The sequence below is a fragment of the Burkholderia sp. BCC1993 genome, from assembly GCF_905339865.1.
Lineage (GTDB): Bacteria > Pseudomonadota > Gammaproteobacteria > Burkholderiales > Burkholderiaceae > Burkholderia.
Genome location: NZ_CAJPGZ010000008.1, coordinates 171,702 through 228,159 on the forward strand (window position 1 = coordinate 171,702; position 56,458 = coordinate 228,159).

Annotated in this window: 52 protein-coding genes (2 of these 52 only partly in view); 29 read left to right on the forward strand and 23 right to left on the reverse strand. The window is 68.9% G+C overall.

Annotation, left to right across the window (positions count from 1 at the left end):
- The 4 genes from U4Y91_RS15250 to U4Y91_RS15265 all read right to left on the reverse strand — a co-directional run.
- Positions 1 to 254, reverse strand: the 5' end (the start) of a protein-coding gene (locus U4Y91_RS15250) for an AI-2E family transporter (protein ID WP_321805708.1). Its footprint begins 817 nt before the window's first position; the window shows 254 of its 1,071 coding nt (coding positions 1–254); its start codon is at positions 252 to 254; the stop codon falls past the left edge of the window.
- A 159-nt stretch (positions 255 to 413) separates the two neighbouring features.
- A complete protein-coding gene (locus tag U4Y91_RS15255) occupies positions 414 to 1,523 on the reverse strand; it encodes an NADH:flavin oxidoreductase/NADH oxidase (protein WP_321805709.1) in 1,110 nt (369 codons plus the stop codon).
- A 144-nt stretch (positions 1,524 to 1,667) separates the two neighbouring features.
- Complete coding sequence (locus U4Y91_RS15260) at positions 1,668 to 2,354, reverse strand: type 1 glutamine amidotransferase domain-containing protein (protein WP_321805710.1); 687 nt, start codon at positions 2,352 to 2,354, stop codon at positions 1,668 to 1,670.
- 416 nt (positions 2,355 to 2,770) lie between these two features.
- The gene (locus U4Y91_RS15265; RefSeq protein ID WP_321805859.1) at positions 2,771 to 3,805 is read right to left on the reverse strand and encodes a substrate-binding domain-containing protein; all 1,035 of its coding nucleotides are present in this window, start codon (positions 3,803 to 3,805) and stop codon (positions 2,771 to 2,773) included.
- Between the two features lie 168 nt (positions 3,806 to 3,973).
- Here U4Y91_RS15265 and U4Y91_RS15270 point away from each other — a divergent pair, with 168 nt between their 5' ends.
- Both U4Y91_RS15270 and U4Y91_RS15275 read left to right on the forward strand, forming a co-directional pair.
- A complete protein-coding gene (locus tag U4Y91_RS15270; protein WP_321805711.1) occupies positions 3,974 to 5,536 on the forward strand; it encodes a glycoside hydrolase family 68 protein in 1,563 nt (520 codons plus the stop codon).
- Positions 5,537 to 5,728: 192 nt separating this feature from the next.
- Positions 5,729 to 7,384 (forward strand): glycoside hydrolase family 32 protein, encoded by a 1,656-nt coding sequence (locus U4Y91_RS15275; RefSeq protein WP_321805712.1) that lies wholly within the window; start codon positions 5,729 to 5,731, stop codon positions 7,382 to 7,384.
- Positions 7,385 to 7,455: 71 nt separating this feature from the next.
- Here U4Y91_RS15275 and U4Y91_RS15280 read toward each other — a convergent pair whose 3' ends face one another.
- Together U4Y91_RS15280 and U4Y91_RS15285 are read right to left on the reverse strand one after the other, a co-directional pair.
- Positions 7,456 to 8,205, reverse strand: a complete 750-nt coding sequence (locus tag U4Y91_RS15280) for an SDR family oxidoreductase (protein WP_321805713.1) — start codon at positions 8,203 to 8,205, stop codon at positions 7,456 to 7,458.
- A gap of 145 nt (positions 8,206 to 8,350) precedes the next feature.
- The gene (locus tag U4Y91_RS15285) at positions 8,351 to 9,268 is read right to left on the reverse strand and encodes a LysR family transcriptional regulator (protein ID WP_321805714.1); all 918 of its coding nucleotides are present in this window, start codon (positions 9,266 to 9,268) and stop codon (positions 8,351 to 8,353) included.
- A 291-nt stretch (positions 9,269 to 9,559) separates the two neighbouring features.
- On the opposite strand from U4Y91_RS15285, the gene U4Y91_RS15290 reads away from it, so the two are divergent.
- The 8 genes from U4Y91_RS15290 (at position 9,560) to U4Y91_RS15325 (ending at position 17,848) form a co-directional block, all read left to right on the forward strand.
- Entirely contained in the window at positions 9,560 to 11,044 is a 1,485-nt protein-coding gene (locus tag U4Y91_RS15290; RefSeq protein ID WP_321805715.1) for a PLP-dependent aminotransferase family protein, read from the forward strand.
- 94 nt (positions 11,045 to 11,138) lie between these two features.
- Entirely contained in the window at positions 11,139 to 11,576 is a 438-nt protein-coding gene (locus U4Y91_RS15295) for a carboxymuconolactone decarboxylase family protein (RefSeq protein ID WP_321805716.1), read from the forward strand.
- Between the two features lie 12 nt (positions 11,577 to 11,588).
- Entirely contained in the window at positions 11,589 to 12,020 is a 432-nt protein-coding gene (locus U4Y91_RS15300) for a cupin domain-containing protein (RefSeq protein WP_321805717.1), read from the forward strand.
- A 547-nt stretch (positions 12,021 to 12,567) separates the two neighbouring features.
- On the forward strand, positions 12,568 to 13,266 hold the full coding sequence (locus tag U4Y91_RS15305) for a TetR/AcrR family transcriptional regulator (RefSeq protein ID WP_044843000.1): 699 nt from the start codon (positions 12,568 to 12,570) through the stop codon (positions 13,264 to 13,266).
- Positions 13,263 to 14,228 carry an HlyD family secretion protein gene (locus U4Y91_RS15310; protein ID WP_321805718.1) on the forward strand — a complete coding sequence of 322 codons (966 nt, stop codon included), beginning with the start codon at positions 13,263 to 13,265 and terminating at the stop codon, positions 14,226 to 14,228. Before U4Y91_RS15305 ends, U4Y91_RS15310 begins: the two co-directional genes overlap by 4 nt.
- Entirely contained in the window at positions 14,225 to 15,196 is a 972-nt protein-coding gene (locus U4Y91_RS15315) for an ABC transporter ATP-binding protein (RefSeq protein ID WP_321805719.1), read from the forward strand. The genes U4Y91_RS15310 and U4Y91_RS15315 overlap by 4 nt, the downstream gene beginning before the upstream one ends.
- On the forward strand, positions 15,193 to 16,347 hold the full coding sequence (locus tag U4Y91_RS15320; RefSeq protein ID WP_321805720.1) for an ABC transporter permease: 1,155 nt from the start codon (positions 15,193 to 15,195) through the stop codon (positions 16,345 to 16,347). Before U4Y91_RS15315 ends, U4Y91_RS15320 begins: the two co-directional genes overlap by 4 nt.
- A 10-nt stretch (positions 16,348 to 16,357) precedes the next feature.
- The gene (locus U4Y91_RS15325) at positions 16,358 to 17,848 is read left to right on the forward strand and encodes an efflux transporter outer membrane subunit (RefSeq protein WP_321805721.1); all 1,491 of its coding nucleotides are present in this window, start codon (positions 16,358 to 16,360) and stop codon (positions 17,846 to 17,848) included.
- Between the two features lie 226 nt (positions 17,849 to 18,074).
- On the opposite strand, the gene U4Y91_RS15330 is transcribed toward U4Y91_RS15325, so the two are convergent.
- Complete coding sequence (locus tag U4Y91_RS15330; protein ID WP_321805722.1) at positions 18,075 to 19,295, reverse strand: porin; 1,221 nt, start codon at positions 19,293 to 19,295, stop codon at positions 18,075 to 18,077.
- Positions 19,296 to 19,793: 498 nt separating this feature from the next.
- Positions 19,794 to 20,858 (reverse strand): phytoene/squalene synthase family protein, encoded by a 1,065-nt coding sequence (locus U4Y91_RS15335; RefSeq protein WP_321805723.1) that lies wholly within the window; start codon positions 20,856 to 20,858, stop codon positions 19,794 to 19,796.
- A gap of 426 nt (positions 20,859 to 21,284) precedes the next feature.
- On the opposite strand from U4Y91_RS15335, the gene U4Y91_RS15340 reads away from it, so the two are divergent.
- Positions 21,285 to 22,430: a glycerophosphodiester phosphodiesterase gene (locus tag U4Y91_RS15340; RefSeq protein ID WP_321805724.1), complete on the forward strand. Its 1,146-nt coding sequence runs from the start codon at positions 21,285 to 21,287 to the stop codon at positions 22,428 to 22,430.
- A 92-nt stretch (positions 22,431 to 22,522) separates the two neighbouring features.
- Here U4Y91_RS15340 and U4Y91_RS15345 read toward each other — a convergent pair whose 3' ends face one another.
- Both U4Y91_RS15345 and U4Y91_RS15350 read right to left on the reverse strand, forming a co-directional pair.
- Positions 22,523 to 24,148, reverse strand: a complete 1,626-nt coding sequence (locus tag U4Y91_RS15345) for a rhodanese-related sulfurtransferase (protein ID WP_321805725.1) — start codon at positions 24,146 to 24,148, stop codon at positions 22,523 to 22,525.
- 122 nt (positions 24,149 to 24,270) lie between these two features.
- Positions 24,271 to 24,837 (reverse strand): cysteine dioxygenase, encoded by a 567-nt coding sequence (locus U4Y91_RS15350; protein ID WP_044842991.1) that lies wholly within the window; start codon positions 24,835 to 24,837, stop codon positions 24,271 to 24,273.
- A 74-nt stretch (positions 24,838 to 24,911) separates the two neighbouring features.
- Between U4Y91_RS15350 and U4Y91_RS15355 the strand changes: the two genes are divergently transcribed.
- Positions 24,912 to 25,835: a LysR family transcriptional regulator gene (locus U4Y91_RS15355; RefSeq protein WP_321805726.1), complete on the forward strand. Its 924-nt coding sequence runs from the start codon at positions 24,912 to 24,914 to the stop codon at positions 25,833 to 25,835.
- Between the two features lie 121 nt (positions 25,836 to 25,956).
- Here U4Y91_RS15355 and U4Y91_RS15360 read toward each other — a convergent pair whose 3' ends face one another.
- Complete coding sequence (locus U4Y91_RS15360) at positions 25,957 to 27,291, reverse strand: acyl-CoA dehydrogenase family protein (RefSeq protein ID WP_321805727.1); 1,335 nt, start codon at positions 27,289 to 27,291, stop codon at positions 25,957 to 25,959.
- Positions 27,292 to 27,741: 450 nt separating this feature from the next.
- Here U4Y91_RS15360 and U4Y91_RS15365 point away from each other — a divergent pair, with 450 nt between their 5' ends.
- From U4Y91_RS15365 to U4Y91_RS15400, 8 genes are all read left to right on the forward strand, one after another.
- Positions 27,742 to 28,827 carry an LLM class flavin-dependent oxidoreductase gene (locus U4Y91_RS15365; protein ID WP_321805728.1) on the forward strand — a complete coding sequence of 362 codons (1,086 nt, stop codon included), beginning with the start codon at positions 27,742 to 27,744 and terminating at the stop codon, positions 28,825 to 28,827.
- A 20-nt stretch (positions 28,828 to 28,847) separates the two neighbouring features.
- Complete coding sequence (locus tag U4Y91_RS15370; RefSeq protein WP_321805729.1) at positions 28,848 to 29,693, forward strand: class II aldolase/adducin family protein; 846 nt, start codon at positions 28,848 to 28,850, stop codon at positions 29,691 to 29,693.
- Between the two features lie 35 nt (positions 29,694 to 29,728).
- Positions 29,729 to 30,763: an ABC transporter substrate-binding protein gene (locus tag U4Y91_RS15375; protein ID WP_321805730.1), complete on the forward strand. Its 1,035-nt coding sequence runs from the start codon at positions 29,729 to 29,731 to the stop codon at positions 30,761 to 30,763.
- Between the two features lie 4 nt (positions 30,764 to 30,767).
- A complete protein-coding gene (locus U4Y91_RS15380; protein ID WP_321805731.1) occupies positions 30,768 to 31,874 on the forward strand; it encodes an ABC transporter permease in 1,107 nt (368 codons plus the stop codon).
- Complete coding sequence (locus tag U4Y91_RS15385; RefSeq protein WP_321805732.1) at positions 31,868 to 32,692, forward strand: ABC transporter ATP-binding protein; 825 nt, start codon at positions 31,868 to 31,870, stop codon at positions 32,690 to 32,692. Before U4Y91_RS15380 ends, U4Y91_RS15385 begins: the two co-directional genes overlap by 7 nt.
- Before the next feature lie 50 nt (positions 32,693 to 32,742).
- Positions 32,743 to 33,927, forward strand: coding sequence for a cytochrome c (locus U4Y91_RS15390; protein ID WP_321805733.1), 1,185 nt, complete (start codon positions 32,743 to 32,745; stop codon positions 33,925 to 33,927).
- 37 nt (positions 33,928 to 33,964) lie between these two features.
- The gene (locus tag U4Y91_RS15395) at positions 33,965 to 34,924 is read left to right on the forward strand and encodes an ABC transporter substrate-binding protein (RefSeq protein ID WP_321805734.1); all 960 of its coding nucleotides are present in this window, start codon (positions 33,965 to 33,967) and stop codon (positions 34,922 to 34,924) included.
- Positions 34,925 to 35,022: 98 nt separating this feature from the next.
- Positions 35,023 to 35,889 carry an MOSC domain-containing protein gene (locus U4Y91_RS15400; RefSeq protein ID WP_321805735.1) on the forward strand — a complete coding sequence of 289 codons (867 nt, stop codon included), beginning with the start codon at positions 35,023 to 35,025 and terminating at the stop codon, positions 35,887 to 35,889.
- Positions 35,890 to 35,911: 22 nt separating this feature from the next.
- Here the strand turns inward: U4Y91_RS15400 and U4Y91_RS15405 are convergent, their stop codons facing one another.
- Positions 35,912 to 37,300 (reverse strand): sensor histidine kinase, encoded by a 1,389-nt coding sequence (locus tag U4Y91_RS15405; protein ID WP_321805736.1) that lies wholly within the window; start codon positions 37,298 to 37,300, stop codon positions 35,912 to 35,914.
- A gap of 199 nt (positions 37,301 to 37,499) precedes the next feature.
- Complete coding sequence (locus tag U4Y91_RS15410) at positions 37,500 to 38,174, reverse strand: response regulator (RefSeq protein WP_321805737.1); 675 nt, start codon at positions 38,172 to 38,174, stop codon at positions 37,500 to 37,502.
- 125 nt (positions 38,175 to 38,299) lie between these two features.
- On the opposite strand from U4Y91_RS15410, the gene U4Y91_RS15415 reads away from it, so the two are divergent.
- The 4 genes from U4Y91_RS15415 (at position 38,300) to U4Y91_RS15430 (ending at position 43,604) form a co-directional block, all read left to right on the forward strand.
- Complete coding sequence (locus tag U4Y91_RS15415; RefSeq protein ID WP_321805738.1) at positions 38,300 to 39,400, forward strand: ABC transporter substrate-binding protein; 1,101 nt, start codon at positions 38,300 to 38,302, stop codon at positions 39,398 to 39,400.
- 121 nt (positions 39,401 to 39,521) lie between these two features.
- Positions 39,522 to 41,294 (forward strand): iron ABC transporter permease, encoded by a 1,773-nt coding sequence (locus U4Y91_RS15420; protein WP_321805739.1) that lies wholly within the window; start codon positions 39,522 to 39,524, stop codon positions 41,292 to 41,294.
- Positions 41,287 to 42,354 (forward strand): ABC transporter ATP-binding protein, encoded by a 1,068-nt coding sequence (locus U4Y91_RS15425; RefSeq protein ID WP_321805740.1) that lies wholly within the window; start codon positions 41,287 to 41,289, stop codon positions 42,352 to 42,354. The genes U4Y91_RS15420 and U4Y91_RS15425 overlap by 8 nt, the downstream gene beginning before the upstream one ends.
- A 158-nt stretch (positions 42,355 to 42,512) precedes the next feature.
- Positions 42,513 to 43,604 carry a porin gene (locus tag U4Y91_RS15430; RefSeq protein WP_321805741.1) on the forward strand — a complete coding sequence of 364 codons (1,092 nt, stop codon included), beginning with the start codon at positions 42,513 to 42,515 and terminating at the stop codon, positions 43,602 to 43,604.
- Positions 43,605 to 43,815: 211 nt separating this feature from the next.
- Here U4Y91_RS15430 and U4Y91_RS15435 read toward each other — a convergent pair whose 3' ends face one another.
- A complete protein-coding gene (locus tag U4Y91_RS15435; protein ID WP_321805742.1) occupies positions 43,816 to 44,778 on the reverse strand; it encodes a zinc-binding alcohol dehydrogenase family protein in 963 nt (320 codons plus the stop codon).
- A 46-nt stretch (positions 44,779 to 44,824) separates the two neighbouring features.
- Complete coding sequence (locus U4Y91_RS15440) at positions 44,825 to 45,076, reverse strand: hypothetical protein (protein WP_321805743.1); 252 nt, start codon at positions 45,074 to 45,076, stop codon at positions 44,825 to 44,827.
- Between the two features lie 95 nt (positions 45,077 to 45,171).
- Here U4Y91_RS15440 and U4Y91_RS15445 point away from each other — a divergent pair, with 95 nt between their 5' ends.
- Positions 45,172 to 45,951, forward strand: a complete 780-nt coding sequence (locus U4Y91_RS15445) for a helix-turn-helix transcriptional regulator (RefSeq protein ID WP_321805860.1) — start codon at positions 45,172 to 45,174, stop codon at positions 45,949 to 45,951.
- 155 nt (positions 45,952 to 46,106) lie between these two features.
- Here the strand turns inward: U4Y91_RS15445 and hpaI are convergent, their stop codons facing one another.
- The 7 genes from hpaI to U4Y91_RS15480 are packed head-to-tail and all read right to left on the reverse strand — an operon-like array spanning position 46,107 to position 52,011.
- Positions 46,107 to 46,913, reverse strand: a complete 807-nt coding sequence (gene hpaI / locus U4Y91_RS15450) for a 4-hydroxy-2-oxoheptanedioate aldolase (protein WP_321805744.1) — start codon at positions 46,911 to 46,913, stop codon at positions 46,107 to 46,109.
- A 12-nt stretch (positions 46,914 to 46,925) separates the two neighbouring features.
- Entirely contained in the window at positions 46,926 to 47,729 is an 804-nt protein-coding gene (gene hpaH / locus U4Y91_RS15455) for a 2-oxo-hept-4-ene-1,7-dioate hydratase (protein ID WP_321805745.1), read from the reverse strand.
- 20 nt (positions 47,730 to 47,749) lie between these two features.
- Complete coding sequence (locus tag U4Y91_RS15460; protein ID WP_321805746.1) at positions 47,750 to 48,142, reverse strand: 5-carboxymethyl-2-hydroxymuconate Delta-isomerase; 393 nt, start codon at positions 48,140 to 48,142, stop codon at positions 47,750 to 47,752.
- Positions 48,143 to 48,171: 29 nt separating this feature from the next.
- Positions 48,172 to 49,020 carry a 3,4-dihydroxyphenylacetate 2,3-dioxygenase gene (gene hpaD / locus U4Y91_RS15465; protein WP_321805747.1) on the reverse strand — a complete coding sequence of 283 codons (849 nt, stop codon included), beginning with the start codon at positions 49,018 to 49,020 and terminating at the stop codon, positions 48,172 to 48,174.
- A 54-nt stretch (positions 49,021 to 49,074) separates the two neighbouring features.
- Positions 49,075 to 50,538, reverse strand: coding sequence for a 5-carboxymethyl-2-hydroxymuconate semialdehyde dehydrogenase (gene hpaE / locus U4Y91_RS15470; protein ID WP_321805748.1), 1,464 nt, complete (start codon positions 50,536 to 50,538; stop codon positions 49,075 to 49,077).
- Between the two features lie 22 nt (positions 50,539 to 50,560).
- Positions 50,561 to 51,325: a fumarylacetoacetate hydrolase family protein gene (locus U4Y91_RS15475; RefSeq protein WP_124665822.1), complete on the reverse strand. Its 765-nt coding sequence runs from the start codon at positions 51,323 to 51,325 to the stop codon at positions 50,561 to 50,563.
- On the reverse strand, positions 51,322 to 52,011 hold the full coding sequence (locus tag U4Y91_RS15480; RefSeq protein WP_321805749.1) for a fumarylacetoacetate hydrolase family protein: 690 nt from the start codon (positions 52,009 to 52,011) through the stop codon (positions 51,322 to 51,324). Before U4Y91_RS15480 ends, U4Y91_RS15475 begins: the two co-directional genes overlap by 4 nt.
- 153 nt (positions 52,012 to 52,164) lie before the next feature.
- Between U4Y91_RS15480 and hpaR the strand changes: the two genes are divergently transcribed.
- Positions 52,165 to 52,605, forward strand: a complete 441-nt coding sequence (gene hpaR / locus U4Y91_RS15485; RefSeq protein WP_124660096.1) for a homoprotocatechuate degradation operon regulator HpaR — start codon at positions 52,165 to 52,167, stop codon at positions 52,603 to 52,605.
- A gap of 82 nt (positions 52,606 to 52,687) precedes the next feature.
- Here the strand turns inward: hpaR and U4Y91_RS15490 are convergent, their stop codons facing one another.
- Positions 52,688 to 53,899: an SDR family oxidoreductase gene (locus tag U4Y91_RS15490; RefSeq protein WP_321805750.1), complete on the reverse strand. Its 1,212-nt coding sequence runs from the start codon at positions 53,897 to 53,899 to the stop codon at positions 52,688 to 52,690.
- Between the two features lie 640 nt (positions 53,900 to 54,539).
- On the opposite strand from U4Y91_RS15490, the gene U4Y91_RS15495 reads away from it, so the two are divergent.
- The 3 genes from U4Y91_RS15495 to U4Y91_RS15505 form a co-directional block, all read left to right on the forward strand.
- Positions 54,540 to 54,887, forward strand: coding sequence for a DUF3564 family protein (locus U4Y91_RS15495; RefSeq protein WP_321805751.1), 348 nt, complete (start codon positions 54,540 to 54,542; stop codon positions 54,885 to 54,887).
- 141 nt (positions 54,888 to 55,028) lie between these two features.
- A complete protein-coding gene (locus U4Y91_RS15500; RefSeq protein WP_321805752.1) occupies positions 55,029 to 55,229 on the forward strand; it encodes a hypothetical protein in 201 nt (66 codons plus the stop codon).
- Between the two features lie 35 nt (positions 55,230 to 55,264).
- Positions 55,265 to 56,458: the 5' portion of a peptidoglycan D,D-transpeptidase FtsI family protein gene (locus U4Y91_RS15505; protein ID WP_321805753.1), read on the forward strand. 699 nt of this gene lie beyond the right edge of the window; the window shows 1,194 of its 1,893 coding nt (coding positions 1–1,194); its start codon is at positions 55,265 to 55,267; the stop codon falls past the right edge of the window.

The following is a 56,458-nucleotide window of genomic DNA, read 5'->3' on the forward strand; positions in this document are numbered from 1 at the left end:
AGCAGCGACACGCCCGCGGTAATCACGGTCGCGATCAGGGTCGGCCGGTCGCGAAACCAGCGGTCGGATTCGAAGCGTTTCAGCAGCGGCCACAACGCGATCGCGATCACGCAGGCCCACGCGATGGCGGGCAGGAAATCGCGGATCACCCACAGCGCGAGCACCAGCAGCGCCGCATACAGCACGGCGCGGGCGATCTGCTGGGCACGCGGCCGCGTGGCGGAATCCTGGGAAGGCGAGACATGTGCGCGCATGGCACCTCGGTCGAAATGAAAAAATGGCGGTCGTGCAGGCCGCAAGCCTGTACGAACCGCCATTCTATCCATCGACGCCGCAACGGCATGCGCACGCACTGCCAAGCATCGTCAAATGCGTGCCGCGAACGCCGCACCGCCGCGCGGTGCAACGCGTGCTCAGGCCACCTTGTCGGCGACGCGGTAGCGTTCGAGCCAGTGCGCGTACGGCGCGGGCAGCGTCCACGACGGCCGCTCGACCCCGAGCTGCTTGGCCGCGTAGTACGGCCAGTGCGGATCGGCAAGATGCGCGCGGCCGACCATCACGAGATCGAGCTGCTGCTCGGCGACGACGCGCTCGGCCAGTTGCGGGGTGTCGATCCCCCAGGCGGACGACACCGGCAAGCCGGCCTCGCGGCGCACGCGTTCCGCGATCGGCGCGAGGAACGCCGGGCCCCACGGAATGCGCGCGTCGGGCGTCGAGAAGCCGACCGACACGCTCAGCATGTCGAGGCCTTCCTGCTTCATCCGCTGCGTGAGCGCGATCGATTCGGCGAGCGTTGCTTCATCGCGCCCGTCGTATTCGATCACGCCGAGACGCGCGGTCAGCGGCAGGTGCTCCGGCCAGACCTGGCGGACGGCCTTCAGCGTGTCGACGAGGAAACGGCCGCGGTTTTCCGCCGAACCGCCGTACTCGTCGTCGCGCTGGTTCGAATGCACGGAGAAGAAGCTCTGGCCGAGGTAGCCGTGCGCGAAGTGCAGTTCGAGCCATTCGAAGCCGAGGTCGCGGGCGCGCTTCGCCGACGCGACGAAGTCGGCCTGCACGCGGGCGATGTCGTCGTGCGTCATCGCCCGCGGCGTCTTCGGCAGGTGCGCGCCGAACGGCACCGCCGACGGTGCGATGGTCTGCCAGCCATGCGGATTGCCGTCGGCGATGTGGTCGTCGCCTTCCCACGGACGGTTCGCGCTCGCCTTGCGGCCCGCATGCGCGATCTGGATGCCGGGCACCGCGCCGGCCGCCTTGATCGCCGCGACCGACGGCGCGAACGCCTCGGCCTGCGCATCGGTCCACAGCCCGGCACAGCCCGGCGTGATGCGGCCTTCCGGCGACACGGCCGTCGCCTCCGCGATCACGAGGCCCGCGCCGCCGCGCGCGATGCCGGCCAGATGCACGTGATGCCAGTCGTTGACGACGCCGTCTTCGGCGACGTACTGGCACATCGGCGGCACCGCGATGCGGTTGCGCAGCGTGACATCCTTGAGTTTGAACGGTTCGAACAGGGCAGACATCCACCACTCCTTTGCTTGGTTCTGCGAAACGACGGGATGAGCCGCCGCGCGGTGCGCACGGCGGAACGATGCGGGCCGTCGCCGGGACGGTCGCGCCCGACGACGGAAACCATCCGGCGCCGGTCATGCCGGCGCCAGGCCGGCTTACTGACGGCCGAGCTTCGCGAGCAGCGCCTCGGCTGCGGGCTCCGACGACGCGGGGTTCTGCCCCGTGATCAGCAGCCCGTCGGTGACGACATGCGGCGCCCAGTCGGCGCTGCGCTCGAACTGCGCACCGTTGGTCTTCAGCATGTCCTCGACGAGGAACGGCACCACTTCCGTCAGCTCGACGGCCGCTTCCTCGCTGTTGGTGAAGCCCGTCACATGCTTGCCGCGCACGACCGACTCGCCGGTCTTCGGGTCCTTCACGTGGCGCAGCACGCCCGGCGCGTGGCACACGGCCGCGACCGGCTTGCCGGCCGCCAGCGCGCGCTCGATCAGGCCGATCGAATGCAGGTCCTCGGCGAGATCCCACAGCGGGCCATGCCCGCCCGGATAGAACACCGCGTCGTAATCGTCGACCGACACCTCGGCCAGCTTGCGCGTGGCGGCGAGTTCGGCCTTGGCCGCCGGATCCGCGTCGAAGCGGCGCGTCGCGTCGGTCTGCGCGGCCGGATCGCTGCTTTTCGGATCGAGCGGCGGCTGGCCGCCCTTCGGCGACGCGAGCGTCAACTCGACGCCCGCATCCTTGAACGTGTAATACGGCGCGGCCAGTTCCTCGAGCCAGAAGCCGGTTTTCTTGCCGGTGTCGCCGAGCGTGTCGTGCGAGGTCAGGACAACCAGAATCTTCATGATCGGACACTCCTTCGAAATGGGGGAACGGGGCCGCGTCGCGGCGGCGGCGAGTTTGACGCACGCCGCATGCCGGCGACGACGGCGCGCCTGCCGGTTAGGCCGCCGGCGTGCGTCAACGTGCCGGCTCCGTACCAAAAATATTGCCAGGGCCTAATAGACCAGTCGTCTAGAAGCGGCTCGAAAAAAAGCGACGGCATCACCTGCACGGCCAGCATCGCAGCGCGATATGGCACTTCGCGTCCGTGGGTCAGGAATGACGTCGCATTCATGAGGCTGGATGATAGCGCCGAATTAGACCGGTCGTCTAGAAACCCGGCATTCGCCCCTGCCGCCGTCATGGCCTTTGCGACGGAGCGCGTCCCGCAACGTCCGTTGCGGATCGCGCCCCGCTCCCCCGGTTCACGCCGCGTCGGCTACCCGTGCAGCGGCCCGTCCGTATCGCCGGCGTCGATCACCGGCATCTCGAGCCGATGGCCGCGAACGCCGTCCGCGAGCAACGCCAGCATCAGGTCCGCGAGCGCACGCCCGGTCGCATGTCCGGTCGGCTGCACCACCGCGGTCACGCGATGCGGATGCGCGACGTCCGGCGGCACGCCGTCGTAGACGATCAGCGACATGTCCCGCCCCAGCTGCAAGCCGCCGTCGATCAGCGCCCGGAACGCGCCGCCGCCCACGATGTTGTTGTCGACCAGCAGCGCGGTCGGCCGTTCGGCCCGGGCGAGCAGCGCCTGGACGCCCTGCTGCCCGCCGTCGCGCGTAAACGGACACTCGACGAGCAATGCCGGATCGGGCGCGAGACCGGCCTCGCGCAGCGCCGCAAGATAACCGGCGCGACGCTGCATCGCGAAATTGAGCGACAGCGGCGCACTGATCATCGCGATACGGCGATGACCGAAGCCGATCAGGCGCCGCACCGCATCGCGCGCGCCCGCCTCGTTGTCGAAATCGAACCACGCGTAAGGCTCGGCGGCTTGCGTGCGGCCATACGCGACGTACGGAAACCCATGCGAACGCAGGTACGCGAGACGCGGATCGTCGACCAGCGTGCGCGCGACGATCAGCCCGTCGACGAGCCTGCCGTCGACGAACCGGCGATACGTGTCGAGCTCGGCGTTCGGCCGCGCGGCCGCGATGATGAAGTCGAGATTGCGCTCGCCGAGCCGCTCGGTAATGCCGGCGACGACTTCACCGAAGCGCGGGTCGCCCAGATCGCCGGCCCCGAACGGATACACGATGCCGATCGCATCGGCACGCCCCGTCGCCAGCCGCCGCGCGGTCGGATCCGCGACATAACCGAGTTCGCGCGCGGCCTTCATCACGCGCTCGCGGGTCGCCTCGCTCACGTCGTCATAGCCGTTCAGCGCCCGACTGACCGTCGTGCGCGACAGCCCGAGCGCATCCGACAGTGCCTTCAGATTCACCTTCACGTCGCTCCTCGCGTTGTGCATGCCATTCGGCCGGGCCGCTCGTGCAGCAATTATTTCCGAATGGTAGTTATTACTGTCAAAAATTAATCTTTTGACGCCCAAACCGGTTTGAATTAGCATCCAAACCGGTTTGGATATCGATATCGCCGTCAGCAGTTCCTTCTCACCGTCAACGGAAACTACGCCTACATGACTTACTTTCCTTTTTGCCGCGCGACCGCGGCCAAACGTTTGCTGTTCGCTGGCGCGGCACTGGCCGCCTTCGCGTCCGCGTCGACCGTCGCGCATGCACAGAGCACCGGCGCCCCCGCGCCCACGCCGCATACGCAGCAGGCCTACGACCCCGAAGGCAACTTCACGATGCGCTGGACCCGCGCGGACATCCGCCAGATCGTCGCGCAGTCGCACACGGCCGGCGCCGACAAGAACTCGCTGCCGCAGGCGCTGACGATGCCGGACATCCCGCAGGATTTCCCGCTGATCAACTCGAACGTGTGGGTCTGGGATACCTGGCCGCTGGCCGACCTGCGCGCGAACCAGCTCAGCTACAAGGGCTGGGAGGTGATCTTCTCGCTCACGGCCGACCCGCATGCCGGCTACACGTTCGACGATCGTCACGTCCACGCGCGCATCGGCTTCTTCTACCGCCGTGCCGGCATTCCCGCGTCGCAGCGGCCCGCGAACGGCGGCTGGACCTGGGGCGGCCACCTGTTCCCGGACGGTGCGAGCGCCAAGGTGTTCGGCACGTCGCCGATGACCAACAACGCCGAATGGTCGGGCTCCGCGCGCCTCACGCAGGGCGACAACGTCAACCTGTACTACACCGCGACGTCGTTCAACCGCTCGGCGCCCGGCGGCGCCGACATCACGCCGCCGCAGGCGATCATCACGCGCGCCGACGGTCATATCCATGCCGACGACAAGCATGTCTGGTTCAGCGGCTTCGACGATCACAAGGCGCTGCTGCAGCCGGACGGCAACTACTACCAGAGCGGCCAGCAGAACACCTACTTCTCGTTCCGCGATCCGTTCGTGTTCACCGACCCCGCGCATCCGGGCAAGACCTACATGGTGTTCGAAGGCAACACGGGCGGCCAGCGCGGCGCCCGGACCTGCACCGAGGCCGACCTCGGCTACGCGCCGAACGATCCGTACCGCGAAGACCTCAACGCCGTGATGAACTCGGGCGCAGTGTATCAAAAGGCAAACGTCGGCCTGGCGGTCGCGACGAACCCGCAACTGACCGAATGGAAGTTCCTGCCGCCGATCCTGTCGGCGAACTGCGTCGACGACCAGACCGAACGCCCGCAGATCTATCTGAAGGACGGCAAGTACTACCTGTTCACGATCAGCCACCGCACGACGATGGCCGCGGGCGTCGACGGGCCGGACGGCGTCTACGGCTTCGTCGGCAACGGCATCCGCAGCGACTTCCTGCCGCTGAACGGCGGCAGCGGCCTCGTGCTCGGCAACCCGACCGACTTCTCCGCACCGGCCGGCGCGCCGTATTCGCAGGACCCGAACCAGAACCCGCGCGAATTCCAGTCGTATTCGCACTTCGTGATGCCGGGCGGGCTCGTCGAGTCGTTCATCGATGCGATCGGCCCGCGTCGCGGCGGCACGCTCGCGCCGACGGTGAAGGTCAACATCAACGGCACGTCGACGGCGGTCGACCGCACGTACGGACGTGGCGGCCTCGGCGGTTACGGCGACATCCCGGCGAACCTGCCGGCAACGGGCGCCGGTCACTAACGGCAACCCGGGCACCCGTCCGTAACGGGGCCGCTACGGACGCGGCGGGCACCGCCCGCCCGCGTCGAGGCGGCGCGCGTCACGCGTGTCGCGTGCGCGCCGCCTCCCTTCTTCGCAGAATCGCGCATGCCGCCGTCGCAAGCGGCATGCGCCTTCCTTCCCCGCTTCGCGCGCCGAAGCACGGAACCCCGCATGAATTCGACGTTTTTTCGCTTTTCCCGCCGGATCGCCCGGCTGCTGTTCGCATGTGCGGCAAGCGCGGCCTGCACGCACGCCACCGCCGCGCCCTGCGGCACGCCGCCCGAAAACGGCACGCCACAATGGCGACCGGCCGTGCATTACACGCCGCAACGCAACTGGATGAACGATCCGAACGGCCTCGTGTACGAGAACGGCCGCTATCACCTGTTCTACCAATACAACCCGCTCGGCCACGACTGGGGCAACATGTCGTGGGGCCATGCGACCAGCACCGACCTCGTCCACTGGCGCGAGCAGCCGGTCGCGATGCGCGCGAACGCGACAGAGGAAATCTTCTCCGGCTCGATCGTCGCCGATACGCACAATACGTCCGGACTCGGCGCGCCGGGCGAGACGCCACTGGTTGCGCTTTACACGAGCGTCTACAAGGACGGCTCGGGTCACGCACCCGGCACGCAGGCGCAGTCGCTCGCGTACAGCCTCGACCACGGCGCGACGTGGCGGCCCTACGCGCGCAATCCGGTGCTCACGCTCGATCCGGAATCGAAGCAGTTCCGCGACCCGAAGGTGTCGTGGTACGCGCCGGGACGCTACTGGCTGATGACGACCGTCGTCGCCGATGCGCAGGTCGTGAAGCTCTATCGCTCCGACGACCTGATCCACTGGTCGTTCCTGAGCGATTTCACGCTGCCGGACGTGCCGCATGCGGGCGTGTTGTGGGAAATGCCCGACCTCGTGCCGCTGCCCGTCGACGACGATCCGCGGCACATCAAGTGGGTCATGATCGTCAACGTCAACCCGTGGTCGATCGCCGGCGGTTCCGGCGCGATGTATTTCGTCGGCGACTTCGACGGCCGCACGTTCGTCCCCGATCGGGTCGCACCGGCCGGTTCCGATCCCGCGCGATTCCGCTGGGTCGATCACGGCGCCGACTTCTATGCGGCCGGCACGTTCTCCGGCGCGCCGGGCGCGCGCCCTGTCGCGATTGCATGGATGAGCAACTGGGACTACGCGGCGAAAGCGCCGACGGCGCCCTGGCGCGGCGCGACGACGGTGCCGCGCGAACTCGCGTTGAAGACGATCGGCGGCGAACCGACGCTCGTCGTGACGCCGGCCGCCGCGTTCGATGCGTGGGCCGACGGGCGGCCCGCCGTGCATGAAGGCAACCTGAACGTCGAGTCCGCCACGCGCGCGCTGTCGGACGCCACGCGCGGCACCGTCCAGCGCATCACGGTGACGATCGCGCCGCGCCGCGCGGCCCGCGCGGGTTTGATCGTGCGGGGCTCCGCGGATGGCTCGATCGGCACCCGGATCGTGTACGACACGGCAAAGCGCACGCTGACGCTCGACCGCTCGCGCTCCGGCGCCACGGATTTCGCGGGCACGTTCAGCCGCGAGCACATCGTCGATCTGCCGCTCGAGCACGGGCAACTGCGGCTCGAAATCGTCGTCGATCGCGGTTCGGTCGAGGTGTTCGCGAACGGCGGCCACGTCGCACTGACGGACCTGATCTTCCCGCCGCCCGATGCGGACCGCGTCGCCGTGTTCGCCGAGCACGGGAGCGCGACGTTTTCGGGGTTGACGGTCACGCAGCTCCACGGACGCGATCAGGCCGGCGACGTCCGTGACGCCTGTGCATCGCGCTAGCGATGCGATTGTACGGCGGGGCTGCACCGCCTGACCTCGCGTCAGGCCGTGCAGCCCCGCCGGTTCTACGCTCAAAGCAAGCCCATCCCGCCCGACGCGATGATTTCCGCGCCGACGATGAACGCCGACTCGGGCGCGCTCAGGTGCAGCACCGTCGACGCGATTTCGTCCGGCGTGCCGAACCGGCCGATCGGGACGAGCCCCCTGATCTTGTCGGCCGTCTCGTCGAGCGTCGCCGCATCGAGGCCGAGCTTGCCGTACAGCGGCGTCTGGACCGGCCCGGGGCTCACCACGTTCACCCGCACGCCGTGCGGCAGCAGTTCCGTCGACAGCGTCTTCGCGAACGAATTGACGGCCGCCTTGCTCGCCGCATACACGGACGAACCCGGCATCCCGATGTGCGCGTTGATCGAGCCGTTGATCACGATCGACGCGCCGCGGTTCAGCAGCGGGACGAGCGCCTGGATCTGGAAATACGCGCCCTTCACGTTCGTGTCGAACACGAGGTCCCACAACGCCTCGTCGATATCCGCGAACGGCGCGAGTTTGGCGACGCCCGCGTTGATGAACACGGCGTCGAGGCGCGCACCGGAGGCCGCGATCGCGTCCGCCAGCGCCCGCGCCGACGCGACGCTGCCGGCCTCGTTGCGGATCGCGAGCGCGCCGTCGCCGAGCGACTCGCGCGCGGCGGCAAGCGTCTGCTCGTCGCGACCGGTGATGATGACCCGCGCGCCTTCGGCCGCGAATGCCCGTGCGGCCGCCAGGCCGATGCCGCTGTTGCCGCCCGTGACGAGGACCGTTTTTCCTTCGAAGCGTTGCATGATGTTCTCCTTGAACCGGTGAGTTGACCGTGAACACAGGATGCGCGCGGCGCCCGGTCTTGCCGTACGACCGGCGCGGCAGACATGTGCGAAATCTTCGAACGTGTTTGCCCCCGGCCGTCCGGCGCGTGCCCGCCCGGCGCGCTCAGCCCGACACGTCGATCCCGTCGAGCAGGCGCTGCGCGAGCCGCGGTTCGCGCAGTTGCTCCAGCCACCATTGCAGCGCGCGGCCGTCGCGGTCGCCGCGCCACGCGACATACAGCACGTTCGGCTCGCGCGGATCGGCCGTTTCCTTCTCGACCAGCTCGCCGCGCGCCAGCAGCGACGCGACCCGCCGGCGCGGCACCCAGCCGACGCCGAGCCCGTCGCGCTGCGCGAGGATCTTCGCGCGCATCGACGGCACCGCGAGCACCGCCTGCCCGCCGAGCAGCCCGTACGCGCGGCCGACGGCCTGCCGCGACGAGTCGGCGACGACGACCGCGCGATGCGCGCCGATCGCGTCCCGGGTCAGCCGCGCGCCCGCCGACGCCAGCGGATGGCGCGGCGCGACGGCGAATACCCACTCCATCGCGCCAAGTTCGAACCATTTGAAGCCCGGAATCGCTGGCGGCTCGTTGGTCGCGCCGACGACCAGATCCGCGCGACCGTCGCGCAGCGCTTCCCAGGTGCCGCCGAGCACTTCGTGCGTGAAACGCAGCGACACGCCGGATTCGAGCGCATCGAATGCGCGGACGACCGGCAGCAGCGTATCGAATTCCAGCACCTCGTCGCTGACGATCCACAGCCGGTCCTCCCAGCCGCTCGCGACCTGCCGCACGCGCTGCGTGAGCCGCGCGACGTCCAGCGCGAGGCGCGATGCCTCGTCGGTCAGCAGCTGGCCGGCCGGCGTGAGCTGCAGCCGGTAGCCGCGCCGGTCGAACAGCAGCGCGTCGAAGCGCGTTTCGAGCTGCCGCGCGGCGTGCGACACGGTCGACGGCGCCTTGCCGAGCCGCGCGGCCGCCCGCGACAGGCTGCCGGTGGCGCGGATCGCATCGAGCAGCGCGAGTTCGTCTTCGGACAGCATGAGGGCACTCCGGTCGGGGGGTCTGGTGGATCGTAAGGCAGCGGCGGGCACCGGCGCAATCGAATGGCGCTGCCCGCAGCGGGCGGATGCCGTGCCGGCCGGAGCGCCGCAGCGCGCCGTGCCATTTGCCGCGTCCGGCGGGCGTTGCGTGCCGGCGTTCCGTGCCCCCTCGACGCCACGCGCGTGCCCTGGCCGAACGACGCCGCCCGCGCACGCGCGAACGCCGTGCCGGCCATGAACTTCCGGTATGCTGATCGACGTCATATTTCCGCGTTCGAGGTAACCACTGCGATGGACATCGCGATCCGCATCGAAGGCCGTCACGACCTGACCGGACAAATCTTCCGGCAGTTGCGCACCGCGATCGTCGACGGGCGGCTCGAAGGCGGCGCCCGGCTGCCGTCGACGCGCGATCTCGCGAAACAGCTCGGCGTGTCGCGCAAGACGACGCTCGACGCGTTCGAACGTCTCGTCGCCGAGGGTTACCTGAACACGCGCGCGGGCGACGGCACGTTCGTCGCCGGCGGCCTCGCGCGGGTTCCGCACGCGGCGGCGGCCGCAACGCCGTCGCTCGTCGAGGATTCGCCGCCCGTCCATGCCGTCGACGCACGCGCGCTGTGGGACGAGCTGCCCGACGCGCTCGCGATGCCCACGCCGCAGGACGCGCCCGCGTTCGACTTCCGCGGCGGCGTGACCGACAAGACACTGTTCCCGTTCGACGCATGGCGCCGCTGCCTGCATCACGCGTTGCGCCAGCAGGCGCGCGGCCCCGGCCAGTACCACGAGCCGGCCGGCGATCCGCAGTTGCGCGGCGCGATCGCGCGCTACGTCGCGTTCAGCCGCGCGGTCGCGTGCGGCTGGGACGACGTGCTCGTCACGCAAGGCGCGCAACAGGCGCTCGACCTGATCGCACGCGTGGTCGTGCGGCCCGGCGACGTCGTCGCGGTCGAGAATCCCGGTTATCCGCCGGCGCGCGCGGCCTTCGCGTCGCTCGGCGCGACGGTGATCGGCGTGCCGGTCGATGCGCATGGCCTCGTCACCGGGCGGCTGCCCGACGACGCGCGCCTCGTCTACGTGACACCGTCGCACCAGTTCCCGCTCGGGATGCCGATGACGCTGGACCGGCGCGTCGCGCTGCTCGAATGGGCGCAGCGCCGCCGCGCGGTGATCATCGAGGACGACTACGACGGCGAGTTCCGCTTCGAAGGCCGGCCGGTGGAATCGCTGAAGAGCCTCGACCGCACGGGTCTGGTCGCGTACGTCGGCACCTTCTCGAAGACGATCTTTCCCGAACTGCGGATCGGCTACGCGATTCCGCCGCGCGCGCTGCGCGGCGCGCTCGCCAAGGCGAAGCAGATCGTCGACTGGCACACCTGCACGCTGACGCAGGCGGCGCTCGCGCGCTTCATGCTCGAAGGCGATTTCGCGCGGCACCTGCGGCGCGTGCAGAAGCACTACGACGCGCGCCGCAAGATGCTGCTCGCGCATCTGCGCGGCGGCCTCGCGCCGTGGTTCGACACGATCGTGCCGACCGCCGGCATCCACCTCGCCGCGCACCTGAAACCGGGGCTCGACGAAGCCGCGCTGGTCCGCGCGGCGCGTGAGCACGACATCGGCCTGTACGGGATCACCGCGTTCCACGTCGGCTCGGCGGCCCGCGCGGGGCTGCTGTTCGGCTATGGCGGGATCGACGCACTGCGCATCGACAGCGCGCTCGCGAAGCTGGCTGCGCTGCTGGATTCTGGCCGCGTCGGCGGTTCACCACTGGTTACCTGAATTTTCCCGGAATTGGCCATTCAAGCAGGCCAGTGGCACGCTTAAAGTGGGTCCTGTCGCGCCACTGGGCGCATCCAACCGAAAATGACCTGCCATGCAACCGCGTCTGAACTTCTATACCGCCAGCCCGAACGCCATCAAGGTGATGCGCAACGCCGAGGAATTCCTCGCGAAAAGCTCGATCGAGAAGCCGCTGGCCGAACTCGTCCGGCTGCGCGCGTCGCAGATCAACGGCTGTGCGTTCTGCGTCGACATGCACACCACCGATGCGCGCAAGGGCGGCGAAACCGATCGCCGCCTGGCGACGGTCGTCGTCTGGCGCGAAACGCCGTTCTTCACCGAGCGCGAACGTGCAGCGCTCGAATGGACCGAAGCGCTGACGCTGGTCGCCGACAACCACGTGCCCGATGCCGTGTGGGAAGCCGTGAAGCCGCATTTCAGCGACACGGAGTTGTTCGAGCTGTCGATGCTGATCGCGACGATCAACACGTGGAACCGCTTCGCGATCGCGTTCCGCAAGATGCCCGAGTAAGGGGAGACGACGATGATGCGCTCCAGCTCCAGCTCCACGCTCCGCCGCGCGATACTGTGCGCGTCGCTCGCGCTCGGCGCCGCGCTGCCGGCCGCCGCCCACGCGCACGATACCGGCGACAGCGTGCACGCGATCATGCAACAGGCCGTGCCCGAAGCGCCCGGCAAGCTCGCCGTCGTCGCGACCGTCGACTATGCGCCCGGTCAGGCGTCCGACGCACACAAGCACCTCGGCTCGGTGTTCGCGGTCGTGTCGAGAGGCGAAGTGCTGTCGCAGGTGAACGACGGCCCGGTGCGCCGCTATCGCGCCGGCGAAGGCTGGTACGAGCCGCCCGGTTCGCGCCACCCGGTGTCGCGCAATGCGAGCGCGACCGAACCCGCGCAACTCGTCGTGTTCGGGCTGACGGGCGAGCATGTGCCGCTGAAGTCGCCGATCGATCAGTGACGACGTTTTAGGGGGCGTGCCGCGCCGGGTACGCCGCCGTGCTGCACGGCTGGCGTCCCGGCCCGTGCCTCGAGGCTTCCTCGGCGGCGTCGGGCGCGGCCGGTTCGCCTGCCATTTCGCCTGCCATTTAGCTTGCCATTTAGCTTGCCATTTCGCCTGCCGTTTGGCCCGCCATTTCGCCTGCCGTTTCGCCCGCCGTTTCGCCGCCGTTTCGCCCGCCGTTTCGCCCGCCGTTTCGCCTGCCGTTTCGCCTGCCGTTTCGCCTGACGTTTGGCCCGCCGTCTCGCCGGCTGTTTCGCCGGCCGTTTCACCCACGTTTCGATCAACGTTTCACCCGCCATTTCACCCGTCGATCACCCGCCAGTTCCCCGCGAGTTCCCGCGTCTTCCCCATTAGCCGCTCCCTACACTCCACCGCCGGCACACGCCCCTTCGCCGCGCCGCCGCCCCGCCCGTCCGCCCCGCCATTCGCCACTCGCCTGATCGCGATCAACGCGGGCGAAAACCCTTCCTTGAAATTAACTAACTCATCAATTAGCGTCGATTTCATGAATGCGAAATCCACCGTCGCCAGGCCGCGCGGGCGCCGCCCGTCGGTGGACGACTTCGACCTGCGCGACCACATGCTCGACGTCGCGATCCAGCTGTTCGCCGAGCGCGGCATCGCCGCGACGACGGTCGCGCAGATCGCCGCAGCCGCCGGCGTCACGTCGGCAATGGTCCATTACTACTTCACGAATCGCGAGCAGCTGCTCGACGCGATCGTCGAGGAGCGGCTCGCACAGGTCATCGCGTTCGTGTGGCGGCCGACCGCGCCGCACATCGAAAACGATCCGTTCGCGCTCGTCGCCGAGCTCGTCGACCGCTTCTTCGACGTCACGCATCGCATGCCCTGGCTGCCGTCGATCTGGCTGCGCGAGATCGTCCACGAAGGCGGCCTGCTGCGCGAGCGGATGATCCGGCGCATTCCGCTCGAGCATGTCGGGCGGTTTGCCGAGCGCATCCGCGCCGCGCAGCAGGCCGGCACGCTGAACCCCGCGCTCGAGCCCGCGTTCCTGTTCCATTCGATCATTGCGCTGGTGATGCTGCCGCTCGCCACCGCGAAGCTGTGGCAGAGCGCGCGCGGCCTGCCACCGATCGATCGCGATGTGCTGCAGCGCCACGTCCGCGCGCTGCTCGGTTCCGGCATGCAGCCGCCCGCCGCCGCGCCGGATCCCGACGCGCATTCGCGACGGAGGCCGTCGTGAACGCACCCCGCCCGCTGCCGCTCGCGCTGGCCGCCGCCGTCGCGCTGCTCGCCGGTTGCGGACGGCCGGCGGACGACGTCGCGACCTTCCAGGGCTATGTCGAAGGCGAATTCGTATACCTGTCGTCGTCGCAGGCGGGCACGCTGACACAACTGTCGGTCGAACGCGGCCAGGCCATCGCAGCCGGCGCGCCGGCGTTCTCGCTCGAAGCCGTCAACGAAACGGCCGCGCTGCGGCAGGCGCAACACCAGCTCGACGCCGCGCGCGCGCAGCTTGCCGACCTGCAGACCGGCAAGCGCCCGCCGGAAGTCGCGGTCACGCGGGCCCAGCTCGCGCAGGCCACGGCACAGGCCGCGCGGGCCGCCGCACAATTCGCGCGCGACGAACGTCAGTACGCGGCCGGCGGCCTGTCGAGGCAGCAGCTCGACGATTCGCGCACGTCCGCACAGACCACCGCCGCTCAGGTGCGCGAGTTGCAGAACCAGGTCGACGTCGCGCGCCTGCCGGGCCGCGCGCAGCAGGTGGCGGCCCAGGCCGCGCAGGTCGATGCCGCGCAGGCGGCCGTCACCGAAGCGCAATGGAAACTCGACCAGAAGCGCGTCGCCGCGCCCGCCGCCGGGCGCGTGTACGACACGCTGTACCGCGTCGGCGAATGGGTGCAGGCCGGCAATCCGGTCGTGCAGATGCTGCCGCCGCAGAACCTGAAAGTGCGGTTCTTCGTGCCGGAGGCCGCCGTCGCATCGATCGCGCCGGGGCGCACGGTGGCGATCCGCTGCGACGGCTGCCCGGCCGACGTCCCCGCGCGCGTCACGTACGTGTCGCGCGCGGCCGAGTACACGCCGCCCGTGATCTACAGCAACGAGAGCCGGACCAAACTCGTGTTCATGGTCGAGGCGCGCCCCGCCGTCGCCGACGCGCCGAAGCTGCACCCGGGCCAGCCCGTCGCCGTGAGGATGCGATGAACGCGCCGCCCGCCCCGTATGCGATCGACGTCGACCGCCTGAACAAGCGCTTCGGCGACAAGCACGTCGTGAAGGACGTCTCGCTGCGCGTCGCGCGCGGGGAGATCTTCGGCTTTCTCGGGCCGAACGGCAGCGGCAAGACGACGTCAATCCGCATGATGTGCGGCCTGCTCACGCCCGATTCTGGCAGCGGCACCTGCCTCGGCTACGACATCGTGCGCGACAGCGCGCAGATCAAGCGACGCGTCGGCTACATGACGCAGCGCTTCTCGTACTGGGAAGACCTGTCGATCCGCGAGAACCTCGATTTCGTCGCGCGCGTGTACGGGATGCCCGATCGCCGGGCGGCCGTCGCGCGCGCGCTCGACGGGCTCGGTCTCGCCAGCCGCGCGGACCAGCTCACGGGCGCGTTGTCGGGCGGCTGGAAACAGCGTCTCGCGCTCGCCGCGTGCATGCTGCACGAGCCGGAGCTGCTGCTGCTCGACGAACCGACCGCCGGCGTCGATCCGGCCGCGCGCCGCGACTTCTGGGAAGAACTGCACCGGCTGGCCGCGCAAGGCATCTCGGTACTCGTCAGCACGCACTACATGGACGAAGCCGAGCGCTGCCACAAGCTCGCGTACATCGCCGCAGGCGCGCTGCTCGCGCAGGGCACGGCCGCGGAAATCGTCGCGTCGCAGCACCTGTCGACGCGCACGGTCACCGGCGGGCACCTGGCGGAACTGTCCGCGCGCCTGCGCACGATGCCGGGCGTCGACCAGACGGTCGTGTTCGGCTCGACGCTGCACGTGAGCGGCCGCGATCGCGCGCTGCTCGACGCGACGCTCGCACAGGTCGCGGCGCAGGCCGGCACGCAGAAGAACGGTCACGCGCCGCTGCAGGTCGCGCCGATCGACACCGGGCTCGAAGACGTCTTCATCTACATGATGGGCCGCGCATCGGGGCCGCCCGGCGGAGCGGCGACATGAGCACGTGGACGGGCCTGCGCGACGCGTTCTCGGTCGCGCGCTGGTGGAGCATCGTGCTGAAGGAATTCCTGCAGCTGCGCCGCGACCGCGTGACGTTCGCGATGATCGTCGGCGTGCCGATCATCCAGCTCGCGCTGTTCGGCTTCGCGATCAACACCGATCCGAAGCACCTGCCGACCGCGGTGGTCGTCGCCGACTCGAGCCCGTTCGCGCGCAGCTTCATCGCCGCGATGCGCAATTCCGCGTATTTCGACATCGTCGCGACGCTGCCCGACGAAGCGGCCGGCCGGCATGCGCTCGCACGCGGCGACGTGCAGTTCGTGCTGAGCGTGCCGGCCGATTTCTCGAAGCGGCTGCTGCGCGGCGAGCGCCCGTCGCTGCTCGTCGAGGCGGACGCGACCGATCCCGTCGCGACCGCGTCGGCGCTCGGCGCGCTGCCGGGCCTCGTGCAGCCCGTCGCCGACAAGGACCTGACGGGCCCGCTCGCACACCTGAACGGCCGCCCGGCCGCGTTCGACATCGTGCTGCACCGCCTGTACAACCCGGAAGGCATCACGCAGTACAACGTCGTGCCGGGCCTGATGGGCGTGATCCTGACGATGACGATGGTGATGATGACGGGCCTCGCGATCACGCGCGAACGCGAGCGCGGCACGATGGAGAACCTGCTGGCGACGCCCGTGCGGCCGCTGGAGGTGATGACGGGCAAGATCGTCCCGTACGTATTCATCGGGCTGATCCAGGTATCGATCATCCTCTTGGCCGCGCGCTTCGTGTTCCACGTGCCGTTCGTCGGCGGCATGGTCGCGATCTACCTGTCCGCGCTGCTGTTCATCGCCGCGAACCTGACGGTCGGTATCACGCTGTCGTCGCTCGCGCAGAACCAGTTGCAGGCGATGCAGCTCGCGGTGTTCTACTTCCTGCCGAACATCCTGCTGTCGGGCTTCATGTTTCCGTTCGCCGGCATGCCGAAGTGGGCGCAGTTCATCGGCAACCTGCTGCCGCTCACCTACTTCAACCGCCTGGTGCGCGGCATCCTGCTGAAAGGCAACGGCTGGGCCGACCTGTGGCCGTCCGTGTGGCCCGTCGCGCTGTTCACGCTCGTCGTGATGGGCGTCGCGCTGCGCTTCTACCGGCGCACGCTCGACTAGGGGCCGCACGATGAAACCGGCTTCGCGTCGCGCCCGACCCGCCGCCCGCCGCAGCGCATGGGCAGCCGTTGCGCTGCTCGTCGCCGGATGCACGGTCGGGCCGGATTTCCGCACGCCCGACGCGCCGGCCACACGGCAATACACGCGCGATGCCCCGCCGGTCACGACGGCCGCCGCCGGCGGCCCGGCCGGCGACGCGCAGACGTTCGCATCGGCCGCGCACACGCCGCAACAGTGGTGGACCGCGTTCGGCTCGGCACCGCTGAACCGGCTCGTCGATACCGCGTGGCGCAACAGCCCGACGCTCGCCGAGGCCCGCGCGCGGCTCGACGAAGCGCGACAGAACCATGCGGCGGAAGCCGGCGCGACGATGCTGCCGCGCGTCGATGCGAACCTGTCCGCCACGCGCGAGAAGGTCGACATCGCTGCATTCGGGCTGCCCGCCAACGTGCCGAATCCCGGGCCGTTCACGCTGTACGACGCGTCGGTGAGCGTGTCGTACGCGCTCGACGTGTTCGGCGGCAACCGGCGCGCGCTCGAGGCGCTGCGCGCCCAGGTCGACTATCAGGCGTACATGCTCGACGCCGCACGCCTGACGCTCGCGGGCAACGTCGTCGCGACTGCGATCCTGCGCGCGTCGCTCGCGCAGCAGATCGCGCTCACGCGGCAGCTCGTCGACGCGCAAGCCCGGCAGTTGCGGATCGTCGACGCCCGCTTCGCGGCGGGCGGCGTATCGCGGGCCGACGTGCATGCGCAGCGCACGCTGCTCGCGCAGACGCAGGCCTCGCTGCCGCCGCTCGCGGCCCGCTACGCGCAGGCCGGCCACCGGCTCGCGATCCTGCTGGGCGCGCCGCCGTCCGGTGCCGAGCTGCCCGACCTCGCGCTCGACGCACTCGCGCTGCCGCGCACGCTGCCGGTCGCGCTGCCGTCGACGCTCGCGCGCGAACGGCCCGATATCCGCGCGGCGGAGGCCGTGTTGCACCAGGCGAGCGCGAACGTCGGCGTGGCGACCGCGAACCTGTATCCGCGTTTTTCGATTTCGGCGGGGATCGGTTCGGAACGCACGCGCATCGCGGATATCGTGAGCGGGCTCAATGTGTGGAATGTCGGCCTCGGCCTGACGCAGCCGCTCTTTCACGGCGGCGAGCTGCGCGCGAGGAAGCGCGCGGCCGAAGCCGCGTACGACGCCGCGTTCGCGAGCTATCGGGAAACCGTGCTGCTGGCGCTCCAGCAGGTCGCCGACGCGATGCGCGCGGTCGAACACGATGCGGCGGAACTGGCCGCGCGGGACACGGCTGCACGGGAAGCGGCGGCAGGCAACGCGATTGCCGGCGACCGTTACGCGGCGGGCGGGATCAGCACGTTCGCGCTGCTCGACGCCCAGCGGCAGGCATTGCAGACCACGCTCGACCGCACGCGCGCGCAGGCCGACCGGCTGGCCGACACGGCGGCGCTGTTCCAGGCGCTGGCGGGGAACTGGATGGATGAGGCGGCGCGGTGACCGACAGGACGGCGTCGGCACCGGCCGGACGCTACCGGCCTGCACGCCATGCGCCGTATGAGCGGCACACTTGTCAGGCTCGGCTGGCGTCGCCGCCCGCTTCCATTCGATGACCGCCGATGACTGAACCCGCAATACGCACAACGCGTGCCGCAAATGGAAAAACCGGCCCGAAGGCCGGTTTTCGTACCGCATGCCGTGAGCGGCGCTCACGCGCCGCGCGACATCAGAAGCGGTGGATCAGGCCGACGCCGGCCGCGATCTGGTTCTGCTTCGAACCTGCGCCCACGCCGTCGCCGATCGACGTCGTTGCATTGACGATGCCGCCGGTCAGGCCGCTGATCGTGTTGCCGCTAGCGTGCTGGTACGCTTCAACCGCGTACAGGCCCGTGCGCTTCGACAGGCTGTAGTACTGCGACAGCGTGACCTGATGGTACTTGGCCGAGCTCGAGACGCCGTTCGATTGGGTCGCACGCGTGTACGAGTAGCCTGCCGCGAAGTCCCACTGCGGCGCTGCCTTCCAGTGCAGCACTGCGCCCGCCGTGTTGAAGATCGCCGTATTGTGGAATGCCGACAGGTTGCCCGGGATGTACTGGACGTTCGAGTACGACACCGAGATGTCCCACGCCGGCGTGAACTGGTAACCGGCCGTCACGGCGACACGTTGCTGCGACTGTGCCGTCTTGTAGCCGCCGTTGATCGACGACACGGCCTGCTCCGCACCGTTGCCGCTCGAATCCAGACCGTTTTGCGCGGTCGAGTTCGCGCCCCACACGCCGCCGCCGAGCGTCGCGTTGTTGATGCGCTGATAGCCAACCGCGATGCCTGCCGGGCCGTTCAGGTACTGGACCGCCGCGCTCCAGGTCGAGCCGCGGTTGAAGCTGCCTGCCACGCCGCCGAGCGAGTACGAACCGCCGACCGTGAAGCCGTAGAACTTCGGCGACATGTAGACGAGCGAGTTGTTCGCGCGGTAGCTGGTGTCGAGCGAGTCGATATCGCCCGGGTGCGCGCCGTAGTAACCGGTCAGCCAGGTCGTCGGGCTATACGGCGACAGCAGCGTGTAATACGCGGTGTACTGGCGGCCGGCCGTCAGCGTACCGTACGTCGCGTTGGTCAGGCCAACCCACGCCTGACGCGTGAAGATGCCGTTCGTCCATTGCGACGAGCCGTTGTTCGCGTTGAAGCCGGCTTCCAACTGGAAAATCGCCTTCGTGCCGCCGCCGAGATCTTCGCTGCCCTTCAGGCCGAAGCGGCTGCCTGCCCAAATACCGGTGGCCATCTGCACCTTCGAGTGACCGCCCGAAACCGCGCTGGTGGCCGACGAGTTGTTCTGCCAGGCGATAGCGTTATCGACGATACCGTACAGGGTCACGCTGCTCTGGGCGTGGGCTGCGGTAGCGGCTGCGAGACCCGCTGCCGTCATGGCGAAAGCGACGCGCTTTTTCATTGATTCTCCGTCCTCAAAGAATGATTTCTTTTCTGGTGTGGTTTTATGACTGACACATGTGCGAGTACATGCCGGTGCGATTCTGACGGATTACCAATCGTTTCCCAACATGTGCAGTCGGTCATCGTATGATCGACGCAACGCGGGGATTCACCAAACGGTTACATAACACCTGAAAACGCTTACGCAGCGGGCCTTTCCGGCATTTCCCGGTGAAAACCCTAGCTTTACATTTTTACTGGTGCATCGCGACCGTCCAATGTCGTCAGACGCCCTCGGCAACAACCTTCTTACGAATGCGCAAGCGCGGCTGACGCCGCGATTCACGCCGCCGCGCAGGATCGCTGACATTCATGACACCCACGTTTCGGGAAGCGAAATCGTGAAAACGTTTCAGTCCGCGTGCGGGGGAGATCGGACGGGAGCGGCCCGGTGAACGCGGGCCGAGGGGTGATGCCGACGCGAGTCGCGTCACGCGCCGGCATCGTTCAGCGCGATTCAGCGCGCGGACGGCTGCGCGATCCGCGCGTTCACCGCGTCGACGAGCGCGGTGATCCGTGCGCGGATCGCGGCGTTCGAACCGACCAGCGCGAGCGACGACGCCATGATCCGGTAGATCCGCTTGCGCGGCACCTTCGCCGGCGTCGCCGGATCGAGCCACGCAGCGTGGCCGGCCAGCAGTTCGAGCGTTTCGAGGCCGATCATGATCGGCCACAGGCACGCGAGCCGCAGCCGCACGAAGCGGCGCGGAATCGCGAGCGTGTAGCGACACGCGTCGCGATACTGGTCGAGCGTCACGCGCAGCAGGTCGACCAGCACGCCGCGCGCCCGCGCCGACGCATCGGGCGTCATCAGGTCGGCGACGCCGACGCCGTATGCGGCCAGCACGTCCTCCGGCAGATAGCAGCGGCCGATCCGCAGGTCCTTCGCGCAGTCGCGCAGGATGTTGGTCATCTGCAGCGCCTTGCCGAAACGGATGCCCTTCTCGCGCATGTCCGGCACGTCCCAGCCGCGCGCGGCGCGCGTGTGCGCGCCGGTCATGTCGGTCCAGAATTCGCCGACGCAGCCGGCGACCAGGTACGTGTAGCGATCGAGCTCGGCGCGGTTCGGCAGCGACGCGACGCGGCCCGACTGTTCGTCGGGGAACGTGCGCAGGTCGAATTCCATCCCCGACGTCAGCGTCGCGACGACCTTGCGGATCGATGCGCAGTCCGCGTCCGGCTGCGCCCGCAGCAGCGCGAGCATCGGCTGCATCGAGCCGAGCAGCACGTGTTCGTGCGAATCCGTCTGCATCCGCGTCACGTCCTCGAGCGAGCGCGACAGCGCCGCGCCGTCGCCGAGCCGCTCGACTTCGTCGCGCAGGTCGGTCAGCAGCGCCGCGCGGCGATCGGGCGCGACCAGCGCCGTGTCGGCGATCGTGTCGGCCGCGCGCGCGAGCAGGTAGGCCAGGCCGACCGGGTCGCGCATGCCGTCGGGCAGCACGCGCAGCGTCAGGTAGAAGGAGCGGGAAACGTTCTTCAGCAGGTCGCCGAGCAGGTAGGCGGGATCGGTATGCGTCGTCATGGGTCGGTAAAAATCGGCCGGCGCGGGCCCCGGACGCACGCGGGCGCCGGGCGCCCGCGCCGGCCCGCGAGTCGCCGCATCGCCGTGCGCGGGCGGGTGTCGGCCCGGCGCGGCAATGCAAAAGTCCCGCAAGTTTAGTGCATCCGGCGACCACGCTCGCGATCCGTCCGACGAAGTGGGCGCGCGACCGCCGAACCGCGTCGGCGCGACGATCGCGGCGCCGGCTAGCGGCGACGGGCGGATCGCACCGTCTCGACCGCCACGTGTTCCCGCAATTCTCGCGCCTGACGCGACAACAAAACAGAAAGGCGAAAGTAATACATATGTAATGCTCCGGTGCGACGATCGCGTCCCGTTCTCTCACGCGGCCGCGCATCGCCGGACCGCTCGCCCTTTCACCGACTTCCGTTTCGAAGGTTCATCGACATGCTCTTCATGCGCCCGATCGCCCTGCGCTGCATCCCGTTCGCCTGTGCCGCCGCCGTCCTGCTTGCCGCCTGCGGCGGCGACGACGTCTCGGCGTCCGATCCCGCCCAGCCGATCTCCGCGAAGGTCCAGGTGGTCGGCCATCGCGGCGCGAGCGCGCTGCGCCCCGAGCACACGCTCGCGTCGTACCGCAAGGCGATCGAGGACGGCGCGGACGTGATCGAGCCCGACCTCGTCGCGACCCGCGACGGCGTGCTCGTCGCGCGCCACGAGAACGAGATCTCCGGCACGACGAACGTGTCGACGCTGCCGCAGTTCGCGAGCCGCAAGGCGACCAGGACGATCGACGGCACGCAGCTGACCGGCTGGTTCACCGAAGACTTCACGCTCGCCGAGCTGAAGACGCTGCGTGCCCGCGAGCGCATTCCACAGGTCCGCCCGGCGAACACCGCGTACAACGACCAGTTCGAGATTCCGACCTTCGACGAGATCGTCGCGCTCGCGAAACAGATGTCCGCGCAGACCGGCCGCACGATCCATCTGTATCCGGAAACCAAGCACCCGACCTACTTCCAGTCGATCGGCCTGCCGCTCGAGGACCGTCTCGTCGACGCGCTGCTGAAGGATCCGTACACGGCGCGCACGGCGACCGTCTACATCCAGTCGTTCGAGGTCGCGAACCTGAAGGCGATCCGCAACCGGATCAAGTCGAGCCAGCCGAACTGGAAGCTCGTGCAGTTGATGGACGAAGCCGGCCAGCGTCCGTACGACTTCGTGAAGGCGAACGACAAGCGCACCTACGGCGACCTGTCGACGCGCGACGGAATGCGCGAGATCGCGTCCTATGCGAACGGCGTCGGTCCGTACAAGACGTCGATCATCGCGGCGTCCGCGGACGGCACGCTGCAGCAGCCGACGTCGTACGTGCGTGACGCGCACGCAGCCGGCCTCGTCGTGCATCCGTACACGTTCCGCCCGGAGAACAACTTCCTGCCCGCGTCGCTGAAGGACGGCGGCACGCCGGCCACGCGCAACACCGCGGGCTCGGTGCGCGAGATCCAGGCATACCTGCGCGCGGGCATCGACGGCTTCTTCACCGACGATCCGGCCGTCGGCCGCACGGCCGTCGATACGTTCAAGCGCTGAACGCGCTGAACGCGCCGAATGCGCCGAGCCGCTGAACATGCGGCAACCGGGCGCGGCGCATGGCGTGCCGCACGCCGGTTGCCGCGCCGTGGTCAGATCACGTGGAAGTGGTGCGTGCCGTCCCGCTTTAACTGGTCGACCAGCCCGTATTCCCAGTCGAGATACGCCTGCATCGCGGCGGCCGCGTTGTCCGTGCCTTCGTACGGGCGCCGGTAGCGATCGACGCGCGGCGACGCGAGGCGTGTCTCGCCGTGCTCGAGCGGCAACCCCGCATCGATCCATGCGGCCGTGCCGCCGGTCAGCACCGAGATCGCCGCCGAAGCCGGCAGCCATTCGCGCGCGTCGTCGGCCGCGAACCGCGCGAGCAGGCTCGATCCGCACGTGAACACATAGCGCTGCGCCGGCGGGATCGCGGCGAGCGCGTCGCGCAACTGCGCGCGCACGACGAACCACGCGCCGGGGATATGGCGCTTCACGTAGTTCGCGCTGGCCGTCACGTCGACGATCGCGAGCTCGCCCGCGGCCGCCTCCTCCAGCCAGCCCGCGAGCGTCGCGGGCGACACCTCGCTCACCTGCGGCGTCGCGGGCACGTCGCGCGGCGGCTGGCCGCGCCCGGTGAACGCCGCCGTGCCGGCCGGCTCGACCACCCGCACGTCCCAGCCCATCTGCGCGAGCCACGACGCGGTCATGTCCGCGCGCACGCCGTCGTCGTCGGCGAGCACGATCCGCGCGCCGCGCACGGCCGCGTGATGGTCGGTCTCCTGCACGAGCTGGCCGCCCGGCGTGCTCAGGAAGCCCGGCAGATGGCCGGCCTCGTGTTCCTCCGGCGTGCGCACGTCGAAGCGGTACAGCGTGCGGCCCGGTTCGTCGAGCGCGGCGAGCTCCGCGAGCGCGATGCGCGGCACGCCCGCGCGCTCGGCCACCGCGCGCGCGGCGCGGCGTGCTTCCTCACGCTGCGCGGGTGCGATCTCGTCCGGAAAGCGTCGCGCGGCGCCGTGCTCGAGCGTCTGGCCGGCGAGCGTCCAGCCGATCGTGCCGTTGCGCAGTGCCGCGACCGGGTTCGGCAGCCCCGCGTTGACGAGCGACTGCGTGCCGATGATGCTGCGCGTGCGGCCCGCGCAGTTCACCACGACCTGCGTTGCCGGATTCGGCGCGAGCGCGCGCACGCGCAGCACGAGTTCCGCGCCCGGCACGCTCGTCGACGTCGGGATGTTCATCGTCTGGTATTCGTCGAAGCGGCGCGCGTCGACGATCACGACGTCGGCCTTTTCATCGATCAGCGCCTGCACCTCCTGCGCGGACAGCGACGGCGTATGGCGCTCGGCCTCGACCCATTCGCCGAACGACTTGCTCGGCACGTTCACGTCGATGAACAGTTCGCCGCCCGCGGCGAGCCAGCCCGCGAGGCCGCCGTCGAGCAGCCGCACGTCGGTATAGCCGAGCTGCGCGAGCTTCGCGGCCGCGCGCGGCGCGAGATCCTCGCCGCCGGCTTCGCCGAACACGACGATCGGCGTGTCGCGGCGCGGAATGCGCGTCCATGCGTCGAGTTCGAGCTTCGACAGCGGAAAGTTGGCGGCCCACAGCGGATGGCCCTGCGCATAGGGATCTTCCTCGCGCACGTCGATCAGCGCGAGTTCGTCGCGGGCCAGCAGGCGCGCGCGTACGTCCTGGTACGACGCGACGGGGAAACGGGAAGTGGAATCAACGGATTGCGTCACGATGTCTCTGTCGGATTCTGTTGGAGTCGGTGAAGAAAGCACACGGAAAACGGATGCAGCTTGATGCCCGCGGGCACGCCCTCGCAACGGGGCGCCCGCGACTGGCGGCGTCACGCGTTCGGTCACGCGTTCGAATAGCCGGACACGAACGGCTTCACGGTGCCGTCGTCCAGGAACACCGCACGCTCGACCTGGCCGATGTTCGCGCCGTACACGTGGATGCTGATCGACACCTGGTCGTCGAACGCGTTGGTCACGCGATGGACGTCGCCGATGCGCGGCGACACGGCCTCGACGTCGCCCGGCTGCAGCCGTACCGCGTCGCCCGCCGGCACCGGCCTGCCGGCCGCGTCGAACCGGTACGGTTGCGAAAACTCGCCGCCGCGCAGCATCCCGATCAGCCCCCACACCGTGTGGTTGTGGATCGGCGTCGTCTGGCCGGGCCCCCACACGAAGCTGACGACGGAAAACCGCGCGTCGGGATCGAGATGCAGCAGGTACTGGCGGTAACGCTCGGGATCGGGCTGCGCGAACGCGTCGGGCAGCCAGTCGTCGTGCGCGACGAGCGCGGCCAGCAGCGCGCCGCCCTCGTCGAGGATGCGCGCCTCGTTCGCGCCGGACGCGAGCAACGCGCCCAGCCCGTCGACGAACGGACGCAGCGGCGTCTGCTGCAACGAAAGCGTACTCATCGGCTGCCTCCTCGAATATGATGCCGAATATGATGGATCGTCATGATGCACCCGAAATACCATGCAGAACAAACATGAAAATTAGCGATATCGACGCTTTTGCAGCGGTCGTTCGCGGCCAGACGCTGAGCCAGGCCGCGGCCGAGCTCGGCATGACGCAGCCCGCGATCACGCGGCGCGTGCAGAACCTCGAGGAGGCGCTCGGCGTCACGCTGCTCGACCGCAACACGAAGCCGCCGCGCCCGACCGACATCGGCCTGCAGGTGTTCGAGCAGTGCCGCGCGATCCTGCGCGAAGTCGACGCGCTGCGCGAACTGACGGCCGGCCAGCGGCCGCCCGCCGGCGAATTCCGCGTCGGCCTCACGCAAGGGCTCGGCGAGCTGATGCTGCCCGGCCTGATCGCGCAGCTCGCCGCGCAATGGCCGGCACTCGCCACGCAGGTCACGACCGCGTGGGGCGGCATGCTCGTCGAACGCGTCGCGCGCCGCGAACTCGACGCCGCGCTGGTGTTTCTGGCGCGCGAGATGGTGCTGCCGCCGCAGGTCGAAGGCGAGCGGCTGCTGGCCACGCGGCTCGTCGCGGTCGGCCGCAAGGGCGACTGGCCGCGCCGCAGCTACCGGCTCGCCGACTGCCAGGCGCGCGGCTGGGTGCTCAATCCCGACGGCTGCGGTTTTCGCGCGGGGCTGCGCCGCGCGCTCGACGCGCAGGGGCTGCCGATGCCGGTCACGCTCGACACCTACGGCCGCGACCTGCAATTGCAGAGCGTCGCGAACGGCTTCGGGATCGGGTTGATGCCGCTGCCGCTCGTCGAAGGCAGCCCGCTGCGCGACGCGGTCGATATCGTCCCGCTCGCCGATTTCAAGCCGCAGATCGATCTGTGGCTGCTGCACCGGCAGGACGCCGCGCGCTTCAAGGCGCCGCTCGCGGCCGTGGCCGCGCATGCGCGCACCGCGTTCGCGCTGCCGGCGGATGCGGCCGGGCACGACGAAGCCGCTTGACCACGCGCGACGACGCCTGCGCGGCGTCGTCGCGTTTGCGTTGGCCTTTGCGTTGGCCTTTGCGTTGGCCTTTGCGTTGGCCTTTGCGTCGGCCTTTGCGCCCACCATCACGCCGCCCCGCTCACGCATCTCTGTTGCGACCGGATGCCGGCGCGTCGCGTGACGTTCCGCCCGCTTCCGCTTCCGCGTTCGTGGCAGCGCGTCGCGCCACCGCGTCGAGCGCAGCCCGTCCGGCGGCCACCGCGATCGCATCGTCCTGCGGCGTATGCACGCGGCTGCACAGCACGTCGCGATAGTGGCGTTCGAGCGGATTGTGGCGGCTCAGCCCGTGATTGCCCGACAGCTTCAACGCGTGCTCGACCGTGCGGATCGCCTGTTCCGTCACGGTCCGCTTGACGAGGCCGCTCGTCGTCACCGTCGGCGCGTCGCCCGCATCGGTGCGCGTGATGTGCTCGTCGAGCAGCACGCGGTTCGCGTGCAGCCACCCTTCGATCTCGCCGACGGCCTCCTGCACGCGCGGCAGCGTCGCGAGCGGCGCACCGAGCCCGCTCGGCGCGCGCGTCGTCGCGAAATCGAGCAGCCAGTCGCGCGACGCGCGGGCGACCGCGTCGTAAAGGCTGCCGAGCAGCGCGACCATCCAGGCCTGCTGGTCGGCCTGCGCATCGACATCCGCGTGACTCGCGGCCGACACGGCCCACGCATCGGGCGCGCGCACGTCCACCGCATGATCCGCGGGCAGGCGCACGTCGTCGAACACCACCTCGTGACTGCCCGATGCGCGCAGGCCCAGGTGATTCCAGCTTTCGATCACGCGGATGCGCGCATCGTCTTCCGTGTCGCGCTCGCGCCGCACGAGGAACACGCCGACGCGCGGCTCGGGTTCGTCCGTGCGGGCCCACACGGCCAGCCAGCGCAGCGCCGGAATGCCGGTGCTGTACAGCTTGTGGCCGGACAGCCGCCAGCCGTCGCCGTCGCGACGCGCGATCGTTTCGGGCAGGCCGCCGCGCGACGGCGAACCGAGCGCCGGCTCGACGCGCAGCGCGTTGATCAGCGCGCCGTCAGCAACCGCACTGTCGAACACCGCACGCTGCAGGCGCGCGGGCCAGCGGTTGTCCGCGCGACCGAGCGCGCGATGCTGCAGGTACGTCATCGTCAGCACCAGCGCGGTCGCGGGATCGGCGCGCGCGACCGCGGCCACGATCCGGCTCGCCTGCGCGAGCGTCGCGCCCGCGCCGCCGTGCTCGCGCGGCACGACCTGCGCGATCAGCCCGGCGCGATGCAGCCGCGCGAAGTTCTCGTGCGGGAAACGGCCGTCGACGTCGTTGCGGGCGGCGTCGGCCGCGAGCTCGGGTGCGAGACGCGCGAGCAGCGCGGCGACGCGTGCATCGTCGGCGGGCAGGTGGCGCAGCGACGACTGCGCTGATAGCGGCGAGGAAGCGGCAAGGCTGGCGGACATCGGTACGGATTCCCTCGGTGACTGGGTAGCGGGATAAAACGTCGTGGCGACGATCGGTCGGCGAATGGCGGCGGTGGCTCGTGGAGCCGGCGGCGATCGGCGACGGATTCGCCGGGGGCGCGTGGCGCGGATCCGGGGCGCTCGCGCACGCATCCGCCGCCCACCTCTGCCTTCGACCCGAGCCCCCGCTTCCGAACTCGATGCCGATCCGGCTCCCGTCGTGTTTGTCCGGCGCGGAAGTCCCGCTCGACACGCAGCCGGCGCCCGTTCGGCCCGATCGTGAGCCCATAGCGTATGCGCAACGCACACGCACCCAAACCATGCAAATCTGATATTCAATTCGGGATTGATTATTTCCGTTCCGCATGATCCCGGCGGTAATCTGCGCTCCATTCCCGCCCGGCCGGCCATCGCTGGCCGCGCCGGGCCGTCCTTGCATCGGAGACCCAGATGAGCGTCGAATTCATCGGCATGATCCAGAGCCAGAAGCAGTCGGAAATCCATCCGCCTGCCGGCCCCGTCGTCGACCCCGACTACGTGCGCGACTTCGCCCGCGCCCACGAAACGGCCGGCTTCGACCGGATCCTCGTCCCGCACCACTCGACCGGCCCGTCGGCGACGCTGACGATCGCGTTCGCGGCTGCGGCGACCGAGCGCATCCACTTCATGCTCGCGCATCGCCCCGGCTTCACCGCGCCGACGCTCGCCGCGCGGCAGATCGCGACGCTCGACCAGTTCAGCCGCGGCCGGCTCGCCGTGCACTTCATCTCCGGCGGCTCGGACAGCGAGCAGCAGCGCGACGGCGATTTCCTCGACCACGACGCACGCTACGCACGCACCGACGAATACCTCGGCATCCTGCGCCGCATCTGGACCGACACGCAGCCGTTCGATCACGACGGCGCGCACTACCGCTTCACGCAGGGTTTTTCGGAAGTGAAGCCGTTCCAGAAGCCGCATGTGCCGATCTACTTCGGCGGTGCCTCGGAAGCGGCGCTGGAAGTCGCCGGCAAGCACGCGGACGTCTATGCGCTGTGGGGCGAATCGCTCGACCAGGTGCGCGACCTGACGACGCGCGTGCGCGCCGAAGCCGCGAAGCACGGCCGGCAGGTGCGCTTCTCCGTGTCGTTCCGGCCGATCCTCGCGGCGACCGAAGACGAAGCGTGGGCGCGCGCGCACCGGATCCTCGACGAAACCCGCCGGCTGCGCGAAGCGGCCGGCCTCGCCACCGGCGGCCCGCAGCAGAGCGAAGGCGCGCGGCGCCTGCTCGCCGCGGCCGAACGCGGCTCGCGCGTCGACAAGCGGCTGTGGACCGAGATCGCGAAGCTCACCGGCGCGCGCTCGAATTCGACCGCGCTGGTCGGCACGCCCGAACAGGTCGCCGACGCGCTGCTCGACTACTACGACCTCGGCGTGACGACGTTCCTGATTCGCGGCTTCGATCCGCTCGAAGACGCGATCGACTACGGCCGCGAACTGATTCCGCGTGTGCGCAGCGCCGTCGCGGCTCGCGACGTGGCGCGCCGCGCGGCCTGACGCACGGGGAGATGCCGACCATGTCCGCCGTCCTGTCTTCGTCATCGCCCGCGCGCACCGCGTCGGGCCTCGTCCTCGCCGACACGCCGCGCCAGCATTTCTGGTTCGATCCGCCCGCGCCACGCTTCGACGTCGCCGCCGAGCGCCGCCACCGGCAGGAGCGGCTCGCGGCCGCGTTCCGCCTGTTCGCGCGCTTCGGCTTCGCGTCGGGCCTCGCCGGCCACATCACCGCGCGCGACCCCGAACTGCCCGACCACTTCTGGGTGAATCCGCTCGGCGTGCATTTCTCGCAGATCAAGGTGTCGGACCTGCTGCTGGTCAATTCGCGCGGCGAAACCGCGATCGGCAACCGGCCACTGAACAAGGCCGCGTTCGCGATCCATGCGGCGATTCACGACGCGCATCCGCACCTCGTCGCGGCCGCGCATACGCATTCGACCTACGGCAAGGCGTGGTCGACGCTCGGCCGCCCGCTCGACCCACTGACGCAGGACGCGTGCGTGTTCTACGAGGACCACGCGCTGTTCGACGACTTCACCGGAATGGTCGTCGATACGAGCGAAGGCGCGCGGATCGCGGATGCGCTCGCGAAGCCCGACGGCACCACGCACAAGGGCGTGATCCTGAAGAACCACGGCATCCTGACGGCCGGCCCGACGGTCGAAGCCGCCGCGTGGTGGTACATCGCGCTCGACAACGCCGCGCACACGCAGCTGCTGGCCGAAGCGGCCGGCACGCCGCAACCGATCGATCATGCGACCGCGCGACACACGCACGGCCAGATCGGCGGCCCCGACGGCGCATTGCACGCGTTCGACAGCCTGTTCGCGCGCGTCGTCGCCGACGAACCCGACCTGCTCGACTGAGCGCCCGCCACACGACCGGAACCGGAGACCACACCATGACCAAACCCACCGCACCCGCGCCGACCGGCGCCCATGACGACAAGCGCCGCCGGCTGCTGCGCGCGGCCGGCGCCGCCGCGCTCGCCGCGCCGGCGATCACGCTCGGCCGCAAGGCCTGGTCGGCGCCGCCGCTGAAGAAGCTCACGTTCGCGTGGAACCAGAATGCGTTCTGCCTGACGCCGATCGTCGTCGCGCAGGAGAACGGCTTCTTCGAGAAGAACGGGCTGAAGGTCGAACTGATCAACTACAGCGGATCGACCGACCAGCTGCTCGAATCGATCGCGACCGGCAAGGCCGATGCCGCGGTCGGGATGATCCACCGCTGGCTGAAACCGCTCGAAGCCGGCTTCGACGTGAAGATCATCGGCAGCTCGCACGGCGGCTGCGTGCGGCTGCTCGGGTCGAAGACAGCGGGCGTGACGACCCTGCAGGCGCTGAAGGGCAAGACGGTCGGCGTCAGCGATCTCGCGGCGCCCGGCAAGCATTTCTTCTCGATCCTGCTCGCGAAGAACGGCATCGATCCCGAACGCGACATCACGTGGCGGCAGTATCCGGCCGACCTGCTCGGCGTCGCGGTCGACAAGGGCGAGATCCAGGCCATCGCCGACGGCGACCCGAACCTCTATCTGCTCGAGAAGCGCAGCAACGGCGCGTACACCGAACTCGCGACGAACCTGTCCGGCGAATACGCGCGCAAGGTGTGCTGCGTGATCGGCGCGCGCGGCGACCTCGTGCGCAACGACCGGCCGGCGGCCGCCGCACTCGCGCGCTCGATCGTGCAGGCCACCGAGTACACGCACGACAACCCGAACGAAGCCGCGAAGGCGTTCGCGAAGTATTCGCCGAAGATCAACCCCGACGACCTGCGCAAGCTGTACGCGACGCTGACCTACACGCACCACCCGACCAACGTCGACCTGCAGCAGGAAATCGCGTTCTACGCGGACGATTTCCGCCGGATCAGCGTGCTGAAGAAGAGCACCGACCCGCAGCGCTTCGCGCAGCAGGTCTATGCGAACGTGCTGGGGTGACGCGATGTCGACGATCGAACACGCGTCCGCCGCGCGCACCGCATCCATCTCGGGCAATGCCGCCACCGTGACGCCGCCTGCGCCTGCCACGTCCCGTCCCGCGTGCACGGCCTGCGACGCGACGCTCGCGGCCGAAGCCCGCCGTGCACGCACCTGGCCGACCGGCGTCGTCGCGGCGCTCGCGTGGGCCGCGCTCGGTGCGGTGACCTACGTGTGGCCGAACCGCGTCGTCGGGTTCACCGACTGGGCGTACACCGACACGTTCGGCATCGCCGCGTGGGCGATCGCCGCGCTGCTGCTGGCCGCCGCGACGCTCGGCCATCGCGTGCCGGCCACGCGCGCGCGGCTCGCCCGCGTGCGCCCGGCCGGCCCGTGGCTCGTCGCGCTGCCCCTCGTGCTCGCCGTGTGGGAAATCGTCACGGCCAAGACCGGCTGGCTGCCGACGCCGTTCTTCGCGCCGCCGCAGGCGCTGATCGAGGTCTACGCCGACGACTGGCCGCGCCTTGCCGGCAGCGCCGGCAACACGCTGAAGCTGCTTTCCCTCGGGTTTGCATACGGCGTCGCGGTCGGGTTCGCGGTCGGCGTGTCGATCGGCTGGTCGCGCCGCATCGGCTACTGGGTGCATCCGGTGCTGCGCGTGCTCGGCCCCGTGCCGGCCACCGCGCTGCTGCCGCTCACGTTCTACTTCTTCCCGACGAGCTATTCGGCCGCCGCGTTCCTGATCGCGCTGTCGACCGGCTTCCCGGTCGCGGTGCTGACGTGGTCGGGCGTCGCGAGCGTGAACCGGCAGTACTACGACGTCGCGCGCACGCTCGGCGCGAACGCGCGCTTCCTCGTGTTGCGCGTCGCGATTCCGGCCGCGCTGCCGCACGTGTTCGTCGGCATCTTCATGGGGCTGAGCGCGTCGTTCACGGTGCTGGTCGTCGCCGAGATGATGGGCGTCAAGTCGGGGCTCGGCTGGTACCTGAGCTGGGCGCAGGGCTGGGCATCGTACGTGAACATGTATGCGGCGCTGATCGTGATGGCGCTGCTGTTTTCCGGGCTGATCGCGCTGCTGTTCGCGGTGCGCGACCGTGTGCTCGCGTGGCAGAAAGGAACCGTCAAATGGTAAGCACCGCCGTTCTCGAATCGTCCGTTGCCACGCCGCCCGCCGCGCTCGACGCCACGGCGCCGCGCGGCGCGCGCATCGACATCCGCCGCGTGAGCCATGCGTTCGCCGGCCCCGGCGGCCCGCTGCCGGTGCTCGACGACGTCACGCTGTCGGTCGCGGCCGGCGAATTCGTCGCGCTGCTCGGCCCGAGCGGCTGCGGAAAATCGACGCTGCTGCGGCTCGTCGCGGGCCTCGACGCCGCGCGGCAAGGCACGATCGCGCAGGACGGCGCGCCGATCGAACGACCCGATCCGTCGCGCATCGTCGTGTTCCAGGATCCGACGCTCTACCCGTGGCGCCGCGTGCGCGCGAACGTCGCGCTCGGCCTCGAGGCGCGCGGCGTGGCCCGCACGTCGCAGCATCGCGTCGACGATGCGCTCGCGCGCGTCGGGCTGCAGGAATTCTCGAACGCGTTTCCGCATCAGCTGTCGGGCGGGATGGCGCAGCGTGTCGCGCTCGCCCGCGCGCTCGTCAACGATCCGCGCCTGCTGATCCTCGACGAGCCGCTCGGCAAGCTCGATTCGTTGACGCGGCTGACGATGCAGGCCGAGTTGACCGCGCTGTGGCAACGCGACGGATTCTCCGCGCTGCTCGTCACGCACGATGTCGAGGAAGCGCTGTTTCTCGCGCAGCGCGTGATCGTGTTCGGGCCGCGGCCCGCACGCATCGTCGCGGAACTGCGTGTCGACCTGCCGTATCCGCGCCATCGCGGCGACCCGCGTCTCGCCGAACTGCGCCACGAAGCGCTGCGGCATCTCGGACTCGATGCGAGCTGGTAGATGCGCAGTGCCGTTCGCAGGATGGCCGGTGCGCGGCAAGGGCCGCGCCGATGAACGCGCCGCCGTTCGCCGACTGGGCGCTCCTGTTCCTGCAACTGCTGTATCGCGCACAAATCGCGTTGGCCCGGGTGCTGCATGCGATCGGCCTGACCGGCGATGCCGACGGACAGGCCGCGTGGCCCTGGGCACACCGCATCGCGCTCGAAACGCTGCGCATCGACGCGGGGCTCACGCGACAGCTTGCGTTCGCCGTCGCGATGACCACGCTCGCCGCGGCGCTCGGCTGCATCGCACTCGCGTCGCGCAGGTGGCGGGCGGCATCGGCGATCGCCGCGTTGGCCGTCGCGTGGTTCGCGCCGTGGCCACCGGCGTCGGTGTGGCTCGCGCCGGCCGTGCCCACGAGTTTCCAGCGCAGTCCCGACGCGTTTTCCGTCGCGAACCTGATGCGCGGCGCGCATCTGTATGCGCAGCATTGCGCGACCTGTCACGGCGCGGACGGCCGCGGCGAAGGCCCGCTCGCGGCGAGCCTCGCGCATTGGCCGCCGACCTTCGCGGGCGCACTGCTTGCCCGCCGGCTCGACGGCGAACTGTATTGGCGCATGCGGCACGGTACGCGCGACGCGCGCGGCGCGGCGTCGATGCCGGGCTTTGCCGCGACGCTCGGCCCGGCCGACACGTGGGCCGTGCTCGATTACCTGAAAGCGCTATCGGCCGGCAGCGGCGCGCAGGCGGAAGGAGCGTGGCCCGTGCCCGTTCCGCTGCCGGCGCTCGACGTGCGCTGCGGCAGCGCCGCGCCGCAACCGCTCGAGCGCTGGCGCGAAGGCCAGCGCGTGCGCATCGTCGCGCTCGCGCCGGGCGGCACGCCGCCTCAGGAAGACCCGCGCTGGCAGACGCTGCTCGTCACCGCCGGCGATATGTCCACGCCGCCACCGCCGATCGGCACGCGCGCGAACTGCGTCGCATCGACGCCCGATGCATGGCAAGCGTTCGCGACGATTGCCGGCGTGCCGCCCGCTGCGTTCGGCGGCACGCAACTGCTTGCCGACCGGCGCGGCTGGCTGCGGGCGCGCGCAATGGCGGGCCGCGCGGGCTGGTCGGCCGACGACTTGCTGTGCCGCTCCGATGCCGCGGCGCGAGCGCCGACTGGCGCCGCGAACGTCGATCCGCTGACCGCGCTGCTGCTGCGCGTGGACGCCGAACCCGTACGCGACGTGCAGGCCGGGCTCCCGCATTGAATCCCTGAACCGTTTCCCCGATGAACCGAACTTCACGATGAATCCGACCCGACGCCACTTCCTCGCGCAAGCGAGCGCCCTCGCCGCCGCCGCCCTCGCTGCCGCGCCGACCACGCTGCATGCGCAATCGGACGCGCGGCCGTTGCTGCGTGCCGGCGACCAGAAAGGCGGCCTGCGCGCGCTGCTCGAAGCGGCCGGCGAACTGAACGGCCTCGCGTACGACATCGCATGGACCGAATTCCCGGCCGCCGCACCCTTGGCCGAAGCGCTGAACGCGGCGGCCGTCGACTGCGGGCCGATCGGCGACGCGCCGGTGATCTTCGCGCTCGCCTCGGGCGCCCGCATCAAGGTGATCGGCGCGAACCGGTCCGACCCGTACGGCACCGCCGTGCTCGTGCGGCCCGACGCGACGCTGAAGGACGCCGCCGACCTGAAAGGCAAGCGCATCGGCACCACGCGCGGCTCGATCGGCCATTTCGTCACGTTGAAGGCGCTCGACGCGGCCGGCCTGCCGCCCGACGCCGTCTCGTTCCGCTTCCTGCCGCCGGCCGACACGATGCTTGCGCTCGCAACCGGTTCGATCGATGCATGGGCGACGTGGGAACCCTATACGGCCCTCGCGGAAACGAGCGGCCGCGCGCGCGTGCTCGTCAACGGCCGCGGCCTGTGGTCGGGCTTCAGCTACATCGCGGCGACCGACGCGGCGATCGCGTCGAAGCGCGACGTGCTGCGCGACTTCCTGCAACGGGTGGTGCGCGCGCAGGCCTGGTCGTACCGGCACGTCGACGCGTATTCCGCGGCACTCGCGCGCATCATCGGCATCCCGCCGGCGGCCGCGAAACTGCAGTTCGAGCGCCGCAACACGCGCTGGCAGCCGATCGACGCGACGGTGATCGCCGGGCAGCAGCGCACGGCCGACTTCTACCTGAAGGCCGGGCTGCTGCGCCAGCCGCTCGACGTGCGTACGACCTTCGATCTCGGCTTTCCGCTCGCGTGACCGGCCGCGGCCGTGCGGCGGCTTGCAACCGCCCAAACGGCTTTCGCACGATCTGGCACAATCGCGATTCGACCATCCTGCCCGTGTCAGCCAGCGTCATGCCAGCCATCTCCGAACTCTTCGTCTACCCGATCAAATCCTGCACCGGCATCGCGCTGTCGCGCGCGCAACTGCTCGAAACGGGCCTCGCGTACGATCGCCACTGGCTGATCACCACCCCGGACGGGATGATGATCACGCAGCGCACGCACCCGCGCCTCGCGCTGATCCGCACCGCGCTCGAGCACGATGCGCTCGTGCTGAACGCGCCGGGCATGCCCGAGATCCGCACGCCGCTCGACGGCGACGCGACGCCCACCACGCCGAAGATGGCCGCGACCGTCTGGCGCGACACCGTCGACGCGATCGACACGGGCGCCGAGACGGCCGCATGGCTCACCGAATTCCTCGGCACGCCGCTGAAGCTCGCGCGCTTCGGCGCGGATGCGCGCCGCGGCTGCAACCGCAAATGGACCGGCGACATCGACACGCACACGCAGTTCGCGGACGGCTATCCGCTGCTCGTGATCGGCCAGTCGTCGCTCGACGACCTGAACGCGAAGCTCGTCGCGAAAGGCGCGCCGGCGATTCCGATGAACCGCTTCCGCCCGAACATCGTCGTGTCGGATCTCGATGCGTATGAAGAGGATTTCGTCGAGCATCTCGACGCCGAAGGCGACACACCCGTGCGGCTGCGCCTCGTGAAGCTGTGCACGCGCTGCCCGATGCCGACGATCGACCAGGTGACCGGCGCGCCAAACCCGGCGTGGCCGCACGAGCCGACCGACACGATGCAGACGTATCGCGCGCATCCGAACTACGAAAACGCGCTGACCTTCGGCATCAATGCGATCGTCGTCGAAGGCGCGGGAGCCTGGCTGGAGGTCGGGCAGTCGCTCGAAGCGGAGATCGGGTTCGGCGACTGAGCGACTGAGCGAACCAGCCCTTCTACTGCGCCGCCGTCGGCAACATCACCGTCACGATCAACCCGCCTCCCGCCGCATCGGCCAGCGTCACGCCGCCTTGATGCACGCGCGCGATCTCGCGCACGATCGACAGCCCGAGCCCCGTGCCTTCGACCGTCTGCGTCTTGCTGCCGCGATGGAAGCGCTCGAACACCGCGTCGCGCTCGCCGGCCGGAATGCCCGGCCCGTTGTCGAGCACGTCGAGCCGCGCATGCTCGCCATCGCGCGACACGCGCACCGTGATCACCGCGCGGTCGCCCGAATAACGAATCGCGTTGTCGATCAGGTTGCCGATCAATTCGCCGAGCAGGTCCGGTTGGCCGAGCACGTCGACATCCGCCTCGTGCTCGAAGCCGAGATCGATGTCGCGCGCGCGCGCAACCGGCGACCAGTCGAGCGTCACGCTGCGCGCGAGCCGGTGCAGCGCGACCGGCTGGTGCGCGACCGCCTGCCCGCTGTCCGAATCGAGCCGCGACAGCGACAGCAACTGCTGGACGATCTTCGCGGCCTGCCGCACCGCACCGTTCACGCGCCGCAGATGCACGTTCACGCGCGGCTGCTCGTCCGGCCGCAACGCCAGCTCGACGCCGGCCTGCACTGCCGCGAGCGGTGTCTTCAGCTGATGGGCCGCGTCCGCGAAGAAACGCCGCCGCGCGACCTGCATCTGCTGCGTGCGGCCGATGTACTGGTTGATCGACTCGACGAGCGGCGCGAGTTCGCTCGGCATGCCGCCGGTATCGAGCGGCGTCGGATCGCCGTCGCTGCGCGCGGCGACCGTCGCCGACAGCCGGTTCAGCGGCCGCAGCCCACGCCCGACGCCGAGCCACACGATCCCGAGCGCGAGCACGACGAGCAGCCCCTCCTGCAGCAGCGAGCCCATCAGGATCTCGCGCGCGAGCGCCTGGCGCGCCTCGATCGTCTCGCCGACCATCACCCACACGATGCGCGTCTGCGCGGTCGGCACGTCGTGCACCGGCACGCGCAACGCGGCCATGCGCAACTGCTCGCCGCGATAGACGACGTTGTAGTAGCGCGTGACGAACAGCGTGCCGTCGCCCTGCGGCAGCGGCAGGTCCGGATAGCCGGTGATCGTGCGGCCGTTGTCCTCGCGGATCAGGTAATAGATCTTGCCGCCGTCGCCCGACTCGAACATCTCGAGCGCGAGATACGGCAGGTCGACCTCGATCTCGCCCTCGTTGAGCCGCACGCCTTCGCGGATCGACTTCAGCGACGACGACAGCGTGCGGTCGAACGCGACGTGCGCGGCGCTCATCGCGCGCTGGTACGTGAGCCACGAGTCGAGCGCGAGGAGGCCGAGCAGCGGCAGCAGCAGCCATAACGCGACCTGCGTGCGCAGGTTCGCGCGCGTCACCTTGCGTCCCGCCTGGCTGCACCAACCGGCGTGGCGGAGAACGCGTGCGGCCTCGCTCCGCGCCCGCGCAGCCGGCCGGCTTTGCCAGGCCGGCCGCGGATGGCAGGCGCGCCCTCGGCAGACAGCGAACGTGTCGATCCCGAGCAGCGCTTTGGCGCGTACCGCGGCCCGGTGCAAAGAAGGCAAGCCCGGCGGTGGTTCATCCGGCCGCCTTCGCTTCGAGCAAATACCCGAGGCCGCGCAGCGTGACGATCGCGACGCCGGTATTCTCCAGCTTCTTGCGCAGCCGGTACACGTAGATCTCGATCGCATCCGCGTTGACCGACTCGTCGAGCCCGAAGATCTTCTCCGACAGCGTCTCCTTGTTGATCGCGCGACCGTTGCGCAGGATCAGCACCTCCAGCACCGAGCGCTCGCGCGGTGTGAGCGACAGCGGTTCGCCGGCGAGGTGGAAGCTGCGGTCGATACTGTCATACGAAAGCGGCCCGCAATCGACCCTCGAATGCTCGTGGCCGAGGCTGCGCCGGATCAGCGCGCGGGCGCGCGCCTCCAGCTCGGTCAGCTCGAACGGTTTCGCGAGGTAATCGTCGGCCCCGAGATCGAGCCCCTTCACGCGGTCCTCGACCGAGCCGTGCGCGGTGAGGATCAGCACCGGCACCGGATTGCGGCGCGCGCGCAGCCGCCGCAGCACTTCGAGCCCGTCGAGCTTCGGCAGCCCGAGATCGAGGATCACCAGCGCGTAGTCCTGCGTGCGCAGCACGTGATCCGCCGCCTCCCCGTCCGCCATGTGATCGACCGCGAAGCGCGCGGCACTCAGCGCGTCGTTCAACGACTGCGCAAGATTCGGGTTGTCTTCGACGAGCAGCACACGCATGGGGACCTCGGGAAATCCATGACACAAAGGACGCTATTGTGAACCGAAATGAAAGCAGGCTGAAAGTGCCTCGCAATTAACATCCGCGTCACTCGAACAACACACACGCGTAACTGGAGGAAGACATGCCGTTTGCACCGAAGCAGCTCGCCGCCGCGCTGGCGATCGTCCTGGGCACCGCCGCCGGCGCCGCCACCGCGCAGGTTCCGGCCGGGTATCCGGGTAACTACCAAGGCGTCGTCGACGCCGCGAAGAAGGAAGGCAAGCTGATCGTCTACTCGACGACCGACACGGGCCTCGTGCGCCCGCTGATCAAGGACTTCGAAAGCCTGTATGGCGTGAAGGTCGAGTACAACGACATGAACAGCACCGAGCTGTACAACCGCTACATCAGCGAGAACGCCGCGAGCAGCACCAGCGCCGACGTGCTGTGGAGCTCGGCGATGGACCTGCAGGTCAAGCTCGTCAACGACGGCCTGATGACGTCGTACGATTCGCCGGAAAGCGCGCACGTGCCGCAATGGGCGCAATACCAGAAGCAGGCGTACGGCACGACGTTCGAGCCGCTCGCGATCGTCTACAACAAGCGGCTGATTCCCGAGAACGAGGTGCCGAAGACGCGCACCGACCTGATCAAGCTGCTCACGTCGCAACCCGACAAGTTCAAAGGCAAGCTGACGACGTACGACGTCGAGAAATCCGGCGTCGGCTTCAACGCGCTGACGCAGGACGCGCACCTGAACGAGAAGGTCACGTGGGAGCTCGTGAAGGCGATCGGCGCGACCGGTCCGAAGCTGCAGTCGAGCACCGGCGCGATGATGGAGCGCATCTCGTCGGGCGAGAACCTGATCGGCTACAACATCATCGGCTCGTATGCGTACGCGAAGGCGAAGAAGGACAAGTCGATCGGCTACGTATTCCCGAAGGACTACACACAAGTCGTGAGCCGCCTGGCCACGATCTCGAAGAAGGCGAAGAACCCGAACGCCGCGAAGCTGTGGGTCGACTACCTGCTGTCGAAGCGCGGCCAGACGCTGATCGCGAACCAGGCGAACCTGTACGCGATTCGCACGGACGTGACCGGCGAAACGTCGGCCGCGAGCCTCACGAAGGAACTCGGCGATTCGCTGAAGCCGATCCCGATCGGCACCGGCCTGCTCGTCTATCTGGACCAGTCGAAGCGGCTCGCGTTCCTGAAGCAATGGCAGCAGGCGATCAAGAGCTGATCCGCTGATCGGCTTCGGCCTCGGCCGACCGACGGCCGCCCGCCGCACGCCGCGCGGGCGGCCCCCTTCCCCTTACCGACTTCCTAGAGGCGGCCATCCGGATGGCCGCAGGGGCGAACTCATGCTTTCAACCAGCACACGCGGAGCGGCGCCGGCCGTTCCGCCCACCACCGGCCAGGGCGGCGCGATTCCCGCGCTGCCGGTCAGCAACCTGCAGCCGCTCGCCGGCATGCTGCGCTGGATCGTTGTCGCGGTGCTCACCGTCGCGGTCGCGCTGCCGCTCGGCTTCATCCTGTTCCAGAGCCTGCTGTCCGCGCCGTTCTTCGACGCGAACAAGACGCTCGGCGTCGAAGGCTTCCGCTTCATCTTCACCGACCCGGACTTCTGGTCGGCCGTGAAGAACTCGTTCATCATCGCCGGCGGGATGCTGTTCATCTCGATCCCGCTCGGCGGCATCCTCGCGTTCCTGATGGTGCGCACCGACCTGCCCGGCCGTCGCTGGATCGAGCCGCTAGTGCTCACGCCCGTGTTCGTGTCGCCGATGGTGCTCGCGTTCGGCTACGTGGTCGCGGCCGGCCCGGTCGGCTTCTATTCCGTGTGGTTCAAGGAACTGTTCGGGGTGCAGAGCGTGCCCTGGAATGTGTACTCGATCTTCGCGATCACGATGATCGTCGGACTCACGCACGTGCCGCACGTTTACCTGTACTCGTCGGCCGCGCTGCGCAACCTCGGCTCGGACGTCGAGGAAGCGGCGCGCGTGACGGGTGCGCGGCCGTTCCGCGTCGCGCTCGACGTGAGCCTGCCGATGACGATGCCCGCGCTGCTGTTCGCCGGCGTGCTCGTGTTCTTCCTCGGCTTCGAGGTGTTCGGGCTGCCGCTCGTGCTCGGCGATCCGGAAGGCCACCTCGTGCTCGCGACCTACCTGTACAAGCTGACCAACAAGCTCGGCGTGCCGTCGTATCACCTGATGGCCGCGGTCGCGGTGTGCATCGTCGCGATCACGTTCCCGCTCGTGCTGCTGCAGCGCCGCCTGCTGAAGACCGCGAACCGCTTCGTCACGGTGAAGGGCAAGGCCGGCCGTGCGACGGTGCTGCCGCTCGGCGTATGGCGCTGGGTCGCGCTCGCGATCGTCGCGCTGTGGCTGATGCTGACGGTGATCGTGCCGATCTCGGGCATCGTGCTGCGCGCGTTCGTGACCAACTGGGGCGAAGGCGTCGCGCTCGCCGAAGCGCTGACGCTGCAGAACTTCGTCGAGCTGTTCGAGCAGGACAACCTCGTGCGCGCGATCGTCAATACGCTCGGCATCGGCGTGATCGGCGGCGCGGTCGCGATCGGCTTCTACTCGCTCGTCGCGTTCGCCGGCCACCGCCGCAACGACTGGGCGACGAAACTGCTCGACTACCTCGTGCTGCTGCCGCGCGCGGTGCCGGGCCTGCTCGCCGGTCTCGCGTTCCTGTGGATCTTCCTGTTCGTGCCGGGCCTGCGCGAACTGAAGAACTCGATGTGGAGCATCTGGATCGCATACACGGTCGTGTGGCTCGCATACGGGATGCGGCTCATTCAAAGCGCGCTGCTGCAGGTCGGCCCGGAACTCGAGGAAGCCGGCCGCAGCGTCGGCGCGACGCGCAGCCGCGTGTCGCTCGACGTGACGCTGCCGCTCGTGCGCTTCGGCCTGCTCGCCGCGTGGCTCCTGATCTTCATGATCTTCGAGCGCGAATACTCGACCGCCGTCTATCTGCTGTCGCCCGGCACCGAAGTGATCGGCGCGCTGCTCGTGTCGCTGTGGGCGACGGGCGCCGTCGACCAGGTTGCCGCGCTCTCTGTCATCAACATCGCGATGGTCGGCGCCGGTCTCGGCGTGGCCCTGCGCTTCGGAGTGAAACTTCATGGATAAGCTCATCGTCGACGACCTGCATCTCAGCTACGGCGCCAACCCGATCCTCAAGGGCGTGTCGTTCGAACTGAAGGCCGGCGAAGTCGTGTGCCTGCTCGGCGCGTCGGGCAGCGGCAAGACCACGCTGCTGCGCGCGGTGGCCGGCCTCGAACAGCCGTCCGACGGGCGCATCCAGCTCGACGACCGCGTGTTCTTCGACGGCGCGCGGCACGTCGACCTGCCGGTCGAACAGCGTTCGCTCGGCCTCGTGTTCCAGTCGTACGCGCTGTGGCCGCACCGCACCGTCGCCGACAACGTCGGCTACGGGCTCAAGCTGCGCCGCGTGGCGTCGGCCGAACAGAAGCGCCGCGTGCAGACCGCGCTCGACCAGCTCGGCCTCGGCCACCTCGCCGAACGCTTTCCGCACCAGCTGTCGGGCGGCCAGCAGCAGCGCGTCGCGATCGCGCGTGCGCTCGTCTACAACCCGCCGGTGATCCTACTCGACGAGCCGCTGTCGAACCTCGACGCGAAGCTGCGCGAGGAAGCGCGTGCGTGGCTGCGCGAGCTGATCGTATCGCTCGGGCTGTCGGCGCTCTGCGTGACGCACGACCAGACCGAAGCGATGGCGATGTCCGACCGCATCCTGCTGCTGCGCAACGGCCGCATCGAACAGGAAGGCACGCCGGCCGAGCTGTACGGCGCGCCGCGCTCGCTGTACACGGCTGAATTCATGGGCAGCAACAACCGCATCGACGCGCGCGTCGCGGCGATCGACGGCGAACGCGTGACGCTCGCCGGCGACGGCTGGGAACTGCAGGCGCTCGCCCGCGACACGTTCGCACCGGGCCAGGACGCGCAGGCCGTGATCCGCCTCGAACGCGTGCAGGTCGCCGACGGCCCGGGCGCGAACCGGCTGCAGGCCGACCTCGTCACGTCGATGTATCTCGGCGACCGCTGGGAATACCTGTTCCATTGCGGCGAGATGCGCCTGCGCGCGTTCGGCCACGTGCCGCGCGCGGCCGGCAAGCACTGGATCGAATTCCCGACCAACGACTGCTGGGCATTCGCGAAAGCGGGCTGACCCGCTTCGCGGCGGCTCGTGTGCCGCCGCGCATGCATTCAGGCACACATCCCTTTGCGGCTCGAATCGGCGGACGCTTCATGGCGTCCGCCGATGGCGTGCCGAGTACGCGTTTTCCGTTTCAACCAGCCCACAACAACCAAGGAGACACCGTCAAAATGAAGTCACGCGCAGAACGTTCGATTCGAACAGTAGTCCTCACCGGTTCAGCCGCGGCAGCCTGTCTCGCCGCGCCGGCCGCGCACGCTCAGTCGTCGGTCACGATCTACGGGATCATGGACGCCGGCATCGAATACACGAACCATGCGGCACCGGATGGCGGCAATTCGTTCAAGCTGAAGTCGGGCAACAAGAACACGTCGCGCTGGGGCTTGCGCGGCGTCGAGGATCTCGGCGGCGGGCTGAAGGCCGTGTTCCGCCTCGAAAGCGGGATCGACCTCGCGAACGGCGCGTTCGACGACGGCCCCGACTCGATCTTCGCGCGCCGCGCGACGGTCGGCCTGAAAAGCAAATGGGGCGAGCTGACGCTCGGCCGCAACTACACCGTCACGTACGACTACATGCTGCCGTTCGACCCGATGGGTTACGCGCAGAACTATTCGTGGGCCACGTCGTCGATGGCGACGGGCGGCCGCAAGGACGGCATGTTCACGCGCTCGTCGAACGCGGTGCGCTACGACGGCGAGTTCAGCGGCTTCAAGTTCGGCGCGATGTACGGCTTCGGCAACGTGCCGGGCAGCGTGAAGACCAGCTCCAAATACGACTTCGCGGTCGGCTACGAGAAAGGCCCGTTCGCGGCAGTTGTCACGTTCGACCGGCAAAACGGCGCGGCCGACAGCGTCACGCCGGCCGATACGGTCAACTACATCCAGGGCATCCACGCGGGTCTGAGCTACGACTTCGGCGACCTGAAGACAATGGCCGGTTATCGCAACTACAAGCGCACGTTTCGCACCGCGGCGGCGAACCAGTTGAGCGACACGTACTGGCTCGGCGGGTCGTATCAGTTCACGCCGGCGTTCTCGCTGATCGCGGCCGTCTATCACCAGAATGTCAAGGGCGGCAGCGATGCCGATCCGACGTTGGTGTCGATGCGCGCGAACTACGCGCTGTCGAAGCGCACGGTGCTGTATGCAGCCGGCGCGTTCGCGATCGCGAAACACGACCAGAAGGTCGGCGTGTCGCGCGATTTTGCCGGGTATGGCACGACGCAGGTCGGCGTGACCGCGGGGATTCAGCAGCGGTTCTGAGTGTGACGAAGCGGGCGGCGGATGACTTTCATGTCGCGCCGCCCGTTGTCGGTACGCACCACCGCCCAGCTTCGCATCACCGCCCCGCTTCCCACCACCGCCCTTCTTCGCACCGCACGTTCGCATTCGTCGAACGGCTCAACGCGACGGTGGACGCCCGGCTGCCGCCGGTGCGCGCACCGATCGCGTCACGTCCACGGCCTGCGGCCGGTCAATCGCCGCGCATCGTGAATACCGGGCGCACCCGACTGTTCGCATCGCCCCAGTGTTCGCCGACCGCCGACAGCGGCACCGTGCGCGTTTCGAGCGTCAGCCCCGCCGGGCCTGCCGCGTCGAATACGCCGCGCACCGAAGCCAGCAACGCCGGCAGCGACACGCTGCCAATACCGCTGCCCAGCAGTTCGATCGCGGTGGCACGCAATACGGCGCCCGGCAACAGCACGTCCGCGCCGCCGATCGAGCCGATCTGCACGAAGCGCAACCGACGGCCGTCGGGCGTCACCTTCGCGGCGGAAATCAGCAGTGCGAGCGCGCTCGCCCCCCACAGATAGTCGAGGACGACGTCCACACCCGCGCGGAAATGCGGTTCGAGCGCGCGGGCCAGATGCGCGTCGTCCTGTTGAAGCGACACGACGGCGTCCGCGCCGGCATTCAGCAACGCGTCCAGCGCGGCAGCGTTGCGGCCCGTCGCGATCACCTTCGGGGCGCCCAGATGCTTCGCGATCCGCACCGCGAGCCCGCCCGAGGCGCCCGTCGCGCCGTTGACCAGCACCGTTTCGCCCGCGACCAGCCGCGCGCGCTCGGTCAGCGCCGCCCACGACGACATGCCGGGAATCGCGATCGCGGCGGCCGTCACGTCGTCGAGGTTGTCCGGCAGCGGCACGCATTGCGTGTCGGGCACGATCGTGCGTTCGGCCATCGCACCGAACGGCGCGGGCGCGCCGAAGAAATAGACGCGCCGGCCGTCGTCGCCGCGCCCCACGCCGTCGACGCCGACGACGAACGGATAGCCGCCGCCGGACGAATAGTGCGTGCCCGCCGCGCGCGCCTGCGCAAGCCGGCTCAGCGCGGACGCCGTCACGTCGATCAGACGGTGGCCCGGTATAGCATGCGGCGCTTCGCACTCCATATGAACGGGGCGCTCGCCGGCGCCCGTCACGACTGCTGCTTTCATGGCGATTCCTTGATTGATGGATCTCGATCGACGGTTCCGTCGTGTCTCAGCGCGCATCGAGCCACGCACGCAGCGCGGGATCGCGCACTTCCATCACGTCGAACAGGCCGATCGCGCGCAGCGCGGGCAACGCATCGAGCGCGTCGGCTTCGGCGCGGGCCCGTTCGGCGGGTGTCGTCTCCGGATCGGTCAGCGCGCGTGCGTTGATAAGGAACGCGCCGACGGTGCCCTTGCGGATCGTCGTTCCGCCGCATTCGATCCGGTCGGTCTGGTCGGGAAGCATCTGTTCGGCTCGCATCGCTTTGTACTCCGGTTGTCATCGATGGACGCAGTTTAGGCGTGCGATACCGGCCGATCTCCGGTATAACAGCCATTCGATACCGATATCCAGCCATGACCGATCCGCTCCTGCCCGCCCGATTCGTCACGTCCGACGACGGCCCGTTCGTCGTCGCCGCCGTGCTGTCGCAACGCGACCCGCGCATCACGCCGCCGCATGCGCATGCGCGCGGCCAGCTCGTCGGCGCACTAAGCGGCTTGGTGTCGATCGGCCTCGACGACCAGGACTGGGTCGTACCGGCGATTCATGCGATCTGGATTCCGCCGCATTGCCGGCATTCGCTGCGCTCGTTTGGGCCGATTTCCGGCTGGTCGGCGTTCGTCGCCGAAGCGCGGTGCGCGGCGTTGCCTGACGCGCCACGCGCGATCCGCACCACGCCCCTGCTGCGCGAAGCAGTGCAGCGCGCGGCTGGTTGGGGAGACACGGAACTGAATGCGGCACAGACGCGGATCGCCGATGTGATCCTCGACGAGATCGCGTCGTCGGAGGTCAACGCACTGGGGCTGGTACGGCCGCAGGACCCGCGGCTCATGAAGATCACCGATGCGCTCGCCACGAACCTCGCGAACAACCGGCGACTGGAGGAATGGGCAGCATGGGCCGGCATCGGTGCCCGGACGATGAGCCGCCGCTTCGTCGCCGAGACAGGGCTGACGTTCGCGCAGTGGCGTCAGCAGGCAAGGCTGCTGCGGGCGCTGGAGAAAATCGCCGACGGCGTGCCGGTCACGACGATCGCGCTCGATCTCGGATACGACAACGTGAGCGCGTTCATCGACATGTTCCGGCGGGCGATGGGGACGACGCCGGGAAGATATATGGAAGCGGGACGATAAGGTTGGCGCGATGCGCGGCGACGACGCAAACCGATTCCCCGTATCCCGTGCGATTCAAATAATCGCCCGATCCATCAGGGCGGCTGTCCGGTCGAGTTGCGCAGCGGCCAGGTCTGCCCGGTTGCGCAGCAGATTCCTTATCCCGTCCGCTTCACTCAATACGTCCCATCCCCCTTCTTCACCGCGCCCCCACCGTTCCCCTTGAACTGCGCAGCCAGCCGCTCCGCACTCCGCGCCAGCAGCGTCGTATCGACCCCCACCGCAACAAACAACGCCCCCGCTTCCAGATGCCGCCGCGCCGCCGCCTCATCCGCGCTGAGAATGCCCGGCGCCTTCCCTGCCGCCTTGATCGCCCGGATCGCGCCGTCGATCGCCGCCTGCACGTCCGGATGCCCTGGATTGCCGAGATGCCCGAGATCGGCCGCCAGATCGGCCGGCCCGATGAACACGCCATCGACGCCCTCCACCCGCGCAATCGCATCGATCGCGTCGAGCCCGGCACGCGTCTCGACCTGCACGAGCACGGCCATCTCGTCGTTCGCGCGATGCAGGTAATCGCCGACGCGGTTCCACCGCGACGCGCGCGCGAGCGCACTGCCGACGCCGCGAATCCCGTGCGGCGGATAACGCGTCGCGGCCACCGCCGCGCGCGCTTCGTCGGCGCTCTGCACCATCGGCACGAGCAGCGTCTGCGCACCGAGATCGAGCACCTGCTTGACGATCACCGGATCGTTCCACGGCACGCGCACGACCGGCTGCGACGGATAGGGCGCGATCGCCTGCAACTGCGCGAGGATCGTCGGCACCGTGTTCGGCGCATGTTCGCCGTCGATCAGCAACCAGTCGAAACCGGCGCCCGCGACGACTTCGGCGCTGTACGGATTCGCCAGGCCGAGCCACAAGCCGACCTGCGCGTCGCCACGCGCGAGCGCGGCCTTGAAGACATTCGACGGAATCTGCATCGCTCGCTCACCTCACGCGAAATAGCACTGGATCGTCCCGAGCGGGCCGTAGTCGACGCTGAACGTGTCGCCCGAGCGCGCCGCGCACGGCCGCGTGAACGAGCCGCCGAGCACGACCTGCCCCGGCTCCAGCGCGACGTCGAAGCGCGACAGCCGATTCGCCAGCCACGCGACGCCATTGGCCGGATGGTTCAGCACGCCGGCCGCGACGCCCGTTTCCTCGACAACGCCGTTGCGCGACATGATCGCCGCGACCCAGCGCAGGTCGACGTCCTGCGGCCGCACCGGCCGCCCACCGATCACGACGCCCGCGTTCGCCGCGTTGTCGGCGATCGTGTCGAACACCTTGCGCGGCCGCTTCGTATCGGGATCGATCGACTGGCTGCGCGCGTCGATGATCTCGAGCGCGGGCACCACGTAATCGACCGCGTCGTACACGTCGAAGATCGTGCAGTTCGGGCCGGTGAGCCGCTTGCCGAGCACGAATGCGAGTTCGACCTCGACGCGCGGCACGATGAAGCGCCCGGCCGGGATCGTGCCGCCGTCGTCGAAGAACATGTCGTCGAGCAGCGCGCCGTAATCGGGCTCGTCGATCTGCGACGTGTTCTGCATCGCCTTCGACGTGAGGCCGATCTTGTGTCCCTTGAGCGTGCGGCCTTCCGCGAGCTTGAGGGCGACCCACTTGCGCTGGATCGCATACGCGTCGTCGATCGTGATGTCGGGATGGTCGAGCGAGATCTGGCGGATCTGCTTGCGCTCGCGCTCGGCGTCGTGCAGACGCTGCGCGAGCTGGTCGATGATGGCGGGTTCGAGCATGGTCGGATCGGGAATGGGGTTCAGCCGGCCCGCTTGTAGCGGGCGTGAATGTTGTTGTGCTTGTACGAGCCGCTTTCGCTGAACTCGGTCAGCTCCATCGACAGCGCGAGATAACGCTTCGCGTACAGCGCCGCGAAATGCGCCTTGATCGCGTCGAACAGCGCGTCGCACGCGGCCTGCTTGGTCTCGTCGCTGCGGCCCGAGCCGATCTTCAGCGTCACGTGGACGAACGCGTCGTCCTCCGTGCCGTCGGCGACGCAGTAATCCTGCAGCTCGATCGCGCGCGAGCGGATGCCGCCGGTCGGAAACACGCCGCCCTGCGCGATCAGCGTCGCGTTGATCGTGCGCAGCAGCGCGGGAATGCGCGCGTCGTCGCGGATGTTCGCGGTGTATTCGACGACGATGTGTGGCATGGCAACGCTCCGGATAAGTGATGCGGCGCTCAGGCGAGCGGGAAGATCGCGTTGATCTGCCCGGTGCCCGAGCTCGCGAAATAGTCGGTGACGATCTCGACGGGCTTGTCGTAACGATCCCAGCCGAGCAGGCCGAGCAGCATCGCGGTGTCGTGCATGCCGCCTTCGCCGTGGCAATGCGTGTTGTACTCGGGCAGCATCGCGCAGAAGGTCTTGAAATCGCCCTGCTTCCACAGCTCGACCACGCGCAGGTCGACCTGCCGGAAGAACTCGCGGCTGATCTGGTGGATCGATTCCTCCGGGCTGCCGTTGTCGTTGAAGCGGTGCGACAGCGAGCCGCTCGCAAGGAACGCGACGTTCGAATCGCTCTTCTCGATCGCCTCGAGCAGCGCCTCGCCGAAGCGCCGGCTTTCGTCGAGCGTGTGCCACATGCACCAGCCCGCGATCGACACGACCTTGAAGTGCTGGTCGCCGTTCATGTAGCGCATCGGCACGAGCGTGCCGTATTCGAGTTCGAGGCTGTCGATCTCGTGTGCGCGCGTCGCGATGCCGCGTGCGCTGGCCGTCTCCGCGATCAGGCGGCCGAGTTCGGGGTTGCCTGGATACGCGTACTCCATGTCGCGGATGAAGTGCGGCAGCTCGTTGCTGGTATACGTACCCGCGAACCGCGCATTGCAGTTCACGTGATAGCCGGCGTTGACGAGCCAGTGCACGTCCGACACGACGATCGTATCGACGCCGAGCGCGCGGCAGCGCTCGCCGATCAGCTGGTGGCCGCGGATCGCCGCTTCGCGGCAGCCGTGATGCCTGCCGGGCAACTCCGACAGGTACATCGACGGCACGTGCGTGATCTTCGCGGCGAGGGACAGTTTGCCCATCGTTCAAGTCTCCGTATCGTTCGTTCTTGCTTGCGGCGCCACGACCCGCGCCCGTCACACGCCCCAGCGGGGAATGTGATGCGAACCCATCGAGATGCACACGTTCTTGATCTCCGCGAACACCTCGAAGCTGTACTCGCCGCCCTCGCGCCCGGTGCCCGACTCCTTCACGCCGCCGAACGGCTGGCGCAGGTCGCGCACGTTCTGGCTGTTCACGAACACCATCCCGGCCTCGATGCCGCGCGCGAGGCGATGCACCTTGCCGACGTCCTGGGTCCAGATGTACGACGCGAGCCCGTAGGACGTGTCGTTCGCAAGCCGCAGCCCGTCCTCCTCGTTCTCGAACGGAATCAGGCACGCGACCGGCCCGAAGATCTCTTCCTGCGCGATGCGCATCCGGTTGTCGACGTCGGCGAACACGGTCGGCCGCACGAAGTTGCCGTTGCGCAGATGCTCGGCGAGGCCGGCCGGCTTGTCCGCACCGCCTGCCACCACGCGCGCGCCTTCCTGCTCGCCGATCCGGATATAGCCGGTCACCTTCTCCCAGTGCTGGCGCGTGATCATCGCGCCGAGCTGCGTCGCCTGATCGGACGGATCGCCGACCACCAGGTTGTTCGCGCGGCGCGCGAATTCCTGCACGAAGCGGTCGTAGATCGTGCGCTGCACGAAGATCCGCGAGCCCGCGGTACAGCGCTCGCCGTTGATCGAGAAGATCGTGAACAGCGACGCGTCGAGCGCGCGGTCGAAATCGGCATCGTCGAAAATCAGCACGGGCGACTTGCCGCCGAGCTCCATCGAATATTTCTTCAGGCCCGCGCGCTCCATGATCCGCTTGCCCGTGACCGTGCCGCCCGTGAACGACACCGCGCGCACGTCCGGATGGCGCACCAGCGCGTCGCCGGCCGTCGCGCCGTAGCCTTGCACGACGTTCAGCACGCCCGGCGGAATGCCGGCTTCGAGCGCGAGCCGGCCGAGCTGGTCGGCCGTCAGCGGCGACAGCTCCGACATCTTCAGCACGGCCGTGTTGCCGAGCGCGAGGCACGGCGCCGTCTTCCACGTCGCGGTCATGAACGGCACGTTCCACGGCGACACCAGCGCGCACACGCCGACCGGCTGGTACAGCGTGTAGTTCAGCATCTGGTCGTCGACCGGATAAGTGCGGCCGTTCATCTGCACGCACACTTCCGCGAAGAAGTTGAAGTTCTCGGACGCGCGCGGAATCAGCTGCTTGCTCGTCTGCGCGATCGGCAGGCCGGTGTCCTGCGTCTCGAGCGCGGCGAGCATCGGCACGTTCTTCTCGATCAGCTCGCCGAGCTTGCGCATCAGCTTCGCGCGCTCCTTCGCGGGCGTGTTCGCCCACTTCGGGAATGCGTCCTTCGCCGCGCGCACGGCCGCGTCGACTTCGGCCTCGCCGGCCGATGCGACGTCGGTGATCACGTCGCCCGTCGCGGGATTCAGCGTCGTGAAGGTCTCGCGGCTCTCGACCTCACGGCCGCCGATCCAGTGCTTGATGGTCATGTGCTCTCCTTGGGCGACGGGCTCAGCCGGCGCGATAGTAGTCTGCTTCGCCGACGATCGTGTTCACGAGCCGGCCGATTCCTTCGATTTCGGTCACGACCTCGTCGCCCGGCTTCGTGTCGGCCAGCCCTTCCGGCGTGCCGGTCAGGATCAGGTCGCCCGGCGAGAGCGTCATGAAACTGCTGATGTGCTCGATCAGCGCGGGCACGTCGAAGATCATGTCGCGCGTGCTGCCGCGCTGCGTCTCCCGGCCGTTCACCGTCGTGCGCAGCGTCAGGTCGCCCGCGTCGCCGATCTCGTCGCGGCTGACGAACCACGGCCCGAGCGGCGTGCAGGTGTCGCGGTTCTTCACGCGCAGGTTCGGGCGGTAGTAGTTTTCGAGGTAATCGCGGATCGCGTAGTCGTTCGCAACCGTGTAGCCGGCGACGTGGTCGAGCGCCTGCGCGCGGCTCACGTTGCGCGCCGGGCGGCCGATCACGACGGCCAGCTCGCACTCGTAGTGCATGTGCGTCGCGTCCGCCGGGCGCACGGTGCGCGAGCGGTGACCAATGAACGTGTTCGGCCCCTTCAGGAAGATCAGCGGCTCGCTCGGCGCCTTGAACGCGAGTTCCTTCGCGTGGTCCGCGTAGTTGAGGCCGAGCGCGAACGTCGTGCGCGGCGCGACGGGCGGCAGCCACGTCACCACGTCCTCGGCGACCACGCGGCCCGTGTCGAGGCGGATCGCGCCGTCGCCGGCCGGTTCGGCCGCATGCAGTGCGCCGTTGTAGATCACGCGCGCCGTCTTCATCGTGCTTCCTCCGCAATCAGCGTATGCCGCAACGTGCCGATGCCGGCGGCGGTAATCTCGATCGTGCTGCCCGCGCGGGCACGCGGTGCGCCACCCGCGACGCCGAGCAGCAGCACGTCGCCCGCGTCGAACGACATGAATGCCGTCACGTCGGCGATCAGTTCCCGCACCGGGCGGATCAGCGTGGCGGTCGACGCGGACACCACGGCATCGCCGTCGATCCGCACGGTCAGGCCGATCGCGCCGACATCGCCGAGCGCGGCCGCCGGCACGATCGCCGGGCCCAGCGGGCAGAAGCCGTCGCGACACTTGAAGCGCACGGCCGGACGGTAGTAATCGGGATGCGGGACCGACACGTCGCTCGCGAGCGTGAAGCCATGCACGTAGTCGAGCGCCTGCGCGGCCGGTACGCGCGTCGCGCGCCGCGAGAACACGACGGCCACCGACGCGCCGATCTCCAGCGCATCGACGCCCGCCGGCACCACGACGGCCGCACCGTCCGCCGCATGCGTGTTGGCCGGTTTGATGTAAAGGATCGGCGCCTGCGGCGGACGGCCGTAAGGCGGTGCGTGCACGGCATCGCCGAGCGCGTCGAGTGCGGCGCGCTCGTTGAGCAGCGCACCGTAGACGGTACCGATGGCGACCGGCAGCGGCGGCGCCGCGGCGGTCCTGCAAGACAGCTCCATGCGTCATTCCCCTGCCGCGCGTCGCGGCGCATCGTCAATAGTTAATATCTTAAGTAAACAATCGGACGCTGGCAACCTCGATTACCCTGATACATGAAATTCAGCACCGTCGGCTGTTAAGATTGATGCGTCCCCGTCCATTCCTCACCCCCGATGAACCGTACGCTCGACCATCGCAACCTGGCCATGCTGCTGCTCGAGGCCCGCGAAACGCTGATGGGCCTGTTCCGCCCCATTCTCAAGGAATTCGCGCTGACCGAACAGCAATGGCGGATCATCCGCGTGCTCGACGGCGAGCCGGCGCATGCGCTCGAAGCGGGACAGATCGCGCGCCGCTGCTGCATCCTGAGCCCGAGCCTCACGGGCGTGCTGGAACGGATGGAGCGTGACGGCCTGATTACGCGCACGCGCGCGCAGGAAGACCAGCGCCGGCTGCTGGTGAGCCTGACGCCGCAAAGCAGGAAGCTGGTGACCGAAATCGGCCCGCGCATCGACGAGCAGTATCGCCAGCTCGAAGCGCGTTTCGGCCAGGACGGCCTGGACGACATCTACCGTGCGCTCGACCGGCTGATCGAACTCGGCAGCGCGTCGTAGGGCATGCTGCCGCCGGACCGCGGCGAGCGGCGGCGGGTGAACCCGAACCCGGGAACCGGCAAGCCGCGGATCGCGCTGGCCGTCAGTGCAGCGCCCCGCGCATCAGTTCGGTCACCGCGACGCCGCGGGACGTGCGCATGCATTCCTCGACGTAATCGATGAACGGCAGCGGCTCGAAATCGATTTCGTCGCGCACGCGGCGGTTGTCGAACACGCGATCGACCGTCGCGAACTCCGCGCCACGCTGCAACGCCCGGCCGATCACGCGCTCGAGCGCCGGATCGGACCGCCCGAGCACGTCGCGCACCACGAGCGGCAGGTCGGCCGGCGCGCACGCGGCGTAACGCGGCGCGCCCGTCATGCCGGCCGCCTCGTCCATCGCGCGCACGATCTGCGCGACCTGCGGCGCCTCGTCGCCGGCCGACACGTGGTACACGTCGTGCATCAGCGTCGGCTTCACGGCCAGCAGCATCGTCGCGCGTGCGACGTCGTCGACCGACACGATGTCGATGCGCGTCATCGGCCGCGCGGTGAAGCGGCGCGCCGCGTGCGCGACGCGGAACATCCAGAACGAATTCGGCGCGGGCCGCGTGCCGAGCACCGTGTGACCGACGACGTGCGACGGACGCACGACGACGAGCGGCAGCCCGAGCGCGCGCAGGCGCTGCTCCGTTTCCGCCTTCGCTTGCAGGTAGTCGGCCGCGAGCACCGCGCCGTGCAGCCCGTCGCTGCCCTGCGCCGCATCGCTCGCCGCCGCACCCGCCATTTCCTCGTAAACGATCCCGCCGCGGCCCGCATGCGCATAAGCGGTGCCGACGTAGACGAAACGCTGCAGTTGCGGTGCGTGCGCGAACCGCTCGGCAAAGCGCAGCGATTCGGCGAGGTCAGCCTGCAGATGCGTACCGTCGGCCGGCGACGCGTGGCCCGCGCAGTGAATCACGTGCGTCGCGCCGGCGAGACGCGGCGCGTCGGCACCCTGCCACACGTCGCCGAGCGCACCGACGACCACGTTCGCGTCGCCGAGACGCGATGCCCAGTACGGCGCGAGCCCCGCGCGCAGCGCCGCTTCACGCAAACGCGCGACCGCGTGGCCGCGATTCTCGGCGCGCACGACACACACGATGCGCTCGAGCAAGCCTGCGTTGACGAGCGCCGTCAGCACGGTACTGCCGATGAAGCCGGTGGCGCCGGTGAGCACCAGCCGCCCGACGTTGGCCGCCGCGACCGGCGCGCTGGCCGGCGACACGAGGCTCGTGCGCCAGTTGAGCGACAACGCGGTTTTCCAGATCAGCACGATAGTCTCCTTCGAAGAATCGGCCGGACGGCGCGGCAGCCCCGGATCGCGGAGTTGCGCACGGCGGTCGGCCGGGCCGGGGCCGACGCTCGCCCCGGCAGTCCCGATCGGCTGCGGCCCGCGATCGCGTCGATCGCGTCTCTGACACGAGGCGGCGGCCCGCCACGGACGGGCGTCCGCGGCGCAGGATCGGGAAAATCCAAGTGTGGGGCCGGATCGTCCGCAAGTCTGTCCTGAAAGTTTTGTGAAAGTGTGTGGATTTGTGCGCGAATGTCGGCGTGTGTCGTGCCGGCCGGGTTGTCAACTCGGTGAAATGCCCGGCCGGGCAGCTTTCGACTGAGGTTCGCCGGCGCGCTTCGAGCCAGCGCCTCGGCGCGACACATCGACGCGCCCCGGCCTAGTCATCGCATATCCCGGGCAAACCCGACGCGAGGCCGCGGCATGCAGATCGCGGTGCCGTCTGCGTTTGCGCGCGGGGCCGGAATCCGCGCGTATCGTCAGACGTCCTTTCATCCGAGACCCCAATAGACACAATTCGGATTTATTGAGGATTATCACTTGCGTTTCACTGCAGTCTATCTAGACTATCCAAACCAAATCGGTCGAATGTGTCATTTTCTATCTTCCAGGAGACGTTCCAATGCGCCTCACTATTCGGATTAATGGCAGCGAATCGGCAACCCGGCACTCGTTCGCGGTGTTGTGGGTCGATACCGACGAGCGGCTGTGGTCGCGCGAGGCACACCAGGGCATCGATCTCCCGGCCTGGGGCAAGGTTCGGGACGTGGAAGGCGCGATGGCCCTCTGCGCCGCCGATAGCGGGAATGCCGTGTGCCAGTTGAAGGGCCTGTCGTTCAGCGCGACGCAGCGCGAACAAGGTACCGCGGTGCTCGCCGGCGAGCACCCCGACGGCGCGTGGCGCCTGCAGGCGGTCGATCGCTCCACGGCGGAGCCGGAATACCACGAATTCATTTCCGTCGCGCGATAGGTATTTTTGACGGCAATCCTCTGCGGTTTTCGGGTTTATTCCGGTTTCCGCGATATTAATTTCGATATTCAGAAATAACGGCGCCTCTCTTCGAGGCGTTTTTTTATTTTTGCGTCCCGAAAATAATCGGGGCCGGGTTGATTGAGTTACATCCGCGATCACGACCCGCCGCGCCATTCCGATTCGTCGGCGGCATCGGGCAATGCCCGCGCCGCCGCTCCCGCCTTCATCCCGCCTTTTCCGCCCGGAACCACGTCGCCGATGCGCATCTTTTACGTGGCCGAAACACAGTTTCCCCACACGACGTTTACTCATTTATTACAATCACATTATTCCGACTGACTTGCCGCCGTCCGGCGGCCCGACCCGGCCCTTGCATGCGCGTGAAAAAGAAGACCCACCCCGCCGATCCGTACGCCGCCGCGACCAAGCACCCGATGCTCGCGTCGCGCCTGCCGATGTGGCGCTCGAAGCTGGTCGTGATCATGGTGTCCCTCGGTTTCGCCGCGCTGATCGGACGCGCGTTCTGGGTGCAGGTCGCGAACCAGGATTTCTATGTCGGGGAAGGCCAGAAGCGCTACCAGCGCACGATCGAGCTCGACGCGATGCGCGGGCGCATCGTCGACCGCAACGGTGCGATGCTCGCGGTCAGCCTGTCGACCTATGAAATCTGGGCGAACCCGAAACAGGTCGCCGAAATCGACTATCCGCAGATCGCGAAGCTGCTCGACATGCCGCTCGCGGAGGTGAAGCGCCGCCTGCGCAACGACCGTACGTTCGTGCTGCTCAAGCGGCAGATCGACGCCGAGACCGCAAGCCGGCTCGACAAGCTCGAGATCGACGGCATCACGCAGATCGCCGATTCGAAGCGCTTCTATCCGGAGGGCGAATCGGCCGCGCACGTGGTCGGCTTCACCAACGTCGAGGACAAGGGCCAGGAAGGTGTCGAGCTCGCCGCGAACGGGCGGCTGTCGGGTACGTCCGGGCAGCGCGAGGTGATCCGCGACCGGCTCGGCCGCATCGTGTCCGACACGCGCCCGCTCGTGCCCGCGCAGCACGGCGCGACGATCGAACTGACGATCGACCGGCGGATCCAGCAGCTCGCGTTCAGCCAGCTCAAGGCAGCGGTGCTCGAGAACAACGCGGTGGCCGGCAGCGTCGTCGTGCTCGACGCGCAGAACGGCGAAATCCTCGCGCTCGCGAACTATCCGACCTTCGACCCGAACGACCGTGCACGCCTGACGGGCCAGCAGCTGCGCAACCGCGCGGTGATCGACACGTTCGAGCCGGGCTCGACGATCAAGCCGCTCGTCGTCGCGCTGTCGATCGACGAGCGCAAGGTCACGCCGAACACGATCATCAACACGTCGCCGGGCACCTACAAGATCGGCCCGGCCGTGATCCACGACACGTCGAACCACGGCTCGCTGACCGTCTCGCAGGCACTGCAGAAGTCGAGCAACGTCGCGCTCGCGAAGCTGGCGCTGAACCTGCCCGCCGAAACGATCTGGAACAAGTACCAGGAATACGGGATCGGCCGCGCGCCGGAACTGACGTTCCCGGGCGTCGCG

Coding starts and splice junctions, on each gene's coding strand:
- U4Y91_RS15255 (WP_321805709.1), bottom strand. CDS start 1,523: ATGTCTGCCCTGTTCGAACCGTTCAAACTCAAGGATGTCACGCTGCGC.
- U4Y91_RS15260 (WP_321805710.1), bottom strand. CDS start 2,354: ATGAAGATTCTGGTTGTCCTGACCTCGCACGACACGCTCGGCGACACC.
- U4Y91_RS15265 (WP_321805859.1), bottom strand. CDS start 3,805: ATGCACAACGCGAGGAGCGACGTGAAGGTGAATCTGAAGGCACTGTCG.
- U4Y91_RS15270 (WP_321805711.1), top strand. CDS start 3,974: ATGACTTACTTTCCTTTTTGCCGCGCGACCGCGGCCAAACGTTTGCTG.
- U4Y91_RS15275 (WP_321805712.1), top strand. CDS start 5,729: ATGAATTCGACGTTTTTTCGCTTTTCCCGCCGGATCGCCCGGCTGCTG.
- U4Y91_RS15280 (WP_321805713.1), bottom strand. CDS start 8,205: ATGCAACGCTTCGAAGGAAAAACGGTCCTCGTCACGGGCGGCAACAGC.
- U4Y91_RS15285 (WP_321805714.1), bottom strand. CDS start 9,268: ATGCTGTCCGAAGACGAACTCGCGCTGCTCGATGCGATCCGCGCCACC.
- U4Y91_RS15290 (WP_321805715.1), top strand. CDS start 9,560: ATGGACATCGCGATCCGCATCGAAGGCCGTCACGACCTGACCGGACAA.
- U4Y91_RS15295 (WP_321805716.1), top strand. CDS start 11,139: ATGCAACCGCGTCTGAACTTCTATACCGCCAGCCCGAACGCCATCAAG.
- U4Y91_RS15300 (WP_321805717.1), top strand. CDS start 11,589: ATGATGCGCTCCAGCTCCAGCTCCACGCTCCGCCGCGCGATACTGTGC.
- U4Y91_RS15305 (WP_044843000.1), top strand. CDS start 12,568: ATGAATGCGAAATCCACCGTCGCCAGGCCGCGCGGGCGCCGCCCGTCG.
- U4Y91_RS15315 (WP_321805719.1), top strand. CDS start 14,225: ATGAACGCGCCGCCCGCCCCGTATGCGATCGACGTCGACCGCCTGAAC.
- U4Y91_RS15320 (WP_321805720.1), top strand. CDS start 15,193: ATGAGCACGTGGACGGGCCTGCGCGACGCGTTCTCGGTCGCGCGCTGG.
- U4Y91_RS15325 (WP_321805721.1), top strand. CDS start 16,358: ATGAAACCGGCTTCGCGTCGCGCCCGACCCGCCGCCCGCCGCAGCGCA.
- U4Y91_RS15330 (WP_321805722.1), bottom strand. CDS start 19,295: ATGAAAAAGCGCGTCGCTTTCGCCATGACGGCAGCGGGTCTCGCAGCC.
- U4Y91_RS15335 (WP_321805723.1), bottom strand. CDS start 20,858: ATGACGACGCATACCGATCCCGCCTACCTGCTCGGCGACCTGCTGAAG.
- U4Y91_RS15340 (WP_321805724.1), top strand. CDS start 21,285: ATGCTCTTCATGCGCCCGATCGCCCTGCGCTGCATCCCGTTCGCCTGT.
- U4Y91_RS15350 (WP_044842991.1), bottom strand. CDS start 24,837: ATGAGTACGCTTTCGTTGCAGCAGACGCCGCTGCGTCCGTTCGTCGAC.
- U4Y91_RS15355 (WP_321805726.1), top strand. CDS start 24,912: ATGAAAATTAGCGATATCGACGCTTTTGCAGCGGTCGTTCGCGGCCAG.
- U4Y91_RS15360 (WP_321805727.1), bottom strand. CDS start 27,291: ATGTCCGCCAGCCTTGCCGCTTCCTCGCCGCTATCAGCGCAGTCGTCG.
- U4Y91_RS15365 (WP_321805728.1), top strand. CDS start 27,742: ATGAGCGTCGAATTCATCGGCATGATCCAGAGCCAGAAGCAGTCGGAA.
- U4Y91_RS15370 (WP_321805729.1), top strand. CDS start 28,848: ATGTCCGCCGTCCTGTCTTCGTCATCGCCCGCGCGCACCGCGTCGGGC.
- U4Y91_RS15375 (WP_321805730.1), top strand. CDS start 29,729: ATGACCAAACCCACCGCACCCGCGCCGACCGGCGCCCATGACGACAAG.
- U4Y91_RS15380 (WP_321805731.1), top strand. CDS start 30,768: ATGTCGACGATCGAACACGCGTCCGCCGCGCGCACCGCATCCATCTCG.
- U4Y91_RS15385 (WP_321805732.1), top strand. CDS start 31,868: ATGGTAAGCACCGCCGTTCTCGAATCGTCCGTTGCCACGCCGCCCGCC.
- U4Y91_RS15390 (WP_321805733.1), top strand. CDS start 32,743: ATGAACGCGCCGCCGTTCGCCGACTGGGCGCTCCTGTTCCTGCAACTG.
- U4Y91_RS15395 (WP_321805734.1), top strand. CDS start 33,965: ATGAATCCGACCCGACGCCACTTCCTCGCGCAAGCGAGCGCCCTCGCC.
- U4Y91_RS15400 (WP_321805735.1), top strand. CDS start 35,023: ATGCCAGCCATCTCCGAACTCTTCGTCTACCCGATCAAATCCTGCACC.
- U4Y91_RS15410 (WP_321805737.1), bottom strand. CDS start 38,174: ATGCGTGTGCTGCTCGTCGAAGACAACCCGAATCTTGCGCAGTCGTTG.
- U4Y91_RS15415 (WP_321805738.1), top strand. CDS start 38,300: ATGCCGTTTGCACCGAAGCAGCTCGCCGCCGCGCTGGCGATCGTCCTG.
- U4Y91_RS15420 (WP_321805739.1), top strand. CDS start 39,522: ATGCTTTCAACCAGCACACGCGGAGCGGCGCCGGCCGTTCCGCCCACC.
- U4Y91_RS15425 (WP_321805740.1), top strand. CDS start 41,287: ATGGATAAGCTCATCGTCGACGACCTGCATCTCAGCTACGGCGCCAAC.
- U4Y91_RS15430 (WP_321805741.1), top strand. CDS start 42,513: ATGAAGTCACGCGCAGAACGTTCGATTCGAACAGTAGTCCTCACCGGT.
- U4Y91_RS15435 (WP_321805742.1), bottom strand. CDS start 44,778: ATGAAAGCAGCAGTCGTGACGGGCGCCGGCGAGCGCCCCGTTCATATG.
- U4Y91_RS15440 (WP_321805743.1), bottom strand. CDS start 45,076: ATGCGAGCCGAACAGATGCTTCCCGACCAGACCGACCGGATCGAATGC.
- U4Y91_RS15445 (WP_321805860.1), top strand. CDS start 45,172: ATGACCGATCCGCTCCTGCCCGCCCGATTCGTCACGTCCGACGACGGC.
- hpaI (WP_321805744.1), bottom strand. CDS start 46,913: ATGCAGATTCCGTCGAATGTCTTCAAGGCCGCGCTCGCGCGTGGCGAC.
- hpaH (WP_321805745.1), bottom strand. CDS start 47,729: ATGCTCGAACCCGCCATCATCGACCAGCTCGCGCAGCGTCTGCACGAC.
- U4Y91_RS15460 (WP_321805746.1), bottom strand. CDS start 48,142: ATGCCACACATCGTCGTCGAATACACCGCGAACATCCGCGACGACGCG.
- hpaD (WP_321805747.1), bottom strand. CDS start 49,020: ATGGGCAAACTGTCCCTCGCCGCGAAGATCACGCACGTGCCGTCGATG.
- hpaE (WP_321805748.1), bottom strand. CDS start 50,538: ATGACCATCAAGCACTGGATCGGCGGCCGTGAGGTCGAGAGCCGCGAG.
- U4Y91_RS15475 (WP_124665822.1), bottom strand. CDS start 51,325: ATGAAGACGGCGCGCGTGATCTACAACGGCGCACTGCATGCGGCCGAA.
- U4Y91_RS15480 (WP_321805749.1), bottom strand. CDS start 52,011: ATGGAGCTGTCTTGCAGGACCGCCGCGGCGCCGCCGCTGCCGGTCGCC.
- hpaR (WP_124660096.1), top strand. CDS start 52,165: ATGAACCGTACGCTCGACCATCGCAACCTGGCCATGCTGCTGCTCGAG.
- U4Y91_RS15495 (WP_321805751.1), top strand. CDS start 54,540: ATGCGCCTCACTATTCGGATTAATGGCAGCGAATCGGCAACCCGGCAC.